The sequence below is a fragment of the Mesorhizobium sp. LNHC252B00 genome, assembly GCF_000502955.1.
Lineage (GTDB): Bacteria > Pseudomonadota > Alphaproteobacteria > Rhizobiales > Rhizobiaceae > Mesorhizobium.
In genome coordinates this window covers 1-57027 of the sequence record NZ_AYWO01000025.1, presented here as the reverse complement: position 1 = coordinate 57027, position 57027 = coordinate 1, and the positions used below count along the sequence as shown (strand labels likewise).

The following is a 57027-nucleotide window of genomic DNA, read 5'->3' as shown; positions in this document are numbered from 1 at the left end:
GCCCGATATCGACTGGATGGTGCGGGCGATCTCGCCTTCCAGCGCACGCGCGCGGGTGATCTGCTGCATGAAGGAGGTGAGGCCGAGCGAGCCGACATTGTCGAACAGTTCGTAGCCGGCATTGGCGCTTGTCGGCAGCCCCTTTTCGGCCAGCAGCATGCGCGCCTGCGCGGTGGTGCCGGCCGGCACCAGCACCGAGGTTCCGTCGGCACCGACGTCGAAGCCGATGCCGGCTTCGCCCAGCACCAGGCCGATCTGGTTCACGTCGGCGCGGTCGAGGCCGACATAGAGCGTGTCGTAGGCGGGGCGGTTGAGATAGACCGAGGCGATGCCGATGACACCCATCACCAGAACCGCGATGCCCGCCAGCATGGCGAGGCGCTTCACGCCAAACCCGCGGAGATTCGAGATGATGCTCTGGATCTGTTCCGGCACGGTTCAACGACTCCCAGCATGATTGTCCGCCGGAACAGTAGTCTTCGAAGCTTGTGCGAAAATGAAATCGGGCCGCGCTTGCGACGCGGCCCGTCAATCGGGATGAGTGGGGATCGCGCTGGTGGCGCCTGTGATCAGTTCTTGAACAGCGACAGGATCGACTGCGAGGCGCTGTTGGCGATCGACAGCGCCTGGATGCCGAGCTGCTGCTGCACCTGCAATGCCTGCAAGCGGGTCGATTCCTTGTTCATGTCGGCATCGACGAGCTGGCCGACGCCGCGGTCGATGGAGTCCATCAAGCTCTGGGTGAAGGTCTTCTGTAGGTCGATGCTGCTCTTGGCGGCGCCGAGGATGGTGGCGGAGTCGGTCAGCTGAGCCATGACCTTGTCGATCCTATTCACCATCTGCGTGATGATATCGTCGGTCACCCCGGCCGCCGTGATATCGAGGTTGTAGGCCGAGATGTTGTCAATCTTGGCGGGGGTGCCGGTAACAGCGGCCTGGCCCGCGGTGTTCGCGGCGATATCAGTCCCTCCGCCGGCGATCGCGGCAGCATAGGCTGTGTCATACTCCGTCTGGGCGGCTCCTGTGGAATAGATGGAAGTCTGGCGATCGAGGGTGCCATAGTTCTTCACGTCGCTGGCAAGGCCGTAGTCAAAGAGCTTAGTGCTCTCGACATCGATGTCGATCGTTCCGATCGAGATGGCGCCGGATGAGGAGCGATTGAATGAAGAAACAATCTGGGAGTCGGGCTGGACGCCGTCATTGGCGGCCGCGACCTGCTTGGAGGTCACCGCAAGGAAATTAGATCCCGAGAAGGTGGCTGCATCTGCAAAGGACTTCATCTGCGCCTGAAGGGCCTTGATCTCGGTCTGGGTCTTCGCCTTGGCGGCATCCGTCTGGCCGACGGTCGAGAGCACCTTTGTCTTGATCTGACCGATCGTCGTCAGCACATTGTTCAAGCCGGTGTAGGCGGTATCGACTTTCGAGGCGCCGAGGCCGAGTGCGTCCTGGACCGTCGACAGGGCCTGATTGTCCGAACGCATCGTGGTGGCGATCGACCAATAGGCGGCGTTGTCGGAGGCCTGCGAGACCCGATAGCCCGTCGATATACGAGCCTGCGTCTGTTCGAGCGACTTGCTTGTGGCGCTGAGGCTTTGGAGTGCGGTTAACGCCGAAGCGTTTGTCATGATGCTCGCCAAGAAAGTCGCTCCTTCTCAAAAGCCGACATGCTCAGACACGCCGGATAGGACTGTTCAACGCTGCTATCGTGCCGGTAGGGCCGATTCGCCAACTGTTGTAAGCTATTGGTTAACCATAATTAGCGCGACATGGTTAACAGCCTGTTAAACGCTGGCTTCCAGAGTTAAGGAGCGACGGTTGCGCGGGGCTGGAGAAAAACGCAAATCGGGCCGCGCTTTTGGCGCGGCCCGATTTCTTGGTGCGAAATGTGGTGGAGCGGAGGCGATTAGCCGCGGAAGAGCGACAGGATCGACTGCGAGGAACCGTTGGCGATCGACAGCGCCTGGATGCCAAGCTGCTGCTGGACCTGCAGGGCCTGCAGACGGGTCGATTCCTTGTTCATGTCGGCGTCAACGAGCTGGCCAATACCGCGATCGATGGAGTCCATCAGGTTCGAGGTGAAGGTCTTCTGCAGGTCGATAGAGCTCTTGGCGGCGCCGAGCTTGGTGGCGGCGTTGGTCATGTCCTTGAGCGCCGCGTCGACGACGGTCATCTGCTGCGCGATCTGACTATCGCTGGCAGCAACGCCACCCGAGAAGATGGTCAGCGAGGCGACCGAATAGGTATCGGTGACCAGTGCAGCCGCGCCCAGGGCTGACTGCGAGCCCGAGGCTGCGGCCGCAGCGCCGGTGGTGCCGAGGCGGGCCGTGTCGAGGATGCCCTTGGCGGTCGGCGCGGCGCCGGCGTCATAGAGCTTGATGCTTTCCACTTTGACGTCGATGGTCGAGATCGAAACCGCACCGGTGGAGCTGCGATTGAAGGCCGAAACGATCTTGACGTCTGCCGCCGTGCCCGAAGCCGTGGACACCGACAGCATGTTGGTGCCGGAGAAGGTGGCGCCGTCAGCGTAGGCTTTCAACTGGTTCTGAAGAGCGGCGATTTCGACCTGGGTTTTTTCCTTGGCCGCATCAGTCTGACCGTAGGATGCGGTCAGCTTCTGCTGGATCTGGTTGATCGTGCTGATCGCGCTGTTCATGCCGGTGTAAGCGGTGTCGACCTTCGAAGCGCCGAGGCCGAGCGAGTCCGAAACGGTGGACATTGCCTGGTTGTCGGAACGCATCGTGGTGGCGATCGACCAGTAAGCGGCGTTGTCGGAGGCCTGCGAGACCTTGTAGCCGGTCGAGATGCGGGACTGGGTGGCTTCGAGGTTCTTGTTGGTGGAGTTCAGGCTCTGCAGTGCCGTCAACGCGGCAGTGTTCGTCATGATGCTGGACATGGCTACTCGTACCCTGATTTTACACGTGTTTTTTTGACATACCGGCTCTACCGGTATGACGGTGCGGCATCATGCCAATGATCTCTGGAAATCGATCACCCGCCATCTGCGAGCGAATATGCGGGCAAGTCCCTACCAAAGGGCTAAACCGGACGGTTAATCGAAAATATATTGCGTGAATTCTGCGCCGGAGTAGCGCGCCAGAGCGGCGCTGGAGGATTCAGTCGCCCGGGATCAGTTGAAGGAGCGCACCAGACTGCCGACGAGCAGATTCCAGCCGTCGATCAGGACGAAGAACAAGATCTTGAACGGCAGCGACACCACTGTCGGCGGCAGCATCATCATACCCATCGCCATGGTGATCGTCGCGACGATCATGTCGATGACCAGGAATGGCAGCACGATCAGGAAGCCGATCTCGAAGCCGCGCCGGATCTCCGAGATCATGAAGGCGGGCACGAGAATGCGGAGGTCGACGGTGTCGCGCGAAACTGTCTGGCCGCGCTCGCGGGCGAGATCGGCGAACAGGTCGAAGTCCTTGTCGCGCACGTTGTGCAGCATGAAGGTGCGGAACGGATCCGAAATCCTCTCGAACGCCTCGGTCTGGGTGATCTGGTTGTCCATCAGCGGCTTGACGCCGGTGTTCCAGGCCTGATCGAAGGTCGGCGCCATGACATAGAAGGTCATGAACAGCGACAGCGAGATGAGAATGAGGTTTGCCGGCGTCGACTGCAGGCCGATGCCGGCGCGCAGAATCGAGAAGGCGATTACGAAGCGGGTGAAGCTGGTCACCATGATCATCAGGCCCGGCGCCACCGACAGCACGGTCAGCAGGCCGAACATCTGGATGATGTAGCCGACGGTGGTGCCATCGGCCTTACCGATGCCGCCGAGATCCAGCTGCTGGGCCGCCGCGACGGACGTGGCGGCGGCGATCAACGCCATGGCGAGAAGGAACTTTCTCATTCGAGCAGCAATGTCCTGATGAGAACCTGTTTGGCGTGACCCTGGCTGCGGATCGAGGCGCGTTCCTCGAGATCGGCCTTCAGGTGCTGGTAGCCGCTGGCGCCCTCGATCTGATGCATCTTCAAGGTGCGCACCAAGGCCAGAAGATCCTGGTGGATGTCGTCCGACATTGCCTGTGGCTGCGGCCCATCATAGACGACGGAGACCTCCATCCTGATCCAGGTATCGGCAGGCGAAGCGATGTTGGTGGTGATCGGCGCCAGCACGACGAGCGTTGGCCCCACGCCTGGCTGCTCGGCCGCAGCCTGCTGCTCGGTCTTGCCTTGGTTCTCAGGCGCCGCCGGTACCGTCGGAGGTGCGCCGACGCCCTTCAGGTAGCCGCCGGACATCCAGCCCATGCCGATGGCGGCCGCCGTCACAACCAGCAGCATGCCGCCCTGGACGGCGAGCGAAGGACCCTTGCGGGGCTGAACCTGTTCGATATTTGCCACGGCTCGGTGTTCCCCAATCCTAGAACGGAAGAACCTGGTCGAGCACCTGCTGGCCGTAGGCAGGTTGCTGGATCTCGGTGATGCGGCCGCGTCCGCCATAGGAGATGCGCGCTTCGGCGATGCGTTCGTAGGGGATGGTGTTTTCGGCGCCGATATCGGCCGGCCGCACGATGCCGGCGATGGTGAGCACCCTGAGTTCGGCGTTGACGCGCACTTCCTGCGATCCCTTGATCATCAAATTGCCGTTCGGCAGGACATTGATGACGATGGCAGCGACATTGAGATCCAGGGTTTCCGATCGCTTGATCTCGCCATCAGCCGTCGTGTCCGTGGTGGAGTTCAGAGCGCCAGCACCCTTGCCGGCGGTGCTGCCGATCTTGTCCCATTGCGCGCTGATATCGAAACCGAGCTTGCGGTTGGCAGTGCGGCTCCTGTCGTTCTGGTTCTTGAAGTTGGCGCGGTCATTGATCCTGATCTTGACGGTCAGGATGTCGCCCTGGGACAGCGCCCGCGGATCGGTGAACAACCGGCTCTGGCGGTCATCCCACAGCGAGAATTTCCTGGGCGGCGCAGGCGGCGTTTCCGGATAGCGATAGAGGGAGGAGTCGGTGCTGCCACCGTCGATGCCGGAGCCGACTGGTGACAGAGCCGGTTCCCTGCCGACCTCCTTCAGGTTGGTTCCACAACCGGACAACATGACGACCGCGCATAGGACGAGCATTTTGCGGATCATGACGGGTCTGCCCTTCGGGCTGCGCTGGCCATGATGCCGGTGAGCGTCGCCGCCGCCTTCTGGTCCATTTCGTTGAGGATGACGCTCGCTTTGCGGGAATCGAGCTTCATCAATATGGCCGCCGCCAGATCGGCGTTGACGATGGCCAGCCGCTCGGCGGCGGCGTCAGGTTTCATGCCGGCATAGATCTGGACCACGCCATCCTCGGCCCGGGCCAGGAAAACCTCGCGTCGCTTGAGCCAGGTCTCGTATTCGGCCTTTTTTTCCTCCAGCGCCTTCATGCGCTGGTCGATGCCGGCCTGGAGCTGTTTCAGTTCCTCCGCCTGCAAGACATAGCGGCGGTCGCGGGCGGCGTCTGCGATGTTGGAGCAAAAACGCTCGATCTCGCTTTGGTCGGGTGCCTTCTCTCGCGCCAATTGCTGCGGCGGCGCTGCGACCGGTGCTCCCGGCAGGACCTGGCGGACCGCCTCCTCACCGCGTGCGGTATCGCCGGCAAAGGGCAGAGCCGCGAGAACGGCGGTCACGAGCAGGATTGCGACGGGGCGATATCTTTCAAGGCGTGAGAAGGAGCGTGTCATCGGCATAGCCTATTGCAGAACCAGGTCGGCCTGCAGGGCGCCGGCCGATTTAATGCCCTGCAGAATGGCAATGATGCCGTCCGGCTTTACGCCGAGCCGGTTGAGACCGGAAACGAGGGTTTGAAGATCGGGACCGTCGAGCACGGCAACGCGGGCGTCGGGCCGGCTGGCTTCGATGGCGGTGAACGGTTCGACGGCGGTCTCGCCCTTGGAGAAGGGCTCGGGCTGCACGATGCGCGGTGCTTCGGTGATGCGCACGGTGAGCGTGCCATGGCTGATGGCGACCCGCGAGATCTTGACGTCGTTGCCGATGACGATGGTGCCGGTGCGCTCGTCGATGACGACGCGGGCCGGCGTGTCCGATTCCACAACCAGGTTCTCGATCTCGGCATAGAAGCGAGCCGCCGAAACACCCTTTGGCCTTCTGATCTGCACGGTGCGCGAATCGCGCTCGGCCGCTACGCGCGCACCGAAACGCTGGCTGGTGTAGTCGTTGATGGCATCGGCGATACGGATGGCGGTCGAGAAGTCGGGATTGCGCAGTTGCAGCGTCAGTGTTGACTGATCGTCGAACTCGGCCTGGACGGCACGCTCGACGATGGCACCGTTGGGCACGCGGCCGGACGTCGGCACGCCTTGCGTCAGCTGCTCGGCCTGTCCCTTGGCGGTAAAGCCGGAAACGATCACCGAGCCCTGGCCGACGGCATAGATCTCGCCGTCCGCCGCCTTAAGCGGCGTCATGATCAGCGTTCCGCCGGCGAGCGAAGTCGCGTCGCCCATCGAGGAGACGTCGATGTCGATGCGAGCGCCCGACTGCACGTAGGGGGGCATGTTAGCGGTGACGATGACGGCGGCGACGTTCTTGGCGCGCGCGCTGCCGCCTTCGGTGGCGATGCCGAGATTTTCGAGCATGGCGCGGATCGACTGTTCGGTGAACGGCGAGTTGCGCAAGCTGTCGCCCGATCCGGCAAGGCCGATGACCAGACCGTAGCCGACCAGCTGGTTGTCGCGCGAGCTCTGCAGTTGGGCGATGTCCTTGATGCGCGAGGCGACCTGGCCCGGCGGCAGCGAACTCGGCCCGGACGAGACCCGAAACATGCGGCTGGTGGTGGCCGGATCATATTCGGGATCGTTATAGACGCCGCCATTCTTGGCGGCGAGATCGCGTTTGGCCTTCGGTGTCAGGCCGTCGGCCAGAGCCGGTTGCAGGCCAAGTACGGCTGCCAATATCAGGGTAAGTCCGCGCATCATGAAGCGCTGACCTGGATGGTTCCATCCGTCATCACCGTGCCGGACAGGATCTTGCCGCTGTCGACGTTGCGGACCTTGACGAGGTCGCCCGCGGCACCTGGCTGCAGTGTCACCGCGGTTGCCGAGATCGTCAGTCCGCCGGCGATGAAGAAGACCTGCACGGACGCACCCTGTTCGACCAGCCAGGCTTCGCGGATGGCGGTAGAAGGGATGTAGCGGCCGGGCAGCAGCGTGCGCTTGGCGACCTTGCCGTCGAGTTCCTCGGCCCTTGTGACGACTCCGTCCGGCTTGTGCTTGCCGGCGATGAGGGTCACCCGTTTCAAGGCCGTAAGTTCGATGGTCTGGCCGGGATAGATGACCCGGTTGGGTATCAGCACGACGTCGCCGACAGGTTGATTGCTGGCGATCTGGGTGGCTGACTGGTCGGCCGACTGGTTTGTCGATTCCTGGGCAAAAGCCGGCATGCCTCCCGCTACCAGCGCAAGGACGAGCGCGGTGCGGCGGAATGCGGACAGGAGGCCGGGCGTCGACATCATGCGTTACCGGATGTTCTTGGAGACGACGGAGGCCATGTCGTCGGCGGCCTGGATAACCTTGGAGTTCATCTCATAGGCGCGCTGTGCCGAGATCAGCTCGGTGATTTCCTTGACCGGATCGACGTTCGAGGCTTCGAGATAGCCCTGCTGGATGGTGGCAAACCCTGGATCGCCCGGGACACCGACATTCGCCGGACCGGAGGCCGTGGTTTCCTGGAACAAATTGTCGCCGAGCGGCGCCAGGCCCGCCTCGTTGGCGAAGTTGGCGATCTGAAGCTGGCCGAGATTCTGGAGGTCGGTCTGGCCGTCGATGCGAGCGAAGACCTGTCCCGTCTTGTTGACGATAACCTCGACGGCATCGACGGGGACGTTGATGGCCGGAATGACGGCAGCGCCGTCGACTGTCACCAATTGGCCTGTCGCGTTGGTGTTGAGGGCGCCGGCGCGGCTGTAGAGCGTGCCGCCGTCGGCGCCTTCGATCTGGAACCAGCCCCTGCCGGTCAGCGCCAGGTCGAAACTGTTGCCGGTGCTGGTCAGTTCGCCCTGGGTGTGAACGTTGCGCACGGCCGTCGTCTTGACGCCGAGGCCGATCGAGACGCCCTCCGGCACCAGCGAGGCATTGGAGCGGTTGGGCACACCCTGCGTGCGATCGACCTGGTAGAGGAGGTCGGAGAATTCGGCACGGGCGCGCTTGTAGCCGGTGGTGTTGATGTTGGCGATGTTGTTGGCGATGACTTCCAGATTTGTCTGCTGGGCATTCATGCCGGTGGCGGCGATGGCGAGTGCTTTCATGGCGGAATTCCTCAGATGCCCATTCGACTGACTTCGAGATAGGCGGAAACCACCTTGTCGCGGATGGCGACGGCGGTCTGCAGCGCCTGCTGCGCGCTCATCACGGCGTCGACCACCTGCCGGGTGTCGGCGTCGCCCTTGAGCGCCTGTATCGACACCTGTTCGGCGTTCTGCATCGTGTTGACCGTCTTGGAGGCGGCCTGGCTCAACGCTTCGGCGAAGGAGGTGCCGACATTGCCACCGGCCGAAGACGTCGCACTGCCCTGGAGCAGGCTTGTCACCGCATCGTCGCCGCCGATCGGCGACTTGAACTGAAGGGCTGCGAGGCCGCTGATCATTACTGGTTCCTCATCAGGTCGATGGTCATCGAAATAAGGTCGCGGGCCTGCTTGACGACCTGAAGATTGGCTTCATAAGAGCGGTTGGCCTCGGTCATGTCAGCCATCTCGATCAGCACGTTGACGTTGGGCATCTTGACGTAGCCCTTCTCATTGGCGGCCTCGTTGCCGGGCTGGAACTCGACCGGAAAGTCACTGGGATCACGATCGATCGAGTTCACTGCAACCGTCGAGCTGCCGGAGGTCCGGTCGAGCTCGGAGACGAAGCTGATGGTCTTGCGGCGATACGGATCGGAGCCGGGAGCAGTTCCCGTCGACTGGGCGTTGGCTAGGTTTTCGGAAACGACGCGCAGCCGCTCCGATTGGGCGCCGAGGCCGGATGCTGCGACTTTGAGGGCTGCGGTCAGCGCGTCCATGGTCAGCTCTTCACCGCCATCATCATCATGGAATGGAACGCCTTGACGATCGCCGTGTTGAGCTCGAAGGAGCGGCGCACCTCGCCGGCCTTCATCAACTGGTCTTCCAACACGACCGAGTTCTTGGACGGCATGATGACGCCGTCATCTTCCTGCGGCTTGATGGTGAAGCCGGCATTGGTCGCTGCGTTACCGAGATGACCGGCCTGTGTGGCCTGAAGCGACACGGCTGTGCGGTCGAGCACCTTTTCGAACGGTTCGACATCGTTTGCCGTGTAGCCCGGCGTGTTGGCGTTGGCGATGTTGCCGGCGACGGCCGACTGGCGCACGGCCAGCCACTGGGCTTGCTTGGCGGCGAGGTCGAAAAGGGAAACGGGCTCCATGGGAATCTCCGGGCGGGTTCCCGAAGACTAGGCCGCCAGTCTTGCGCGGACCTTGCGGATAGCAGCAGGCTTCAGACGGGGCGCCTATCGGGAGAGTTGGATCACCTGGTTGGTGCTGGTGACCATCACCCATTTGCCGTTGCGCTGCTCGATGGATGACACCTGGCTGGTATCCGGCAGTATCGAGCCAGGCTGGACGATCCAGAGGCCGGCGTCGTCCTCAATCATGGCGCGGCCATTGGCGACATGGACCATGCGGAATTTCGCCGCGTCGGCCGGAAAGGGCTGATCGTCGGGTGCCGGTGAGGGATTGGCGTCATCCTGCACGGTTCCCGTGGCGAGCAGATCGAGATTGGTGGCCGGAACGTCTTTGGCCGTCAGCGGCGCGCTGCGTTGGGCGACCACGCCGCCGCCCGCCCGTCCCGAATTGGTGCCGGTGCCGCCGAACTTGATCGCCTGTACGCCGAATTGGTCCTGATTGAAGAATATGTACCACGGAAACAGGGCGCAAATCAGCCCGAGCGTGATGCCGAGCGCGGCAATGACGAAGTCGCTGCGCCGGTCCGATTTCTTTTTCAGCCTGGGAAACTGCGCCTTTGGCGGCTGCGGCCATTCGGTGCGCGGGAACAGCCCGTCGATCAGCGATTCGCGGCTGGCTTGAGTCATCTCGGCGGCCCCGGCCCGGGGAACCCTGGGCAGGGCGGGCTCGGCGACCTTGGTCAGAACGGAATCGGCTTTGGCAACCCGTGGCAGGGCTGGCTTTACGGCTCTGGCCAGAACGGCCTCGGCTTTGGCAGCGATCGCACGGGCAACCTTTGCCTTGGCTGTTCTGGCTTCGTCAGCTCGGGCTTTCTCCGCCGCGTTGGCCTCGGCGATCATGTCGCGCAGGATGCGCTCGGTATATTCGCGTTCAGTCTCCGGCATCGGCATTCAGCTTGCTCTTGAGGTGGCGGGCGAGATCGGAGAACGGATCGGTTGACGGGCGGTCCTTCGGCGCTTGCGTCAGCGCTTCGTAGATCAGCGGCACCTGGCGCACGGCAATATCGAGCTCGGCATCGACGCCGCCCTGGTAGGCACCCAGCAGGCGGATGTCGCGCGTATCCTCGAACCGCGAGATCATCGACTTCAGTCTTGTCACCAGCGCGCGCTGTTCGGCGCTCCAGGCCTTGTCGGCCAGCCGCGATATGGACGACAGCGGATTGACCGGCGGGTAGCGGCCCTGTTCGGCGATCGTGCGGTCGAGCACGACGTGACCGTCGAGGATGCCGCGCACGGAATCAGCGACCGGATCGTTGTGGTCGTCGCCGTCGACCAGCACGGAGATGATGGCGGTGATCGATCCTTTGCCTTCCGTGCCTGGCCCGGCACGTTCGAGCAGCTTGGGCAGTTCGGTGAACACCGAAGCCGGGTAGCCGCGCGCGACCGGTGGCTCGCCGGTTCCCGTCGCCACCTCGCGCAGCGCGTGGGCGAAGCGGGTGATCGAGTCCAGCACCAGGAGCACGCGGTGGCCCTGATCGCGAAAATGTTCGGCAATGCGCATGGCAGTGTCCGGCGCGCGACGGCGCATCATGGCGCTCTCATCGCTGGTGGCGACGACGGCGACGGTCTTGGCCATGCTGTCGCCGATCGTGTCCTCGAGGAATTCGCGGACTTCGCGGCCGCGTTCGCCGATGAGCGCCACGACGACGGTGTCGAACGCGTCGGCGCCGGCAAGCATGGCGAGCAGCGTCGACTTGCCGACGCCGGAGCCGGCGAAGATGCCGAGGCGCTGGCCGAAGCAGAGCGGCGTGAAGATGTCGATGACCTTGACCCCGGTCATGAAGGCGGTGCCGACACGCTGCCGCGTCATTGCGCCGGGCGTCGTCTGGGCGCCGCTCGACGCGTCGTCACCCCTGACGAGCGGCGCGCCGCCATCGATTGCCCTGGTGAGCGCGTCGATGGTACGGCCGCGCCACGAGGCATGCGGCGCCACCGCGAGCGGACCGCGGCGGAACACGGCATCGCCGATGCCGGCATCTGCACTGCGTTCGAAGGGCGCCACGACGACTTCGTCGCGGCTGATCTTGACGATCTCGCCATGGCGCGTGCCGCCATGGCCGCGCTGCTCGACGATGTCACCGAGCCTGGCGAAATCGGATAGGCCGTGCACCTTGTAATGCGTGGGCGTGACTTCGGTGACGCGGCCTCCGCGCTTGAGTAGCGTCTCGGCGTCGGCGAAACGCTGCCATACCCGTTCCAGCGCGGCAAGCCGGTCTTTCGGGGCTGGCTGGAGCTGCCTTTCGGATGCGCGCAGGGATGGCTGGTCAAGTGACATGGACTATTTCGAGCCGAGCGTCTTGATCGCCTCGTCAGTGGAGGAGTCGGTCTGCCGCATAAGGGCAGCGGTGTTCTCGAAGGCGCGCTGGACCATGATCAGCCGGGTGATCTCCAGCACCGGATTGACGTTGGATTCTTCGAGAAACCCCTGGGCGATGCCTATATCGGAGCGATCGCCAACAGGCTCAGGCGTGCGTGCCGGAACGATGCCGGAATTGCCGTAGCGGACAAAATTCTCGCCCGGATCGAAATTGTAGAGACCGATCGAGCCGACAAGCTGACCGTTCTGGCGCAGCGAACCGTCGGCCCCGGCCTTGGGCGGACCGTTGCGCGGATCGAGCTGGATCGGCGAGCCGCCGGCATCGAGCACAGCGTGGCCTTCCATCGACATGAGTTCGCCGTTCTCGTTCATCGAAAAGCGCCCGTCGCGGGTCATGACAGTTCCGACAGGTGTATCGATGGCGAACCAGGCATCGCCCTGGACGGCGAAATCGAAGGGATTTCCGGTCTCGCTCAAGGCACCGTGAGCGCCGGAAAGATAGGTCTTGCCAGAGGATGCGAAGGACACCGATTTCGACCCGGTGCCGGAGACGACGTCCTCGAACTTCACGCCGGTGGCGCGAAAACCGATCGTCGAGGCGTTGGCGACATTGTCGGCGATCGTATCGAGGCGGCGCTCGAGCGCGATCTGCGAGGAAAGGGCGACGTACAGACTGTCCCGCATGATGCTCTCAGAACCTCAGCTTCTGCATGGCCATCATCAGGTCGGTGGAGATGCCGACCGTGATCGGCTGCGCAAAGAGCACGCCGACCGAGGTGACCGCCGATGACGTCGGGTTGTTGATCTCGTACATGCTGGTGAAGCGTGTCAGAAACTTACCGAGCTTCTCGGGGTCGGAGAAATCCGAGATGTCGAGTTTCTGCTCGAACAGCTGCGCCTGCTTGTCGACATCGGCGGTGGCGAAGGAGTCGGGCAGCCCGAGCACGGTGCGCACGACGCTGGCAAGCGCGGTGTCGGCCAGCACGTCGAACCAGCTGGTGATATCAGGCGCCTTGCGGTCGAAATAAAGCGCCAGCCGCACGCCCTGGTTGGTGTTGCCGGCATCCTCTTCGAGGCTCTGGCGCATGTATTTGTCGACGGTGGGCTGCTGTGCCGGATTGATGGTGGTGGTGTTCGCACCATAGGCTTCGAAGTTGAAGGCGGAGGCAAGTGCGGCGTAGGTCTTGTCCGTCATCTTGTTGGCGACGCTGTCAGGATCGCGGACGCCACCTTGCAGAACCCGCTTGATGAGGTCCTTGTCCTCCGTCGCCGAATCGAGACCGAAAGAAGCCAGGGCATATGTGTAGAGCCGGTCGTTCGACATCAGATCGTCGATCGACTTCACCTTGGTGATGTTGGCGAGATAGTATGTGGTCTCGCCCTTCACATAGGCCGAAGCCGGATCGAGGCCGGCGATTGCCGCCTGCGTGGCGTAGTTCTTGGTCACCATCTGCTGCGTCTTGTTGTAGATGGTCGCATTGGCGCCGTTGGCGGCGAAATTGAAGGCGCTGACGAATTCGGCATAGCGCTTATCGGTCAGCTTGTTGGCGAAACTGTCGGGATTGGAGACGCCTTCCTTCAGGGCCTTGACCATGAAGGCCTTGGCGTAGTCCATGTCCTCGAGCCCGTAGGCCTTCATGGCGTATTTGAACAGACGGTCATTTTTGACGAAATCGTCGATCGATTTCACCTTGGTGATGTTGGCGAGATAATATTTTGTGTCGCGATCAACCACCGGCTGCTGCTCGATCCTGTCGATCGACTTCGAGATGTCCTTGGTGATGAGCTGGTAGCTGGTAAAGGTATTCAGCAAAAACGTGCCTCCGGCCGAAGCTATGTCAGGACAATATCCCTACTTCCTTGCGCGAAACTGAATCGGATCCGGCGGCTTCGATTCAAGCCTCACACAAGGCACGAGGGCTATTCCTTGCTCCTGATGTGAAATGCGGAAGGACCTTTCGTGGGCATTCTGATTGGACTTGTGGTGACGCTCGGCTGCGTCCTTGGCGGCTTCATGGCCATGGGCGGCCATCTTCATGTGCTGGTACAGCCGTGGGAAGCCGTGGTCATCTGCGGTGCGGCGCTCGGCACCTTCCTCGTTGCCAACCCGATGAAGACGGTCAAGGACACCGGCAAGGCCATCCTCGAAGCGTTCAAGCAGGCTGTGCCGAAGGAGCGGGACTATCTCGAAACGCTGGGCGTGCTGCACTCACTGATGCGCGAGCTGCGCTCGAAGTCGCGCAGTGAGGTCGAAGCCCATATCGACAATGCCGAGGAGTCGGCGATCTTCCAGGCATTCCCGACCGTGCTCAAGAACCATGATCTGACGCATTTCATCTGCGACTACTGCCGCATCATCATAATCGGCAATGCTCGCTCGCATGAGATCGAGGCGCTGATGGACGAGGAAATCCAGACCATCAAATCCGACAAGATGAAGGCCTATCACGCGCTGATCGCGGTTGGCGATGGCTTGCCGGCGCTCGGCATCGTCGCTGCAGTTCTTGGCGTGGTCAAGGCGATGGGCGCGCTCGACCAGTCGCCGGAAATCCTAGGCGGACTGATCGGCGCGGCCCTGGTCGGCACTTTCCTCGGCATCTTCCTGTCCTACGCGGTGGTCGGGCCTGTCGCCACCAAGATCAAGACGGTGCGTGAGAAGAAGAATCGCCTCTATATCATCGTCAAGCAGACGCTTCTGGCCTACATGAACGGCGCGCTGCCGCAGGTGGCGATCGAGTTCGGCCGCAAGACCATCTCATCCTACGAACGACCGACGATCGACGCCGTCGAGCAGAGCACCATGAACACCGGCGCCGTCGAAAAGAAGGCCGCCTGAGCGATGCGCGACAGATCGGTCCCTGCACCGTCATGACCAGTCCAGGCAGCCCATCGGAAGCGCGTTCGCTGATCATCGAGCGCCTCGTCGGCGACAGCGGCGAGGCAGCCCAGGTCATCGACGCCGGCCGGGCGATGGCTGAACGCGCTGTGCCGCTGCTGCAGAAAAGCCTGACCGGCGAACTTGGCGTTCCGGTCATTGTCGATCTCAAAGCGGTCGAGATCAGCCGCGTTCCCGAGGCGCGTTCCAGCGCCGGTGAGAATTTCGCGATGACCGTCGTTGCCTCGCCAGCGTCTTCCGATGCAGTGACCCTCGTCATCGATGGCGCCGCGATCGCCATCATGGTCTCGACGCTGTTTGGGGGTGACCCGGACATGCCGGTGTCGCCGATCGAGCGTGACCTGTCGCCGATCGAGACCGACGTTTCGACGATGGTGTTTCAACAGGTCGCGCAGGCGCTGAACGGATCCGGTCGGCGCTCGCTTGAGCTCCGGCTTCCGGCGCCGCGGGCGATGTCTGGCATAGAGGCCAAGCGACACGTGCTGCGCGACGGCGCCGCACTGCGCATCGTCCTCGGCGTCTCGACGCCGGCCGACAGCGGCAGCATCACCGTGACGATGCCGCAGCGTATCGTGCTGGCCGGTCGGGACGGCGTTGCCGCGGTCAGCGAGAAGGATCAAAACGCCAGCTGGCGCGCGCGCTTCTCGGAAGAGGTGATGCGCTCAACGGTAGCGCTCGAAGCCACCATGCCACTGGCCCGGCTGACGCTCGGCGACCTCGCCAACTTCGACATCGGCCAGGTCATCGAATTCGAGGAAACGGCGCAATCCCAGGCGCGTCTCAGTGCCCGCGGCCAGACGCTGTTCGTCTGCGAATTCGGCAAACTGGGACAGAATTATACCGTCCGAATCAAGCATCCCTACGATGCCGGGCAGGATTTTATCGACGGGCTGATGCCGGCTGCCGCCGGACGCGCCTGAGCACTGGAGACAATCATGGCCAAGACCAAGGTGGAAGCCGACCTCGACCAGCCGGACGAGCAACTCGACCGTGCCATTGAAGAATTGCGCGGGGTCCTGCACGAAGAGGAACAACGGCCGGATGCGGCGTTCAGGGCGGCCTCCGGCGCCAATTCAAGCGTCATCATGAACATCCCCGTCGATGTTCAGATCATCCTCGGCAGCACCGAGATGCCGGTCTCCGACCTGATGGCGCTCCAGAAGGGCTCGACGGTGGCGCTCAATCGTCGTATCGGCGAACCTGTCGACGTTGTGGTCAACGGCCGCAAGATCGCGCGCGGCGAGATCACCGTGCTGGAAAGCGATCCGTCGCGCTTCGGCATCAGGCTGACCGAAATCATCGCTGGCACGAAGGGCGCCTAGACATGGGTTGCGGAGCTTGCCGGTGGCAGCGAAGGCGAGTGGCATGACGACGCCGGCTACCTTGACCCGCGCGCAGAAAGCAGCCGCCATACTGGTGGCGATGGGCAAGCCGTCGGCCAGCCGCCTGTTGAAATTCTTCAAGCAGGAAGAACTGAAGGCGCTGATCGAGGGCGCCCGACTGCTGCGGACGATTCCGCAAAGCGATCTCGAGCGCATCGTCGCCGAGTTCGAGGCCGAGTTCACCGAAGGGGCGGGATTGCTCGATTCCGCCGACAGGATGGACACCATCCTCAACGAGTCGCTGTCGCCCGAAGAGATGAGCGCGATCATGGGCGACAAGAGATTCGAAGTCGCCCCGGAAGGCCCGCCGCCCATCTGGCCCGAGCTCGAAAAGCTCGAGCCGGCGCGGCTTGGCGCCTTCCTGGCGGGCGAGCACCCGCAGACTGCGGCCATGGTGCTGTCGAAGCTGGCGCCGCAGGTTGCGGCGAGCGTGCTGCTGACGTTGACCAAGCCGATGCGTGGCGAAATCATCAAGCGCATGGTGACGATGGCCAATGTTCCGGACGCCGCCAGCAAGATCGTCGAAAACCGGCTGCGCACCAGCGTGTTGGCGGAAACCTCGACCAAAGACACTTCTGCCGGGCAGGCGCGTGTCGCCAGCGTTCTCAACGAACTGGACAAGCCGCTGCTCGAGGAGGTCATGCAGGATCTGGAGGCCGCCGGCACGCCCGACCTTGATGGTGTCCGGGCCCGCCTGTTCGCCTTCGATGACCTGCCGCTGCTCACCCAGAAAGCGCGGGTGCTGCTGTTCGACGGGCTATCGACCGAACTGGTCACACTGGCCTTGCGCGGCGCGCAGGCGGGACTTGCCGAATCCGTGCTGTCGGCGATCGGCGCGCGGTCGCGGCGCATGATCGAAGCCGAACTCGGACAAGGTTCGGAAGGAGTTCCTCTTGCCGATATCACAGCAGCACGCAAGACGATCGTGACGACGACGATCCGGCTGTCGCGCGAAGGCGCCTTCGAACTTCCGTCGACCCAAGACGCCGCCTAAGATCGCGCCATGGCTGACGCGGTCGACAAGGACTCGAAAACCGAAGAGGCGACGGAAAAGAAGATCCGCGACACTGTCGAACAGGGCAAACTGCCCCATTCGCGGGAAACGGCGCTCCTTGCATCGTTCGTTGCCATACTGGTGTTCACCGTCTTCTACGCCAAGGACGCGGTCATCGATCTCGGCATGTTCCTGTCGATGTTCCTGGAGAAGCCGGAAGCGTGGCCGATGGACACCGAGACGGACGTCATCGCGCTCTACAGGACTGTCATTTTCGAGGTGGGCCGGGCCGTCATCAGCCTGTTCGTGCTGCTGACTGTCGCCGGTGTCGGCGCCTCGGTGTTCCAGAACATGCCGCAGTTCGTCGGCGAGCGGGTGCGGCCGCAATTCTCGCGCATCTCGATCCCCAAGGGGTGGAACAGGCTGTTCGGCATTCAGGGTTGGGTCGAGTTCCTGAAGTCACTCGGCAAGGTCGGCTTTGCCATCGTCGTGCTGAGCTTCACTCTGTCGGAAGACCACCGCAAGCTGCTCGCCGGCATGATCACCAATCCGGTCGCTTTCGGACTCGTCATCCGCGGCATTGCCGTCGACATCCTGGTGGCGATCGTCTTCGTCATGGGGTTGATCGCGGCAGTCGACATCGTCTGGTCGCGCTTCCACTGGAAGCAGGATCTGCGCATGAGCAAGCAGGAGGTCAAGGACGAGTTCAAGCAGTCCGAGGGCGATCCGATCGTCAAGTCGCGACTGCGCTCGCTGGCGCGCGACCGGGCGCGCAAGCGGATGATGACGGCGGTGCCGCGCGCGACGCTGATCATCGCCAACCCGACGCACTTTTCGATCGCGCTAAGATACGTGCGCGACGAGGACTCGGCACCAATGGTGTTGGCCAAGGGGCAGGATCTGGTGGCGCTGAAAATCCGCGAGATCGCACGCGAAAACAACATCCCGATCTTCGAGGACGTGGCGCTCGCCCGCTCCATGTACAAGCAAGTTTCGGTCGATAGTGTGATCCCATCGCAATTCTACCAGGCCGTCGCCGAACTGGTGCGGATCGTCTACTCGAAAAAGGCTGAGCGCAGACAGATTTCATGAACCGTCAACCGCATGCAAAATCCCGCGAGATCATCGTCGCCAGTGCCATCGAGCAGGTGGTGGGTGAACTGAGGCTGATCGATGTCGCCGACTATATAGCGTTCATCCGGCTGGAACATTTCGCATGCCTGTCGGATCTCGTCGATTCAGCGGTGGAGCTGTTCTTCATGCCTGGCACACTGCGGCTCGGCCATGGCGGCGAGGCGCATGTCGACTGGACCGGCAGCCCGCGCATCGTGCTTGATCTGGAGTTGAGGCCGCCTGGGGTCACCGTCTATTTCCAGCTGACGCTGAGCGAGAACGGCGCGTCGGTGGTGGTCAACTACGTGTCGTTCGAGAAGCCGGGCGAAGACCCGGAGCACAACACGGCCCTGCTCGAGGTGGTCATCGAACAGGCGCGTATCCGCAAGGTCGAGCCGCGGGCCTTTCGCGGAACATCGATCGCTTCCGACGGCCGCCGGCCAATCCTCTAATTGCTTTATTCGATAAGCCCCAGCCGCAGCGCCTTGGCCACGGCCTGGTTGCGGTTGACCGCGTTGAGCTTTTGGGTCGACTGGGTCAGATACTGGTTGGCAGTGTGCACCGACAGTTTCAGGAGCCGGGCGATCTCCTCGCTGGTGTTGCCATTGGCGGTCAGTTTCAGGCATTCGAGTTCGCGCTTGGAGATCGCGCGCGTCCTGCCGGCATCGCCAGGGCGGATGCGGGCGACGGCGGCGAACAGCGAGAAGCAGCGTGCGTGGATCTCGTAGAGCGCGTCCTGCGGCAAGGTGATCTCCGATCCGAGGAACACGACAAGGCCGCACTGCCCACGGTCGGCGTGGACGGGAAACGCGATGCCGCTGGTGCCGGGCGCCAGCGGCGCCATCTGCTCGGTCCAGGCGAGATTGCCGAACATCTCCGCCATGCCGGCGAGGCCATCGTCTGTCCACCAGCGCGGTTCGGTCGAGATGCGGGTGTGGCGCACGACCTCCTCGCCATTGGCGCCTGAAATGAATTTCGTCGCCACCGCAATGCCGGGGTAGTCGGAATCAAGGCAAGGGACGAGCCGTGCGCGTTCGGGCGAGGGGCTGACGAAGAACAGGCCAAAAGCGGAAGCGTTGATGTCGACGGCGATCCAGCGGCAGCGCCGTACGGCATCGGGAATGGTGACGGCGTGATGGGTTTCGGAGCCGAGCGAAAAGGCGCCGAACGGATTGCGCTGCTCGTTGAAAAGGGCTTCGGCAGCCTCCTTGATGTCGGCGTGTTTCAAATGATGCCGCTCCTGATCGCCGTGGCGATGGCCATCGCGCGGTTGCTGGCCGCGAATTTCTGGATGGCGTGGGTGATGTAGCTGTTGACCGTGTTGGACGAGACGCCAAGGATCACCGCCACCTCGTCGGTGGTCTTGCCTTCCGAGACCCAGAACAGGCATTCGCGCTCGCGATCCGACAGCGGATCCTGCATGGCGGCGGCGGCAATCAATTGCGGGATATGCGAAAGCGCGTAGCAGCATTTCAGCTGCGCCCTCATTAGTGCCGGCTGGTCGATGCTTCCTGCGGTCGCCGCGGAGAACAGGGCGAACAGGCGCTGGCGGCCGACATTGAGGCGCAGCGAATAGATCTCGGCATGGCCAAGCACGTCGAGAAGGCGCGCTTCCTCACCGGTGATCAATCCGTCGGTCTCGGGCGCCTGGGATGCCACCAGAGCGATCGGACGGATGCCGGGGGCGACGGTGAGCGCGCCTTGCGCAAGCCCGGCGATCAGCCGCTTGCCGATCAACTCGATGGCGTCGAAAATCCAGTTGGACGAGACGATGCGCGCATCGTTGCGGTCCTGGTCGTGGACGATGGCGACCAGCATATAGCTGTCGGCGCCGATCTCGGCGGTCAGTTGCATGAAAAAGCTGGTGAGATCGCCGCGCGACGTCAGGCGCGAGCCCAATGTGTCGGATTGAAGTAGCGCGGCGGGACTGCTCATTCTTGTTGCTTTTGGCCGGAATCGTTTCTGCTGTCCGGATGCTGGAGCCAGCCGCCGAACCCGAATACGCATTACTTTGACGAAGACACACGCGTGGCGCAGGGCTGCGCCAACCAGATTCGAATCCATTCAGGGAACGCGAAGCCTCCGCGTCTGGTGCCGGAAAAGCTCCGGAACAAGAGACTTTGGGTGGTCGCCGCGCCCCCCGAGGACCGGCTGATTCGGGTCTAATCTACCCGCAGTTGAATCCGACATCAAACGCGATTTGACAAAATCGAATCCGGTGGACTCACGTACGACTCAGAGGCGGACTCCAAGCCGTTTTGCCGCCCTGACGCACCTGAAACGTCGGCACAAAAAAGCCGGCCTTGTTGCAAAGCTGCCGTATCGAAGACTGATCGATTCCGATAGGTTTTCGCTGATCGACAGGGATGGGCGTCCCTTCGATCCGACCGGGCGAGATGGGTAGCCCTTGTTGGCGGCCATCGGCATGGGGCGGTACGCAGATCCACGCTGATTGACAGGTTCAATGCGCGGCCGCCGGCCACGCTCAAATTTTAGCACCAGTGGTTTCGGGGGAAACAATGAGCGATTCATTTCGGGAAGTAACATCCGTCTCGTGGTTCGGGCGGATCAAGCGCACGGTCGGCGGGGTCATCTTCGGCCTGCTTCTGGTCGTGCTGATGGTGATCGGGCTGTTCTGGAACGAGGGCCGCGCGGTGCAGACGGCACGCTCGCTGGCCGAAGGGGCCGACGCCGTGGTTTCGGCCAGCGCCGACAGCGTCGATGCCGCCAATAACGGTAAATTGGTGCATGTCAGCGGCCTGGTGACGGCGGACAGTGGTCTCGCGGATCCGGATTTCGGCATTGCGGCGCAAGGGCTGCGGTTGTTGCGCGGCGTCGAGATGTACCAGTGGAAAGAAGAGTCCAAATCCGAGACCACGAAGAAGCTTGGCGGCGGCGAGGAGACGGTGACCACCTACAGCTATTCGGAGGTGTGGGACGACAGCCAGATCGACTCATCGGATTTCAAGAAGCCGGACGGCCACCAGAATCCGCCGATGGCGATCCACAGCCGGACCTTCCAGATTCCGGAGGGCAAGCTTGGCGCTTTCACGCTCGATCAGCCGGTGCTTGATCGCATCGAGGGCGACAAGGACTATTCGCTGTCGGCCGACCAGTCAGCCGCGATCAAGGCCGCCTATACAGGCGCCAGGCCGCTCAGCGTCGTTGACGGCAAGATCTATCTCGGCGCCGACACGACAACGCCGACGCTGGGCGACTACCGCATCGGCTATGAGCTGGCGCCGCTCGGCCTGATTAGCATCGTCGCGCGCCAGGCCGGCAGCCGGTTCGAGCCCTACCAGACAGAGGCGGGCGATGCGTTGCTGATGGTCGACGCCGGCACTGTCCCGGCCGACAAGATGTTCGCCGAGGCGATCAGCGCAAACACGCTGATCACCTGGCTGCTGCGCGCCGCCGGCCTTTTGTTGCTGACGATCGGCTTTGCCCTGTTCCTCAGCCCGATCGGCGTAATCCTCGACGTCATCCCGTTCCTCGGCAGCATGGCGCGGATGGGAACCGGCATCATCGCCTTCTTCCTAGCGATCCTGGTCGGCACGACGACGATCGCCATTGCCTGGTTCTGGTATCGGCCGGTTCTGGCGGCAGGCATCCTTGCGGCCGGCGTTATCGCGGCGACGGCGGTCTACTACCTCGGCCGCTCGCGCAGGGCAGTCGCGCCGATTGCAGTGCCAAGTGCTGCCACCACGAGCTGATCGCGAGCCGGGCGGCGTCGCTGTCGCCCGGTTCCTCGTTTTTCTTCGCGGATGGCTTGGGAAAGCGACAGCGTCATATTGATATGCCTTCCGCTCTCAGGAACTCGTTAAACGACAGGTGGTTTACGCCTTCGATCTTACACACATCAGGAATGCGCATTTTCTTGACACTGGGCTGATAGGTGTTCGGCTTCTCCATGCTGATGATGGGAAGCTTCAAAGTCATCGCCAGCGCAATGATCGAGATGTCATTCAAGCCGACCGTGCCTTTGCGGTTTCCGTTGTACTCGGAAATCACGGGCTCGTATTTAGCCTATAGCTTCTCGACGCAATCAAGGTACTCCGACCACGGCCATTTGTCGTCGCCGATCTCATAACACATTGATTCAGCGCATGATTTTAGGCACTCGCCGAGCTTCCCCTCAATCGAGCCAAGTTCGGTCAGGATCTCGGTGTTGCAGCAAAGCTTGCCCGCCTCGACCACCTTCATAACTTGCGCCCACAAGGACGCGAAAATGTCCTCCGGAAGGTTTTCCAGAGGGTTGCTGAAGCCAGACGTATCGAGGCAATAAGCCGCCACTCTAGTCCCCGAAATGGTTCCTTATGTCGTATAGGTGCGACAGGCTCTTGATCCCCATAAACTCTGCCGCATTGTGATTTGTAATTCGTCCGCTATTCCAAGCCTCGATAACTAGCCCAGTATAGAAGTCGCCACGACTGGAGCGATAGCGCTGGCCGTAATACTTGGATCGCCCCCCGCCAGTGTATTCTTCTTCCTCTTTGATGAACTCTGGGCGTTTGACGAACCAATAAAAAGCTGGCTTCACGAACCCTAGCGCTACCAGCCGGATCAGCATTGCGTGCCGACTTACGGCATAGCGATTTGCCAGCGACCGAAGTTCTCTTTCTCCAATCTCATCCCTGGGCGCTTTCTCGCCGCCCATATCTCTCACGATGGCCTTCTTCGGCATAAGGAAGGCCGCCGCAAATCGATTGCACCATGCCTCGATTTGCTTGAGGCCCTTTGCCTTCCCAAACCTGGGTGGGCCACTAATCGCGCTTTGCCTGAGTAGGATGTGGCCGAGTTCGTGCGAAAGCGTAAACGCTTGCGCACTTGGTGCCTCGCCTCCGTACACAATAATTGGAAGTGGTTCCGCGAACAGACAAATTCCCCTTGTCCGCAGCTTTGTCAGTCCATTTTGACGGAGAACGAGAACGCCCATTTCCTCAAATTTGTGCCTGAGAAAATTTGGAAATTGGTCGCGCTTGTCTGATCGGATGGCAAGTTGCTTTTCGATGCTGAATTGAATGGCATCGCGAACCTTATCGGCGACCGGTTCGACGTCATTGTCTACGGACGAAAACAGATGCGCCGGAAACTTTGGCGGATCATCGCCAATGATTTCTAGTAGGTCTAGGGCGTTTAGCCGTTGCTCCTCCGCCCAGCGCTGAACCTCCTCTAGAGCGGCCAGTTCTTGCCCCGGTGTGCCTCCGCGATGGAAGCGGAAATCAGGTACAAGCTCCGTCGCTGGTACGTGAGGGATTTCCTTGGAAAGGAACTCCAGAAACGGCCGATCATAGATATCGGCAAGCCGTCTTGCCTGTTTAACCGTGGGCGACCTATCGCCCGCTTCCCATTCCGCGAGCCTATCTGGGCTTACGTTGATCCGCCGCGCGATGTCCTCGATATCGCCATGGACACGGTGGCGCGCCCAGCGAAAAACTTCGCTGTTAAACGGAATCCTTTCCTGCGCTCCCCCGGCCATACGTTGCATCCTTACCCAACCAATAGGACAAATCCACGGCCCAATCGACAGTTGCGCAGATTTTTGTTAAGGCGCGCTTACACTTGTCTGAAGGGAATATACACCTCTATCTGCCTTCGAAGCCGGTCAGCACGCCGACGGCGTTGACGCCGATCTCCTCGACGGCATAGCCGCCTTCCATGACGAACAGCGTCGGCAGGCCGAGCTTGGCGATGCGGCGGCCTATCTTGGGGTAGTCGGATGCTTTCAGCTTGAACTGGCTGATCGGGTCTTTCTCGAAGGTATCAACGCCGAGCGAGAGGATGACGACATCCGGCGCGTAAGCGGTGAGCCTCACGCAGGCATCCTCCAGCGAGGCGTTCCAGGCGTTCCAGTCGGTGCCGAAGGGCATCGGGTAATTGATGTTGAAGCCTTCGCCTTCGCCGGCGCCAATTTCGTCGGCATGGCCGAGGAAGAACGGGTACTCGACCATCGGATCGCCGTGCAGGTTGAGGACCTGCACGTCGGCGCGGTCGTAGAAGATCTCCTGCGTGCCGTTGCCGTGGTGGTAGTCGACGTCGAGGATGGAGACACGGGCAGCGCCCTGGTCGCGGAACCATTGAGCGGCGACAGCGGCGTTGTTGATGTAGCAATAGCCGCCCATGAAGCCTGCACCGGCATGGTGGCCGGGCGGACGGCAGAGCGCGAAGGCGGAAGCGTCGCCATCCTTGACCAGGCCGGCAGCGGTCAGCGCCACGTCATAGGACGACTTGATCGCAGCCCATGTGCCTTCGACGAAGGTGGCGCCGGCATCGAAGGAATAGTAGCCAAGCAGGGCGTCGATGCGCTTCGGCGGCACGTCGCCGCGCAACCCGCGCGTCGGCCAGGTGAAAGGCATCGCCGTGCCCTTCAGGCCGGCTTCCACCCATTGAGGCCAGACCGTCGGCAGGAAATCGACATAGTCTGATTTGTGGATGCGCTTGGCGGCGGCAAGATCATGCTCGAGCGGCAGGACGATCGGTCCCAGTCTCTCGCTTTCGACCCGCGCCCTGATGAATTCGGCCCGCGAGGGCTTCTCGAAACCCGGCACGATCGCACTCGTAACCAGTTCCATCTGGCCGGCATGGCCAGCGTGTAGCGGCGAATAGACAGTCTTCATCAAATTCCTCTCGAAATGCGAAATCATTCAAGGTTGAGATAGGGGGTCACCAGAGCGAGCCACATGGTTTCAACATCGTCCTCGATGAGGTCGTATGTCCTGCGGTCCTTTTTCAGCCCTACAAGCCGGCAGGCATGGCCGACCTCCATCATCAGCACGCCAAGCCGGCTGGCAACCTTGTCTTCAAGAGCCGGGTTCACATGCTGCAGCCATGCGGCATAGAGCGCGATGATCTGGTCGTCATATTCGTTTTGGATCGGCCGGAGATCGGCATTGCCTGAAATAGCCTCGATCACCGGCATCAAGGTGGCATTATCGAGATAGAGCCTGGACGTGTCTTTGAAGAGCTTGCGCACTTCACGCCGGAACTCTTCGCGGTTGGTGGGTGGGGCGACCTTGATGCGCCTCGCGATCACCTCGGGAAAGGATGACAGCCAGCGCCGGGCGAGGTCCAGAAGAATGGCTTCCTTGTTGGGAAAGTACTGGTAGACCGAACCGACCGACAGGCCCGCGCGCTGAGCAATGGCGAGCGTCGTCGGCGTCCTGGTTCCTTGCTCCCGCGTCAAGACCAGCGCCGCGTCGAGGATCCTGTCGACCACCTTGCTCGACCGTTGTTGGCGCGGCTGCTTGCGCGGCTCGAGCGCTATCCTGGTTTTGCGGTCGAGACTGCGCTTCATGGCCTGCTGTCCTCGTTCCCCGCCGGGTCTCAACACAGGCGGAGCGTGCTGTCCACAATACATTCGATATTCCGCATGTTGACAAACGCGAATGATCAGTCGCATTCTTTATCCACGCTGTCTCTTGGCATAACAAGGGAAATTTCGAAGACGGCGAGTTGACATCACTTCTGTCCGATAGCGCCGCTCCAGTGGAGTGGCAGGTTGTGGACACCGGGGCTGTCGGTCTCAGTCGGTCGTCAAAAACGCGGAGTCGCGATGTCAGTCACGGGTGCGGGTCAAAACGCGGATCTGATCGTCATCAACGGTCGCGTGCTGACCATGGACGACGACAATCCCGCCGCCGAGGCCGTTGCCGTCAAGGACGGCGCCATCGTCGCCATCGGCAGCCGCACCTCCATCGAACAGCTCAAGGGACCGGCCACCAAGGTCATCGACGCCAAGGGCGGTTCGGTGATCCCGGGTTTCATCGAAGCCCACATGCATCTGTTCGGCGGCGCTGCCGAACTCGATAATCTGCATCTGGCTGGCGTGCACGGCTTCGACGCCTTGCGCGATGCGATCCAGACCTTTGCGGCGGCACGGCCCAACGCCAGGCTTCTGATCGGCGCCGGCGTCGACTATGCGATCCTTTCCGAGCCGGTTACGCGGCATCATCTCGACCGCATCATCCCCGACCGCCCCTTTGCCATGTCGGCTTCCGACCACCATACGATGTGGGCGAACACCATGGCGTTGGAGCAGGCAGGGCTTCTGCACGGCCGCCAATTGGGACCGGGTAACGAAATCGTCATGGGCGCCGACGGGCTCGCCGCAGGCGAATTGCGCGAAGGCGAGGCATTCGGCCCGATCCTGGAATTCTTCGGCCAGAACCGCACGCGGCTTGGCCTGACCGGCGGCGAGCCAGAGCCTTACCCCTCAGCCGAGGAACTGGCTGCCGACCGCGATCTGATGCATCGCGGCCTCGAATGGTGCGCCAGGCACGGCATCACGTCGATCCAGAACATGGACGGCAACCTCTACCAGCTTGAGCTGCTTGCCGGCTTGGAAAAGGAAGGGCGATTGCTATGCCGCACGAAAATTCCTTTCCACTTCAAGAACTTCATGGACCTAGACATGCTTGAAAAGGCATCGACGATGGCCTCGACCTACCAGTCGGAATGGCTGTCGTCGGGCATGGTCAAGGTTTTTTACGACGGCGTCCTCGATTCATGGACGGCGGTGATGGTCGAGCCATATGCGGATCGTCCGGACTGGGTCGGCGAGCCGCTGTTTACGCCAGAACATTTCGCGCAAGTCGCGGTGGAGGCCGATCGGCGCGGCCTGCAGATCGCGGTGCATTCCATCGGCGACGGAGCGGTACGCGCGGTTCTCGACGGCTACGAGGCGGCGCAAAAGGCCAATGGCAAGCGCGACAGCCGGCATCGGGTCGAGCACATTGAGGTCATTACCGAAGCCGACGTGCCGCGCTTCGCCGAATTGGGCGTCATTGCATCCATGCAGCCGCCACATCCGCCCGGCGCGCTGAACTTCCCGCTGGAACCGACACTCTCGCGCATCGGCCGCGAGAGGTGGCCGCTGAGCTATGCCTGGCGCACGCTCAAGGATGCTGGCGCTCGCGTTGTGTTCGCTTCCGACTGGCCGGTGTCGCCGATCGATCCGATCCTGGGCATACAAGCGGCGGTGATGCGCAAACCTTGGGCAGAAGGCCTGCCGGACCAGAGTTTCTCGCTGCGTGAAGCGGTTGCCGGCTATACGGTCGAGGGCGCCTATGCCGAATTCGCCGAGCACCGCAAAGGCACGCTGAAACCCGGTTACATGGCCGATTTGGTGGTTTTGTCGGCGGATATCGAGAAGACGGCTCCGGCCGATCTGGACAAGGTGCGACCGGTGACGACGATCTGCGGCGGAAAGGTAACCTATCAGGCCTGACAATGGCATGAGGCTTGCTGGTGCATGGCTTGCTAGCCGAGATAATGAACTGAACTGTGATTCAATGCCGGACTTGCCAACCTACCGGCCATGTGGTCACATCGAACAGGGGAAGAGCTCCGCCAGCAAGAGCGGGGTCAACAGTGAGGCGTAATCGTGCCGGACAAACCGGGTCGGAATGCGATTGAAGTAGTAGACGTCAGCAAAATTTTCGGATCAGGTGAGGGGCAGGTCGCTGCCCTCGACACGGTCTCGGTATCGATCCGCGAGAACGAGTTCTTCACGCTGCTTGGCCCATCCGGCTGCGGCAAGACGACGTTGCTCAGGCTGATCGCCGGCTTCGACTTTCCAACGGCCGGTGAAATCCTGCTCTATGGCCAGGACATCGCGCCGTTGCCGCCCTTCAAGCGGCCGGTCAACACCGTTTTCCAGTCCTATGCGCTGTTCCCGCACATGACGGTCGCCGACAATATCGGCTTTGGCCTCGAGATGCTGGGCAAGCCGAAGGCCCAGATCAAGGTGCGCGTGGCCGAGATGCTGAAGCTGGTCAAGATGGAGGCACTCGCCGGTCGTCGCACCAGCCAGATCTCCGGCGGCCAACAGCAGCGCGTGGCGCTGGCCCGGGCGCTCGCGCCCCAACCCAAGGTGCTGTTGCTCGACGAGCCGCTCTCGGCACTCGACTACAAGCTGCGCAAGGAGATGCAGATCGAATTGAAGCGGCTGCAGCACGAGACCGGCATCACCTTCATCTTCGTCACCCACGACCAGGAGGAAGCACTGACCATGTCGGATCGCATCGCGGTGATGTCATCGGGCAAGATCCTGCAGGTCGGTTCGCCCTGGGATATTTACGACAAGCCGGCGGAACGCTTCGTGGCCGACTTTATCGGCGAAACCAACTTCCTGACTGCCGCAATTGCTGGCGTCAGCGATGGAAAGGCTCAAGCGACGCTCAAATCCGGCGCGACGATCAATGCCACGGTCGCGGAAGGCTTCCAGCCGAAAGACAAAGCCACCATAGTGGTGCGGCCTGAGCACGCCAAGCTGACCGCCGCCAAGGGTGACCTTTCTGGGACGGTGGAAAACATCGTCTATTTCGGCACTGATACACACATTCAGGTCCGTCTCGATAGTGGTGAGGCCTTCACCGTTCGCCAGCAGAACACCCGCAGTGCAGGCTGCGGTTTCGAGCAGGGTGAAAAGGTCGGCATTGCCATCGGCAACGACGCCGCACAGGTGTTGAGGGACTGATGGTAGCCACCACACTCTCAAAAGCTGCTTTGTTCGAGACAGGGGCTGCCAAAGCCACCGCGCGGCGCAACCGACTGCTCTCCGTTCCGGCGCTGGTCATCATCGGCATTTTCGGAGTGCTGCCGCTAATCATCATATGCGTCTATTCGTTCCTCGTCGCGGCACCCTATGGCGGCGTACAATGGCAATTCTCGACCGACGCCTATCTGAACTTCTTGTTCCAGCGCGATATTTTCGACGACACGCTGCAGTTCACGCCGGACTTCCTGATCATCTATTTGCGCTCGTTTCTGTTTGCGGTGGTGACGACGGTCATCTGCCTGCTGCTCGGCTTTCCCACCGCTTACTTCATGGCGACGCGGGCGCCAGCGCAGCGCAATTGGTGGGTGCTTTTGATCACCATCCCGTTCTGGTCGAACCTTTTGGTCCGCACGTTGGCGATCATGTTCATCATCCGCGACGAAGGCCTGATCAACAATGCGCTGATGGCATTGGGTGTGATCGATAAACCGATCACGATGCTTTACACCAATTTCGCCATCCAACTCGGACTGCTCTACGCCTTCCTGCCGTTCATGGTGCTGCCGCTCTATTCGAGCCTGGAGAAGCTGGACTTCCGGCTGATAGAGGCCGCGTACGATCTCTACGCGACACGCCGGCAAGTCTTATGGCGTGTGATCATCCCGCTGTCGCGGCCTGGCATCATTGCCGGTTGCCTGCTGGTCTTCATTCCCGCACTTGGCGCCTATGTGACCCCACTTATCCTCGGCGGTGGCATACATCTGATGATCGGCGATCTCATTGCCCAGCAATTCGGATCCGGGCGCAACTGGCCGTTGGGCTGTGCCCAGGCGTTGATCCTGATGGCTGCGGTGCTGGTGGCCCTCTTCTTCTACGTCCGCAACACGTCGGGGAGGATACAACATGGCTGATCCCCGCAATATCGACATCAAGGACCAGCCGGGCTTCCGCTCTATCGCCATCATCTGCCTATGCGTGCTCTACGTGCCTGTCCTGATCCTGATGATCTTCTCGCTGAATAGTGGTTCGCTGGTCACGCAGTGGGAAGGTCTTACGCTCGGCTGGTACGGCAGTGCGCTGCTCAACGAGGAATTCCACAGCGCTGCCAAGAACACGATGATCATTTCGGTGACCGCAACGATCATCTCGACGACCACAGCCACTCTGGCTGCGATCGGCATGACCCGGGTCAAGCCATGGCGGGGCTTGTCTACAGCCTTTATGATCATCAACCTGCCGCTGATGGTCCCGGAAATCATCACAGCGGTGGCGACGCTGTCTTTCTTTGCCCTGATTGCCGGAATGTTCGGGCTGAACTTCGGCATCGGCAATCTTATCCTTGCCCACACTGTTTTCTGCATTCCTTTTGCCTACATGCCGATTCGGGCGCGGTTGGAGGATATGGACCTGACGCTCGAATACGCGGCCGCGGATCTCTATGCGACGCCTTGGAATGCATTCAAGCGTGTGACGCTGCCCTTACTTGTTCCCGGCATAATGTCGGGTGCCGCACTCGCCTTCATCGTGTCCTTCGACGATTTCACCATCACACAACTCGTCGCGGGGCCAGGGCAGACGACACTGCCGCTCTATATCTGGAACCAGATCAGGCGGCCGATGACGCCGGAGATCAACGCCATCTCCACCATTCTGCTGCTGGTCTCGATCCTCTTCGTCTCGGTATCGTTCCTGATCGCGCGCCGACGCGCCAATTGAATTAATGGGAAGGCAAAGGAGAACAAAAATGTCTAGGAAGATGATGGCTGCCGTTTCGACGGCAGCGCTTTTGTGGGCACTGCCTGCGCTCGCCGATGGCGAATTGCATATCTACAATTGGGGTGACTACACCAATCCCAAGCTGATCGAAAAGTTCGAGAAACAGTACAATGTGAAGGTTACGCTGGATGACTACGATTCCAACGAAACCATGTTGTCGAAGGTGCGCGCCGGCAATTCCGGTTACGACATCGTGGTGCCCTCCGACTACACCGTGAAGATCATGGTGGACGAGGGCCTGCTCGAAAAGACCGAGCCCAACGCGATGCCGAACGGCAAGAATATCGATCCGCGTTTTGTCGACATCTATTGGGACAAGGGCCGCCACTACACCGCGCCGTGGCAGTTCGGCACCACGACTTTCGCGGTCAACATGGACAAGTTCAAGGGCGACATCGACACGCTCAGCATCCTCTTCGACCCGCCGGCAGAGCTCAAGGGCCAGATCAACGTGCTCGACGACGTCAACACCGTCATGCATGCGGCCGAGCGTTATGCCGGCGTGCCGCGCTGCGGTGCCGACAAGGCCAATCTGAAAAAGGTCAACGACATCCTGATGGCCGCCAAGCCGTCGTGGAAGACCTTCAGCTACGACACCATCACCAAGATCACCTCCGGCGACGTAATCGTGACGGAACAGTGGAACGGCGCGACCTACCGCTCGCGGCAGAAAATCCCCGCCATCAAGTATGCCTATCCGAAGGAAGGCATCGAAGGCTGGATGGACAATGTGGCGGTGCTTAAAGGCGCCAAGAACCTCGATAATGCCAAGCTGTTCCAGGATTTCGTCATGGCACCGGAAAACGCGGCGCTGATCTCGGAATTCGCTGGCTATGACAACGGCATTGCCGGCAGCCACAAGTTCCTGCAAGCGGATTTCGCCAATTCGCCGGAACTCAACCCCCCGGCAGGTGCGCCGGCAGCGGAATTCGTTCCGCCGTGCCCGCCCGAGGTGGTCGAGATCTACAACAAGATCTGGACCAACCTGCGCAAATAAGGCTCGGTTCAAAATCCTACGGAAGGGGGGCATCGGCCTCCCTTCTTCGCGCTTACGAGAGGCTCAATGTTATCCTACCGCAACAGCGACCCGCGGCCGCCGATCATGCAGGGCTCGCCACCCGCCATCGTGGTTCCCAAGCTTGACTGGGACCGGCCGCCGTGGAACCGCTGGGCGTTCCAGCACATCCGTGAATTCCTGCCGACCGCCGAAGTCTGGCGCGGCAATGGCCATCGCCACCGTTTCGAGCGCGCCGAGGTCGATCTCGACGGGTTGGCGGTTGAGGACAGCACAGGCGCGCCGACGACACTCGCCGGGCTGCTCGACGAGACCTATACGGACGGCTTCCTGGTGCTCAAGGACGGCAAGGTTGCCTATGAGCGCTATTTCAACGGCATGGGCGAACGCACGCTGCACCTGTCGCAGTCGATGGCGAAGTCCGTCACCGGTTCGGTGTTTGGCATACTGGTCGGGCGCGGCCTGATCGATCCGGCCAAGCCGGTGACCGACTACCTGCGGGAGCTCAGCGCGACAGGCTGGGCCGGCGCCAGCGTCCAGCATGTGCTGGACATGACCAGCGGCGTCCGCTTCTCCGAGGAATATACCGACCGCTATTCCGACATTGGCCAGGTCGATGTCGCCACCGGCTGGAAGCCCGTGCCGCCTGACAGCGACCCGGATTTCCGCTGGCCCTCGCACATGTTCGAACTCATCCTGGGCTTGAAGGAAACTCTCCGCCCGCACGGGGCTGCCTTCGAATACCGCTCGATTGAGACCGACGTGCTTGCCTTCATCATGGAGCGCGTGACGGGCAAGCGGCTGCCGCAGCTGGTTTCGGAAGAACTCTGGCAAAAGCTCGGCGCCGATGAAAGTGCCTGCTTCACGGTCGACGGCGCCGGCTATGCGCTGGCCAATGGCGGCTTCAACGCGACGCTGCGCGACTACGGTCGCTTCGGCCAGTTGATCCTCGACAATGGCGGCGGCATCGTGCCGGCCGATTGGATCGAGGCAACGCGCAACGGCAGACACGGGCCGGACTTCAATGCCAGCCTGTCGGAGGGCAGCTATCGCAACCAATTCTGGATCGAGGACCCGCGCTCGCGCGCGCTGATGTGCCGGGGCGTGTTCGGGCAGATGATCCATATCGACTGGAACACAGGAATGGTCGTGGTGAAGCTTTCGACCTATCCGGATTTCAGCAATGTCGCCTATTCCATAGCGACGCTGAAGGCGGTGCACGCCATCGCTGCTGCACTGAGCTGAGAGCCTGTTTGGAAACTCGCTCCAGCGGCCATCTGACGGCGTTTTCTGCGCTTCCGGTGCTCTCGGGCCTGAATGTCCGCTCCGCTCCGGTTCTCGAAACCACCACCATATGACTCGCCGGACCGACTTTCGAAACAGCCTCCAAAAACACATGGGAAGAAACGCCATGACCGGCAAGACCGCGTTCGAGACCCGGTACGGCTTCCGCCGCAACGAGGTGCTGCTCGCCAACTGGCGCGAGAACCCGTTCAACCGATGGTCGTTCCAGAATCTTGGCGAACTGGTGCCTACCGCCCGCGTGGCGGCAGCGCCGACTGGTGTCGAGATGCCCGTCCGGGACATGAGCGGCCTGCTCGACGAGAAGGTCACGGTCGCCAGCACACCGGAGACGGTGGCTGAATTTCTCGTACGTTCGAGCACCGACGCACTGACGGTGATGAAGGGCGGCAAGATCGTCGGCGACTGGTTCGCACCGCATATGGATTTCGGCGCCCATCATATCATCTTTTCGATCAGCAAGTCGCTGACGGCCATCATTGCCGGCATACTGGAAGGCGAGGGGGTGTTCGACCCGGATGCGCCGGTGACGGCCTACATCCCTGAAGCCGCCGGCTCTGCCTATGGCGATGCGAGCGTGCGGCATGTGCTCGACATGAGCGTCAGCCTCGATTTCGAGGAAGCCTATCTCGATCCGGAGAGCGCTTTCGCCCGCTATCGCCGCGCCACGCTGTGGAATCCTGGCGGCGGCACGGAGAGCCTGCGGGAATTCATCCTGACCTTGCAGCATCTTGCCGAGCCGCATGGCCAGACCTTCCGCTACCGCTCGCCCAATTCCGACCTGCTCGGCCTGCTGCTCGAACGCGCATCCGGCCAGCGCTTCGCCGACCTGATGCGCGAGAAATTGTGGCTGCCGCTTGGCGCCGTCAGCGACGCCTCGATCAGCGTCGACATGGAAGGCACGGCCCGCACCGCCGGCGGCATTTCGGTGACGCCGCGCGACCTGGCGCGCGTTGGCGAGATGATGCGGCAAGGCGGGGTGGCCAATGGCCGCCGCATCATGCCGGAAGCCTGGGTGCGAGACACGGTTGCTACCGGCGGCAGTGCCGCCGCCTGGCAGCGTGGCGCGATGCTGCCGCTGTTCCCGAACGGCCGTTACCGCAACAAATGGTACCAGACTGGACACGAAAACGGCGCCTATTGCGGCATCGGCATCCACGGCCAATGGCTCTATGTCGACCCCAAGGCCGAAGTGGTGATCGCCAAGATGTCGTCGCAGCCGGAGCCGGTCGACGACCGGCTCGATATCGAGATCGTCGCCTTTTTTGGGGCGCTGAGCCGCCTCGTCTAGACCGGCTCTAGTCGCCACGTTAGCACACCCTTTCCTGTGGACCCGCCGGGCTGATCGAAGCGCGGCGGTTGGCGGACCGGACGTCTGCGCTTATGGTCGCCGCTCTTTCGACGAGAGCAGGAACGACATGGCATCCGACATCAAGCGCATCGCAGCCATCATCGCGGCCGAGATCAGTGCCCGGCCCGAGCAGGCGGTCGCGGCGATCGAATTGCTCGACGAGGGCGCGACGGTGCCGTTCGTGGCGCGCTACCGCAAGGAGGTCACCGGCGGGCTGGACGACACGCAATTGCGCGACCTTGCCGAACGGCTTGCCTATCTGCGCGAGCTCGATGCCCGCCGCGACACCATCCTTGGCTCCATCCGCGAGCAGGGCAAGCTGACGCAGGAGCTCGAGGGCAAGATCGTCGCCGCCACCACCAAGGCGGAACTGGAAGATATCTACCTGCCGTACAAGCCCAAGCGACGGACGAAGGCCGAAATCGCAAGAGAGCGCGGGCTGGGGCCGCTGGCCGAAGCCATTCTTGCCGACCGTTCGCTCGTCCCGGCCGAACTGGCGCTGGCCTATGTCAGCGAAGAGGTGGTCGACGCCAAAGCCGCCCTCGATGGCGCGCGCGACATCCTGTCGGAACAGTTCGCCGAGAATGCCGACCTGATCGGCAAGTTGCGCACCCACATGAAGGAACGTGCTTTCATGCGGGCCAGGGTGGTCGACGGCAAACAAGAGGCCGGCGCGAAATTCTCCGATTATTTCGACCATGTCGAGCGCTGGGCGAATGTGCCGAGCCATCGCGCGCTGGCGATGCTGCGCGGCCGCAACGAGGAAGTGCTGTCGCTCGACATCGAGGTCGATGCCGACGACACGTCGCCGGTGAAGCCGGTCGAGCGGATGATCGCCAATGCCTATGCCATCGGCGGCAGCCTGCCGGGCGACCGCTGGCTGATGGAGGTGGCGGGCTGGACCTGGCGCATAAAACTGTCGCTGCACCTGACGCTCGATTTGATGCGCGATCTGCGCGAACGAGCGGAAGAGGAAGCGATCCACGTCTTTGCCCGCAATCTGAAGGATTTGCTGCTCGCGGCCCCCGCCGGTTCTCGTGCCACGATGGGGCTCGACCCCGGCATCCGCACCGGCGTCAAGGTGGCGGTGGTCGACGGAACCGGCAAGGTGCTCACCACGACGACGGTCTATCCGTTTCCGCCGAGGAACGATGTGCGAGGCACGCAGGCGGAACTCGCCAAGCTCATCCGCCTGCACAAGGTCGAGCTGATCTCGATCGGCAACGGCACCGGCAGCCGCGAGACGGAGAAGCTGGTGGCGGACATGCTGTCCGACATGCCGGCGGACGGTGGCCCGAAGCCGCTGAAGGTGATCGTCAGCGAGGCGGGCGCCTCGGTCTATTCGGCGTCGGCGACGGCGGCGGCGGAATTTCCCGGCCTCGACGTGTCGTTGCGCGGCGCGGTGTCCATCGCGCGGCGGCTGCAGGATCCACTGGCCGAACTGGTCAAGATCGAACCAAAATCGATCGGTGTCGGTCAGTATCAGCATGACGTCGACCAGTACCGGCTGGGACGCTCGCTGGAGGCCGTGGTGGAAGACGCGGTCAACGCCGTCGGCGTCGATCTCAACACCGCTTCGGCCCCGCTGCTGGCCCGAGTTTCGGGGCTCGGCGCGTCACTGGCCGACGCCATCGTCGCGCATCGCGATGCGAGCGGCCCCTTCGCCAGCCGGAAGGACCTGCTCAAGGTGCCGCGGCTCGGACCGCGCGCCTTCGAACAGTCCGCCGGCTTCCTGCGCATCGCCAACGGCAGCGAGCCGCTCGATGCCTCGTCGGTGCATCCGGAAGCCTATGGCGTGGCGAAGAAGATCGTCGCCGCCTGTGGGCGCGATGTCCGTTCGCTGATGGGGGACAGTGCCGCACTCAAGGCGCTCGACCCGCGCGTCTTCGTCGATGAGCGTTTCGGCTTGCCAACGGTGCGCGATATCCTGGCGGAGCTGGAAAAGCCCGGCCGCGATCCGCGTCCCGGTTTCAAGACCGCGACCTTCGCCGACGGCATCGACGACATCAAGGATCTGAAACCCGGCATGCTGCTGGAAGGCACCGTCACCAATGTCGCCGCCTTCGGCGCCTTTGTCGATATCGGCGTCCATCAGGACGGTCTGGTGCACGTCTCGCAACTGGCCGACCGGTTCATCAAGGACGCGCATGAGGTGGTCAAGGCTGGCGATGTGGTTAAGGTGCGCGTCGTCGACGTCGACATCAAGCGTAAGCGTATCGCGCTTTCGATGCGCAAGGACGGGGGCGAAGGCGGTGCACCGCGCGGTGGGCCGCGCGACAATGGCGGCGGCAGGCCAGCGCCGCGTTCGCCGGCGCCACAGCGCCAGCCGGAAAGGCCGGCGCAGCAAGGCGCGTTCGGCGCAGCGCTGGCCGATGCGCTGAAGCGGAAATGACTATTCTGCGACCGGCCCCTTGGCACGTCCGCGTTTGATGAGATTCATGCGACGCGGGGTTCAAGAATCATTGCGTCCCTCAAGAATGGTCGGGATGTCGCGGGCACCATGCAAAATGCGCTCGATACGCACGTCATCGCCATCGGCGGTGTAGAGGATCACATAGCGCTGAAATGCGATGGAGCGCAGGCCGGGCCATAGACTCAACTGGGGAACGCCACCGCGTGGTGCGTCTGCAATGCGGCCACAGCTTCCCTGAGCGCAGCTATGAAGCGTCGAGCCGCGGCGGGATTTTCAGCGAGGATGTAATCGCCGATCTCTTCGACGTCATGCGCGGCGGCTGGCGCAAATATGACCGCCATTGTTCACGGCTTTCCGCCGCTGTATTTTGCTTCCAGTCGCTTAAACACCTGTTCGGCCGGGATGCCCGGCCCACTCTCCACGCCCTTTCGAATGTCTTCTCGTAGCGCCGCAAGCTTTGCCTCGCGCTGTTCTTCGCGCTCTTCCAGTAGGCGCAGGCCATCGCGCACAACTTCGCTGGCGCTGGCATAGCGGCCGCTCTCTACCAACTCGCGCACCAATGTCTCGTAGCGGGGGCCGATGCTGTAACTTGCAGGCATGAGTCATCCTTCCTATTATCCAATATTATCAATTTTTGATAAATCTGCCAAATCAAAACTGATGACCTACATGCTTAAGAAGCCAGTCGCGAAAGCTGGCGACGGGGGGATGGCCGCGCTTGTCATGCGGGACGACGAGATAGTAGGCGCTGCGGCTTTGCATGGGCTGACCGGGCGCCAGCACGAGTTGGCCGCGATGCAATTCGCCTGCGATGAGGATCAGCGGCAACAGCGCCACGCCGAGGCCAGCCATGCAGGCCTGGGCAGCGGTGCCGAACTGTTCGAACTGCATGCCGGGTCCGCTCGGCGCGCTCAGCCCCTGATGCTCGAACCATTCGGTCCAGGCGCCGGGCCGCGTCGCCATATGCAGCAGCGGCAGGCGGCCGATATCGGCCGGTGAGGCGATAGCGCGGCCGGCGAGGAATTCTGGCGAGACGACCGGCGCCACAGTTTCGCGAACCAAAAGTGTCGAGTCGGCCTCCGGCCAGTCCGGCAGGCCGTAGTGGATTGCCGCATCCAGCCTCTCCCTAGCGAAGTCGAAGCGGCCGATGCGGGTGACGAAGTTGATGGTGATGTCCGGGTTGTTTTCGACGAAATCGGGGATCATCGGCATCAGCCAGCGCGTACCGAAGGTCGGCAATATGGCAAGGTTCAGGATGCCGATATGCCGATTGCTCATCAATCCAAGGGCCGCGTCACGTAACTGGCCAAGCGCTGAACGCACAGCGTCGGCGTAGATCTCGCCTGATGTCGACAGCCTGACATTGCGGCTGTCGCGTTCGAACAGTCGGCGGCCGAATTGATCTTCCAGCAACCTGATCTGCCGGCTGACCGCGCCCTGGGTCAGATCGAGCTCCTGGGCAGCAGCGGTGAAGCTGCCGAGCCGAGCCACAGCCTCGAAGGCGGCAAGGGCGCTGATGTTGGGCAAAAGACGGCGCTGGACACTCATGATCCATTACTAATGCTCATTGATCGATTAGGCAATTTCGTTTGATTTTTCCGGGGCGCGGGCCGATAAGCCGGGCCAAGATTTTGCTTCATGCATGTCGTCATCCCAAAACCGCTGAATACTTTTGGGCGACATGCGTTGGTTTGGGAGAACGCTATGGCTGCCGACAAGAATGCATTCGTCTGGGAAGATCCGTTCTTGATCGAGGACCAGCTTTCGGAAGACGAGCGCATGGTGCGCGATGGTGCGGCAGCCTTTGCCGCCGACAGACTGGCGCCTCGGATCGAGGACGCCTATCTCAACGAGACCTTCGACACCGCGATCTTCCGCGAAATGGGCGAGGCCGGCCTGCTCGGCATCAATATCCCCGAGGAATTCGGCGGGCTCGGCGCCAACTATGTGACCTACGGGCTGGTCGCGCGGGAAGTCGAACGTGTCGACTCCGGCTATCGCTCGATGATGTCAGTGCAGTCGTCGCTGGTGATGTATCCGATCTATGCCTACGGCTCAGACGAGCAGCGCAAGAAATATCTGCCCAAGCTCGCCAGCGGCGAGTGGATCGGCTGTTTCGGCCTGACCGAGCCGGATGCCGGCTCCGACCCCGGCGGCATGAAGACGCGCGCCGAGAAGACCGCCAATGGCTACAGGCTGTCCGGCTCGAAGATGTGGATTTCCAACGCGCCGGTCGCCGATGTGTTCGTCGTCTGGGCGAAGTTGAAGGGCGAGAACTGCAAGGATGAGATCCGCGGCTTTGTGCTGGAAAAGGGCATGAAGGGGCTTTCGGCTCCGACGATCGGCGGCAAGCTGTCGCTGCGGGCATCGATCACCGGCGAAGTGGTGATGGAAGGCGTCGAAGTCGGCGAAGACGCGCTGTTGCCCAACGCCAAGGGGCTTGGCGGTCCATTCGGCTGCCTCAACCGGGCCCGCTACGGCATTTCCTGGGGCTCGATGGGGGCTGCGGAAGATTGCTGGCACCGCGCCCGCCAATACGGTCTTGATCGCAAGCAGTTCGGCAAGCCGTTGGCCGGCACGCAGCTTTACCAGAAGAAGCTCGCCGACATGCAGACCGAGATAGCGCTTGGGCTGCAGGCATCGTTGCGCGTCGGACGGTTGCTCGATGAAGGCAAGATGGCGCCGGAAATGATCTCGATCGTCAAGCGCAACAATTGCGGCAAGGCGCTCGACATCGCCCGCCAGGCCCGCGACATGCATGGCGGCAACGGCATCCAGATCGGCTACCACGTCATGCGCCATGCGCAGAACCTGGAGACGGTCAACACCTATGAGGGCACGCATGACGTGCACGCGCTGATCCTGGGACGGGCGCAGACGGGGATACAGGCGTTCTTCTGAGCGTTCGGTAGCTGCTTAAATTAGGTGCACCGCAACATCTCTGCTTGGAGAATGGCCGCCTGATGTGTCAGGGTTCAGCGAAATCGTTTGAAACGCTGAATTCCGGGGCTTCATGGCAATTCTGGCAGCTGTCTATCACCTGACCCATTACAAATACGACCGGCCGGTGGTTCTCGGTCCCCAGATCATCAGACTGCAGCCGGCGCCGCATTCCCGCACCAAGGTGCTCAGCCATTCGCTCAAAGTCGAGCCGGCGAACCACTTCGTCAATCTGCAGCAGGATCCCTACGGCAACTTCCTTGCCCGCTTCGTCTTCCCGGAGCCGGTCACCGAACTGAAGATCGAGGTCGACCTCCTCGCCGACATGACGGTCTACAATCCGTTCGACTTCTTCGTCGAACCATCGGCCGAGACCTTCCCGTTCGAGTACCCGGAAGAGATACGCGACGATCTCGCCATCTACCGGACGCCGGAGCCGGCCGGCCCGTTGCTTTCGGCCTTGCTCGGGACAATCGACCGCAGCGCGCCGAATACTGTCAATTTCCTCGTCGATCTCAATGCGCGGCTGCAGCGCGAAATTGCCTATATCGTTCGCATGGAGACCGGTGTGTTCTCGCCGGAGGAGACGCTTGCGGCGAAAAAGGGTTCGTGCCGGGATTCGAGCTGGCTGCTGGTGCAGATCCTGCGCAATCTCGGCATCGCCGCGCGCTTCGTTTCCGGCTACCTGATCCAGTTGAAGCCGGATCTGGTGGCGCTCGACGGGCCAGCCGGAACCGCCGTCGACTTCACCGATCTGCATGCCTGGTGCGAGGTTTATCTTCCCGGCGCCGGCTGGATCGGCTTCGATCCGACCTCCGGCCTGCTCACCGGCGAGAGCCATGTGCCGCTGGCGGCGACGCCGCATTTCCACAACGCTGCCCCGATTTCCGGCATGGCGAGCTTCGCCAATGTCGAATTCGGCTTCGACATGCGGGTAGACCGCATCGCCGAGCATCCGCGCATCACCAAACCGTTCTCGGATGAAAGCTGGCAGGCGCTCGATGCGCTCGGCAACAAGGTCGATGCTGCACTGTCGGCCGGGGACGTGCGGCTGACGATGGGCGGCGAGCCGACCTTCGTGTCGATCGACGATTTCGAGTCGGCCGAGTGGAACACCGCGGCCGTCGGCCCGACCAAGCGTGAAAGGGCCGATGAACTGATCCGAAAACTGCGTGAGCGTTTCGCGCCGGGTGGTTTCCTCCATTATGGCCAGGGCAAATGGTATCCGGGCGAAAGCCTGCCGCGCTGGACCTTTTCGCTCTACTGGCGGGCCGATGGCGAGCCGGTGTGGAGCGACCCGTCGCTGATCGCGCGCGAAAAGAGCGAGGCCGATGTCGGCCCGAAACAGGCCGAAAGCCTACTGACCGCGATTGCCGGCGAACTCGGCATCGACAAAAGCATGGTCAGCGAAGCCTATGAGGATCCGGCCGAGTGGCTGCTCAAGGAGGGCAAGCTGCCGGACAATGTCGATCCGTCCAACTCCAAGCTTGAGGACCCGGAAGAGCGCAGCCGCATGGCGAAAGTGTTCGAACGCGGGCTGACCAAGCCGTCGGGTTACGTGTTGCCCGTGCAGCGCTGGAACGGCCAGGCGTCAGGGCCGCGCTGGCGCTCGGAAAGATGGCATACGCGGCGCGGCCGGCTGTTCCTGGTGCCGGGCGATTCACCCGTCGGCTACCGCTTGCCGCTCGGCACGTTGCCCTATGTGCCGCCGGCGCAGTTCCCTTACATCGTGCCGGTCGATCCGTCGCTGCCGCGCGGACCGCTGCCCGCGCGCGAAGCCATATTGCCCGGTACGGCTCCGGCCGAACAGGAAGGCGCCGACGAGATGGCGCGCCGCCAGCAGGCGGCGTCCTTCACGGCGGCGACCGGCCAGCAGGATCGGGTCGAACAGGAGATCACCGAGATCGGCGGCGCGGTGCGTACCGCACTTTCGGTCGAACCGCGCGACGGACGGCTTTGCGTGTTCATGCCGCCGGTCGAGGCGCTGGAAGATTATCTGGAGCTGGTCGCAGCGGCCGAGAACGCGGCAAAGGCGATCGGCCTTCCCGTGCATATCGAGGGCTATGGCCCGCCGCATGATCCGCGCCTCAACGTCATCCGCGTGGCGCCCGATCCCGGCGTCATCGAGGTCAACATCCATCCGGCTTCGAACTGGCAGGATTGCGTGGCGACGACGACGGCGATCTACGAGGAAGCGCGGCAGACACGGCTTGGCGCCGATAAATTCATGATCGACGGCCGTCATACCGGCACCGGCGGCGGCAACCATGTCGTCGTCGGCGGCGCGACGCCCAACGACAGCCCATTCCTGCGCCGGCCAGACCTGTTGAAGAGCCTGGTGCTGCAATGGCAGCGGCGTCCGTCGCTGTCCTATCTTTTCTCGGGCCTGTTCATCGGCCCGACCAGCCAGGCGCCGCGCTTCGACGAGGCGCGTCACGACTCGCTCTACGAACTCGAAATCGCGATGGCGCAGGTGCCGCATCCAGATCAGGGCGCGGCACCCTTGCCGTGGCTGGTCGACCGGCTGTTCCGCAATTTGTTGACCGACGTCACCGGGAATACGCATCGCTCGGAAATTTGCATCGACAAGCTGTTCTCGCCGGACGGTCCAACCGGCCGGCTGGGTCTTGTCGAGTTCCGCGGTTTCGAGATGCCGCCCAATGCGCGCATGAGCCTGGCGCAGCAACTGCTTGTCAGGGCGATTATTGCCCGCGCTTGGAAGAGCCCGCTCGACGGCCGCTTCGTGCGCTGGGGTACCTCGCTGCATGACCGCTTCATGCTGCCGCACTATGTCTGGGCCGATTTTCTCGACGTGCTTGACGACCTCAAGCTCAACGGTTTCGAGTTCAGGCCCGAATGGTTCGACGCCCAGCTCGAGTTCCGCTTCCCGTTCTGCGGCGAGGTTCAGCACGCGGGCGTCAAGCTGGAACTGCGCCAGGCGCTGGAGCCGTGGCATGTCATGGGCGAGCAAGGAGCGATCGGTGGTACCGTGCGCTTCGTCGATTCCTCGGTCGAGCGGCTGCAGGTCAAGACCGAAGGTCTCAATCCGGAGCGGCACGCGATCGTTTGCAACGGCCGCATCGTGCCCATGAAGGTCACGGACAATCGCGAAGTCGCCGTGGCGGGCGTCCGTTTCAAGGCCTGGCAACCGGCCTCCGGTCTGCATCCGGCACTGCCGGTCAACACGCCGCTGGTGTTCGATATCTATGACCGCTGGTCGGGCCGGGCGGTCGGCGGCTGCGTCTACCATGTCGCGCATCCGGGCGGGCGCAACTACGATACATTCCCGGTCAACGGCAATGAGGCGGAGGCACGGCGCCTCGCCCGCTTCGAACCGCGCGGGCATACGCCGTCCGCCTATGTGCTGCGTGAAGAACAACCGGCGGAAGATTTCCCGATGACCCTTGACCTTCGGCGGCCGGCAAGACTCTGATCAGCGATGGCGAAGGGGAATCACAGACGAGTACGCGGCAAGCCGCAGATCCACAGCCTGCTGGAGCACTACCAGCCGATCGACGGCGTCGTCGACGAGATGGTCGATGCGTCAGGAAACCCCCGTCCGACCTGGAAACACTTCATCGAGGCGCTCGACGAGCTGGGGCCTGAAAAGCTTGGCCAGCGCTTTGCCCGCGCCGACCAGTATCTGCGCGATGCCGGTGTTTATTACCGCGTCTACGACAAGGCTGGCGCCAATGAGCGCGAATGGCCGCTGGCGCACGTCCCGGTTCTTATCGAAGAGAGCGAGTGGGCGGCGATCAGCGCCGGCCTCGTGCAGCGCGCCGAACTGTTCGAGGAAACAATCGCCGATATTTACGGGCCGAACCGGCTGGTCGAGAAAGGCATCCTGCCGGCGGGATTGATCGCCGCCAGCCCCGAATATTTGCGGCCTGTCGTCGGCACCAAGCCAGCCGGCGGTCATTTCCTGCATTTCTGTGCCTTCGAACTGGGCCGTGGGCCTGACGGCCAGTGGTGGGTGCTCGGCGACCGCACCCAGGCGCCGTCCGGCGCCGGCTTTGCGCTGGAGAACCGTGTCGCCACCACGCGCGCGCTGTCCGACATCTATGGCGAGATGCATGTGCACCGCCTTGCCGGCTTCTTTCGCCGCTTTCGCGATGCACTGATCGGCATGGCCAAGGAGACCGACGGCCGCGTCGCCATCCTGACGCCTGGGCCGCTCAACGAAACCTACTACGAACACGCCTATATCGCCCGCTATCTCGGCATCATGCTGCTCGAAGGCGAGGACTTGACCGTTTCCGGCGGCAGGCTGATGGTGCGCACGGTTTCCGGGCTGATGCCGATCAGCGTGTTGTGGCGGCGGCTCGATGCGGCTTTCGCCGATCCGCTCGAACTGCGCGCGGACTCGCAGATCGGCACGCCGGGCCTGGTCGAGGCGATCCGCCAGGGTGCGGTTGCGACGGTCAATGCGCTGGGCTCCGGCCTGATGGAGACACGGGCGCTGCTTGCCTTCCTGCCCGAGATTTCACGCGCGTTGCGGGGCGAGGAATTGCTGCTGCCGAGTGTCGCGACATGGTGGTGCGGGCAAGCAACCGAACGCGCGCATGTGCTGGCCAATATCGATCGCCTGGTCATTGGCCCGGCGCTGTCGACGAGACTTGCCTTCGAGGATGACGATCAGACGAAGCTCGGCTCGGCGCTGTCGGCCGGGGAGCGGGCGGAGCTGGTGTCGCGCATCGAGCGCGATGGCGGCAACTTCGTCGGCCAGGAAGCGGTGACGCTTTCGACGACGCCCGTCTATGTCGGGGGCTGGCTGGAGCCCCGGCCGGCGAGCCTGCGGGTCTATCTGGCGCGAACGCCCGCAGGCTGGACGGTGATGCCGGGTGGCTTTGCCCGCGTCGGCCTGTCGCTCGACCCGACGGCGATCGCGATGCAGCGCGGAGGCCAGGCGGCGGACGTCTGGGTGGTCAGCGAGCGACCGGTGGAGCGCGAGACGCTGCTGCCGCAAGAGGGCGACAGTTTCACGCGCACCAAGCCCGGTAGCCTGCCCAGCCGCGCGGCGGAGAACCTGACCTGGCTCGGACGTTACATCGAACGCTCGGAAGACACGGTGCGCATCCTGCGCGCCTATCATGTGCGGCTGGCCGAAACCTCCGACCCGGATATGCCGCTGCTCGCCGACATCAGGGAGTATCTCCAACCTTTCGGCATCGACATCGAGACGGCGATCCCGTCAGGGCTGATCGGTACGCTGGATAGCGCGGTCTACAGCGCCGGTCAGATTCGCGACCGCTTCTCGCCCGATGGCTGGCTGGCGCTGAAGGACCTGTCGAAGACCATCCATCAGTTCGCAACGACGGTGGCGCCAGGCGACGACGCGACCCGGGCGATGACGGTCATCCTGCGCAAGCTCGCCGGCTTTTCCGGCCTGCTGCACGAGAACATGTACCGCTTCGCCGGCTGGCGCTTCCTCGAGATCGGCCGGAGGCTGGAGCGCGGCATCCAGATCGCCCGTACGCTATCCCGGCTGACCAGCGCCAAGGCGCCGGACGGCGCGCTCGACATGATGCTGGAGATCGGCGACAGCGTGATGACCCACCGTCGGCAATATCCGGTGCAGGCCGGCCGGCGCACGGTGATCGATCTCTTGGCGCTCGACCCGCTCAATCCTCGCTCCATCCTGTTCCAGCTCGAAAGGCTGAAGGCCGAGATCGGCCTGTTGCCATCGCTCGGCGGGCAAGGGCACATGTCGCCGGCGGCGAAGGAAATCCTGCAGCTCAACACTGCCATCGCCATCAAGGAGCCTTCGGACATGACAGCGAAGGCGCTGGATGATCTCGCCCACGAAATCGGCGGCCTCTACAACAGCCTCGCCAAAGCCTATTTCGGCTAAGCCGGTTCCGAAACGAGAAAAGTAGAGCATGCTTTACGACATCAGGCTTCATCTCCATTACGACTATGCCGCGGCGGCCGGTGGCGGCCGCCATCAGATCCGCGTGCTGCCGTCGACGATATCGGACGTTCAGCGCGTCATCGCGGCATCCTTGTCCTTTGCGCCGGCGCCCAATGAGCGTTCGGATTTTCCCGATTTCTTCGGCAACAACGTCACGTCGATCGCCTTTCGCGACGCGCATGACACACTCGACATAAGGATGAGCGCACGCGTATCGGTGTCGCGGCCCGAGCCCGGCCTCGACGTGTCGCCCGATATCGGCAGGCTCAGGCAGGAGCTTGCCGCCGTGCGGTCGCTGGCGCCTGATACACCCCACCATTTCCTGGCGGCCAGCATTCATGCCGGCATCGATGGTGCGATCACCGGCTACGCTCGGGATAGTGTCGCCGGCTCTGCCGCCGGCACGGCGATGAACCTGTGCAATCGCATCCATCGCGATTTCACCTATGACGGCGAGGCGACCACGGTGCGAACCAGGGCCAGCGACGCCTTCAAGTTGAAGCGCGGTGTATGCCAGGATTTTTCGCATATCATGATCGCCGGCCTGCGCGGGCTCGGTATTCCGGCCGGCTACGTCAGCGGCTTCCTGCGCACCATCCCGCCGAAGGGCAAACCCCGGCTTGAAGGCGCCGATGCCATGCATGCCTGGGTCAAGGTCTGGTGCGGGCGCGACGCCGGCTGGCAGGAATTCGATCCGACCAACGGCATGCGGGCCAGCAACGACCACATCACCGTCGGTTACGGCCGCGACTACTCGGACGTGGCACCGATCGTGGGCGTTCTCAAGACCACGGGGGGACAGGTCGGCGAGCAAGCTGTCGACGTCATTCCGGTCGTGCTCGAAAAGGCCTGAGCTTCGGGCCGGCGCTCTCGCCCGCCCCCGGCTTTTCCGACCATACGTGGAACCAGCAATCGGCCAGTGGCTTATCTACGGATATTTGCGCGGAGCTGACATGCTGCAGAAATCCGGATTGTCGCACAGCCGATCGGCTGAAGGAGATGCTGTGCCGAAAAATGGCACGCCGAAGAACGGGTCGCAAAGCTCGGCCGATCATGCGTCGCTTACCTATGTCAGTGATGCCGAGCCGGGTATCCGGCGGCTGAAGACAGGCAAGGGATTTACCTACAAGGGGCCGGATGGGCGGCCCGTTGCCGATGCTACCAGGGCGCGTATCGAGGCAATTGTCATTCCGCCGGCCTGGACGGATGTGTGGATTTCGCCCGACGCCGAGGGCCATATCCAGGCAACGGGCAGGGACCTGCGCGGACGCAAGCAATACCGCTACCATCCGCAATGGGCCGAAGAACGCGACGGCGCCAAATATTCAAGCCTTGTCGCCTTTGCCGAAAGCCTGCCGACTCTGCGGCGCAGGATCGACAGCGATCTGCGCCGTCCCGGCTTGCCGTTCGAGCGTGTCGTCGCCGCGGTCGTCTGGCTGCTCGACAACACGATGATCCGGGTCGGCAATGCCGCCTATGCCCGCGACAACAAGAGCTTCGGGCTGACCACTTTGCGTGACCGCCATGTCGATATCGTCGGTTCAAGCCTGCGCTTTGCCTTCATGGGCAAGTCAGGCAAGGAGTGGAAGCTGAAGCTGGTCGACCGCCGTATCGCCAGGATTGTTCGCGGCGCGCAGGATCTGCCGGGCCAGAAGCTGTTTCAGTACCTCGATGACGACGGCAACAGGCGGCCGGTCCATTCAGAGGACGTCAACCGCTATATCCGTGAGGCGGCTGGCGATGCCTTCAGCTCGAAGCATTTCCGCACCTGGGGCGGCACCATCCACGCCGCGTCGCTGTTTGCACAGACGGAAATGCCGGAAAGCCAGGCACAGCAAAAGCGGGTGATGAACAGCGTCGTCGACAAGGTCGCCGAGCGGCTGGGCAACACACGCGCGGTCTGCCGCAAATGCTACATCCATCCGCAGCTCTTCGAGGCGTGGTCAAAGGGGCGATTGCTGGACGAAATGGCACAGGCCAACAAGCATAAGCGCTCGATCGATGGTCTGGACGATGAGGAAGCGCTCGTGCTGCGATGGCTGAAGCTGCACGAAAGCTGACCGGCAGCGACGGAGCGTCGCCAAATCCGCCGCCTCGGGATTTTTTTATCGACGCCATGTCGGGATCGGACTTACTGTTTCGTCCTTTGACAGAGAAAAAGGACCAACCATGCTCTACGCAATCCTCTGCTATGCTTCCGAAGATGTCGTCTGCTCCTGGAGCAAGGCACAGGACGACGAGGTCATGGCCAATCTCCGCGACGTCCAGGACAAATATGTCAAGGCTGGCAGGCTTGGGCCGGTCGCAAGGCTCTTGCCGACCACGGCCGCGACTACGCTGAGGAGGGTCAAGGGCGAAGTGGTCGTCATCGACGGTCCGTTTGCCGAGACCAAGGAACAATTCCTCGGCTTCTACACGCTCGAATGCGCCGATCTCGACGAGGCCGTGGAATTCGCCCGCGAACTTTCCGAGGTCAATCCGAGTGGCGGCTCTTACGAGATCCGGCCGGTCTCGGTCTTCAACCGCAACAAGGTCCCGGCATGACCGAACTTGCCTGGATCAGCTCCGCGATCAGCGCCGCCCGTCCGCAGGCGATGGGTGCGCTGCTGCGTTATTTCCGCGACCTCGATACGGCGGAAGAAGCTTTCCAGGACGCGTGTCTCAGGGCCATCAAGAACTGGCCGCAGAACGGCCCGCCGCGTGATCCGGCGGCCTGGCTGATCTTTGTCGGCCGCAACAGCGGCATCGACGCGGTGCGCAAGCGGGCCAAGCAGGCGCCGATGCCGGAGGAAGACCAGATCTCGGACCTGGAAGACGCCGAAAGCGATATCGCCGAGCGGCTGGACGGGGCGCATTACCGCGACGACATATTGCGGCTGCTGTTCATCTGCTGCCATCCCGACCTGCCGGCAACGCAGCAGATCGCGGTGGCGCTGCGGATTGTCTCGGGCCTCACCGTCAAGCAGATCGCGCGGGCCTTCCTGGTTGGCGAAAGCGCCATGGAGCAGCGCATCACCCGCGCCAAGGCGCGTATTGCGGACGCCGGCGTGCCGTTCGAGACGCCAGGCGCAGTCGAGCGGTCCGAACGGCTCGCCGCTGTCGCCGCGATGGTCTACCTGATCTTCAACGAAGGCTATTCGACCAACAGCGGCGAGGCGCCGGCCCGTGCGCCGCTGTGCGAAGAAGCGATCCGGCTGGCCCGGCTGTTGCTGCGGCTGTTCCAGACCGAGCCGGAGATCATGGGGCTGACGGCGCTGCTGCTTCTGCAGCATGCGCGCGCACCGGCCCGTTTCGACGAAGACGGCGAGATCGTGCTGCTCGAGGATCAGGATCGCAGCCTGTGGAGCCGCAAGATGATCGATGAGGGGCTGGCACTGGTCGACAAGGCGCTGCGCCATCGCAAGCCCGGCCCCTATCAGGTGCAGGCGGCCATTGCCGCCCTGCATGCTCGGGCCGAAAAGGCCGAGGACACCGACTGGAACGAGATCGATCTGCTCTACCGTTTGCTCGAGCAGATGCAGCCGTCGCCGGTGATCACGCTCAACCGGGCCGTCGCGGTCTCGAAGGTGCGTGGTCCGGCAGAGGCGCTCGCCATGATCGAGCCGCTGGAAGAACGGCTGTCCGGCTATTTCCACTTCTTCGGGCTCAAGGGTGGGCTTCTGATGCAGCTTGACCGGGGCGAGGAGGCGCGTGTCGCCTTCGACCGCGCGATTGCGCTGGCGAACACGGCGGCGGAAGCGGCTCATATCCGCATGCATATCGACCGGCTGATGAAGGACGGGGCCACCCGCGCGCCGACGCAAAAGGCAAACTGAGCGCCGTCCGCATGTCTGGCTCAATCGTGTCGCCTGGGCTTGGACCATGCCGGGGTGGCGATTCTTCCCCGAAACGAGTAATGCCACGCCATGACTGTGCCCGAAGTGCTGACCGGCACGCGGGCGACATTGCGCGAGCATTGGTTCAACGCCATCTGATGGCGATGGATCCGAAAGGGACAAAATGACGATAGCGAAGGAAACGACCGAGATTCTGGCGAAACTGGGTGTGGCCAAGGATGCGCTTGTCGGCGGTGACCTGATGGTACGCAGCCCGGTGACGGGCGAGCAGATCGCGGCGCTTAAGACGATCTCGCCCGCCGATGCGGCCAAGACCATCGATGCCGCGCACAAGGCCTTCCAGGCGTGGCGGCTGGTGCCCGGCCCGAGGCGTGGCGAACTGGTGCGGCTGCTCGGCGAGGAGTTGCGCGCGCACAAGGCCGAGCTTGGCCGGCTGGTCTCGATCGAGGTCGGCAAGATCCCGTCCGAGGGCCTCGGCGAAGTGCAGGAGATGATCGACATCTGCGATTTCGCCGTCGGTCTCTCCCGGCAATTGTACGGCCTGACCATCGCTACCGAGCGTCCGGGACATCGCATGATGGAAACCTGGCATCCGCTTGGCGTCGTCGGTGTCATCTCCGCCTTCAATTTCCCGGTTGCGGTGTGGTCGTGGAACGCGGCACTGGCGCTGGTCTGCGGCGATGCGGTGGTGTGGAAGCCGTCGGAGAAGACGCCGCTGACGGCGCTTGCCTGCGAAGCTATCTTCAAACGTGCGGTCAAGCGCTTCGGCGCGGATGCACCTGAGGGCCTGGCGCCGGTGCTGATCGGCGATCGTGCCGTCGGTGAGATCCTGGTCGATCATCCCAAGGTGCCGCTGGTGTCGGCCACCGGCTCGACCCGCATGGGCCGCGACGTCGGCCCGCGGCTGGCCAGGCGCTTTGCGCGCGCGGTGCTGGAGCTTGGCGGCAACAATGCCGGCATCGTCTGCCCGACAGCCGATCTCGACATGGCGTTGCGCGCGATTGCCTTTGGAGCGATGGGCACGGCAGGCCAGCGCTGCACCACGCTGCGGCGCCTGTTCGTGCATGACAGCGTCTACGATGCCCTGGTTCCACGTCTCAAGAAGGCCTACGAGAGCGTCTCGGTCGGCAATCCGCTGGAGACCTCCTCGCTGGTCGGGCCGCTGATCGACAAGGCAGCTTACGAGAACATGCAGAAGGCGCTGAAGGAAGCCGCCGCCCAGGGTGGCAAGGTGACCGGTGGCGCACGGGTCGAGAACGGTTACCCGGATGCCTATTACGTGCATCCGGCGCTCGTCGAAATGCCCAGGCAGGTCGCCCCGGTCACGGAAGAGACCTTCGCGCCGATCCTCTATGTGATGAAATATTCAGATTTCGACGCCGTGCTCGACGAGCACAATGCGGTGGGCGCCGGCCTGTCGTCGTCGATCTTCACCCGCGACCTGCAGGAGTCCGAGCGCTTCCTCGGTGTCGATGGGTCTGACTGCGGCATCGCCAATGTCAACATCGGCACCTCGGGCGCCGAGATCGGTGGCGCCTTCGGCGGCGAAAAGGAAACAGGCGGCGGCCGCGAGAGCGGCTCCGATGCGTGGAAGGCCTATATGCGGCGCGCCACCAACACGGTGAACTACTCAAAGGCACTGCCGCTCGCCCAGGGCGTCTCGTTCGATATCGACTGACGAGGGCCGGGTTGGGCATTGGCAGCTTTTGTGCCGGTAGCTTTTAACGATAGGAATTTTTTCTTGACCTCGTGCCCTCAGCTATGGTACATATTCGTCCATGGTGCTGATTTGCGCCAGTGACCCGCCGTGCAGGCGGGTTTTTCGTTTGATGCTTCGTCAGCCAACGCCGGCGAAGGCTGCGAAGGATAACCCGAGTTCGTTGCCATGGGCGTCTCCCGCAGGGTTGCCCAACCGATCAGCTGCCTGCCGGCTGGCCAAAAGTCGCGTCGAAAGCGGCATCGACTATGGCCAGCTTGGCGGCCTGGACGGTCATGTATTCCTGGTAGAAGGTGTTCGACACCCACATCACCGAATGGCCGCGCTGGCCGAGCCAGCCGATGCTGCCGAGGTTCTCGGCGGCGCGCAGTTTGCGGGCAAGGTGGGTACGCGACAGCTTGAGCCATTTGGCGAAATCGCCGATCGAAACCACGCTGGTCGCAATCCGCTCCAGGCCGGCATGATCGGGGTCGATGCCCGACATCAGCCAGTCCATGACGATGCCGCCATTGTTGAGCCAGATGAACAGGGAAAAGGTCTGGTTGGGTTCGCGCACCGGCGCGGAGGCTAGCAGGCCGTCCGCCACCAGAGGCTGGAGCCTGGCAACCATTTCGGGATGCTCCAGGAATCTGGCCAAGCGGTCAGCGCCGTCGAGGCGATCCAGCGTCCGTAAATGGGCAAGGACCCAGCCGGAAAAGGTCTGCACGGTTGCCGCCGTCGGCTGCAAGGGATGGGTACGGCCGTCGCCACCCGACACGTATTCGGCAATGTGGTAGTGCAGCATCTCCTTGATGAAAGCGTCTGCTGTGTTGCGGCTGGCCACCGCGTGCTGGTGCACGAACTCGATGAAACGCGATACCGTCAGTTCCTTGCGACGGTCGTGCGGGTCGCGCCTGAAATGCATGGCAAGGCCGACATGGCCCATCAGCCAACGCTGCTGCGTGGCGAAAATCGAAGCCAGCCGCGGACTGTCCTGATAAATCTGGATCAGCGCCAGCGACTGCTCCTGAACGCAACGATGCAACGCCGGATGGCCGGCAATGTCTTCCAATCTCAGCGCCATCTCCTGGTGTTCCGGCTCGACTCCAAAGCGGGTTGCGCTCCAAATTTTTCAGCCTTCGGCAGCTGTGTCCAGAGGGTATCAAATAGCGAGGTCAGGCTCTGTCCGGGTAGGGTCGCCAAGCTGGCCTGCTTTGTCGCCAGCCGGTTGGCACGGCCAAAGATCAGCTGCAGACGCGGACCTCCTCGATCACCCTGTGGTGGTGGCGCCAGTGCTTGATCAGTTCGATGTGGCAGCGGTGATGCCGGTAGTGGCGGCGATATTCGCCGTCGCTGTAGTCGCCATATTGCGCGTTCTGGTCGTCATCATACTGGTTGTCGTAAATACGCCGGTCGTGATGGCGGCGAACGATGATTTCGCCATTGTCGAACTGATCATCCGGTGAATATTGGTCGTCCGGTGAATATTGGTCGTCGTCGGACTGGATAATCACGCTTGCGGCTTGCGTCGGTGCCACCACCGCGGCCGTTGCGGCGAATGCCAATACGGAAGCTAAAATCAATTTCTTCATTCGGTCCTCCTGCGAACTCAAGACCTATCAACTCGTGGACGAACCGGGCGTTCCACAGGACATCTACACGCTTTGCGACGCCTGGGACATCAAACCGTTATCGGCATCAGCCATGCGCTCCAGTTGGACAAAGGCCGTCAACGGCAGATGGTCCGATGCAACCCGAGAAAGCGGCGTGTCATGCGCGTCGACGGCGGCAATCATGCCATGCCTGTTGGCCATGATGCGGTCGAGCGCCAGCAGCGGCAGGTTCGAGGGGAAGGTGGGGACCGCCGGCGGCTGCGGGCCGAACGACGCATGCAGCGTATTGAGCGCGGAGCGGTTGCCGAGGCGCCATTCGTTGAGGTCGCCGAGCAGCAAGGTCGGCTTTTCGTCCGGGCTGTTCATCAGGTCGAGTACGACACGTGCCTGCTGGGAGCGCGAGCGGCGCAGCAGGCCGAGATGGGCGGCGATGATGCGCAGCGTCTGGCTTCCATCGAGGTCGATCTCCGCCACCAACGCGCCGCGCGGCTCCAGTCCCGGAAGTCTGATCTGGTGCACGTCACGAACGACGCCCTTCTTGAACAGCAAGACATTGCCATGCCAGCCATGGCCCTTGCCGGTCGCGGAAATCGGCACCGGAACAAGGCCGGTTTCGCGCTCGAGCCGGGCCAGGTCGAGAAGCCCGATACGGTCGCCGAAGCGGTTGTCGACTTCCTGCAACGCAATGACATCCGGATCGATCTCGCGGATGACGCGGACGGTCCGCTCCGGGTCGAACTTCCTGTCGACGCCGATGCATTTGTGGACATTGTAGGAGGCAACCAGCGTGCCGGTGATGGCCGTGGTCTTGAGTGCGGCAACGTTTGCCTTCCGCATCCGGCGGTCACGAATGGATAACAGCATACTTGCCGGGAGGCTGCGTCCGGTCACGCGCATCGTGTGCCTACCATGGCCGCTGCTTTCACCATGCACTTCAGATAGAGTCTTTCAGTCCATATTCCATGATCGGCATCAAACTATCCGCCTAACACGTCGTTTTGGTAAAGATGGGTTCACTCTCATCCAGAGACTGGGTGAACCCATCTAGAGATAGGGATAAACCCATCTAGAGATAGGGCGAGCCGAGCCAGAGGGCCCGGTCGAACAGTCTGATGAGGAACGGCCTGGCCTTCAACGCTTCCAGCGTGACCGGTACGGCCGTCTCAAGCGCCGACCGGATGCGCGCTTCGATCTCGTTGGCAAAGCCGGCGTCGAGGATTTCGAGGTCGATCTCGAAATTCAGCCGCAGCGACCGGGCGTCAAGATTGGAAGAGCCGACATAAGCCCACACGCCGTCGATCGAAACCAGTTTCGAATGGTCGAAAGGTCCTTCCGTGCGCCACACGCGGCAATAATGTTTCAGCACCTGGTCGAATTGCGCCGTCATCGCACGGTCGACCAGGAAAAGGTTGTTCACCGCCGGTACGACGATGTCGATTTCGACACCTCGCCTGCCCGCCGTTATCAGCGCACTGATTAGTTCGCGATCCGGCAGAAAATAGGGCGACATCAGGCGGATCGATTTGCGGGCGACGGAGAATGCGCCGATCAGCAGCTTGTGGTTGGTTTCGTTGCTGGCGTCCGGGCCGGAAGCGACGGCCCGGACCAGCATTGGCACGCCGGGTGCCGGCGACAGCGGGGCAATTCGCCACGCATCACTCTTCAGCGCTTCGTTGGTGGCGAAGCGCCAGTCCTCGGCTGCGACCGAAAAGAGGTCGGCGACGACTGGACCGGTCACCCGGAAATGTGTGTCCCTGGCGCTGTTGGAGCCGGCGAATTCGGCTGAGAAGCCCTTGCGGATGTTCATGCCGCCGGTGAAGGCGACCATGCCGTCGACCACGAGGATCTTCCGGTGGGTCCTGAGATTGGCATAGGGCAGGCGCAGACCCATGACGATGTTGCCGTTGAAGAGATCGGTGGTGATGTTGGCCTCGCGCAAATGACCAAGGATGCTCGGCACGGAGTAGCGGGCGCCGACGGCATCGATCAGCACGCGCACGGCGACGCCGCGCCGGACGGCGCCGGCCAGCGCTTCGACGAAGAGTCGGCCGACGGCGTCATTGTCGAAAATGTAGGTTTCGAGCAGGATGCTGCGTTCGGCGCCGTCGATCGCCGCACACATGGCCGCATAGGCCTGGTCGCCGGTCTCGAGCAGCTCTATTGCATTTCCAGGCGTCAGTGCGCGCCGCGCCACCCTGTCGCCCAGTGTTCTCAAGCCGGTGAACCGCTGCCCGTATCGCTCGACGACAAGGGCCTCTTCGGCGGCGACGTCGCGCTCGAGCTTGGCGGACACCGCGTTGCCGGCAAGCGGACGCTGTGCGGTGATCGTGGCACGACGGATGCGGTTGATGCCGGCGACGGCATAGATCAGCACGCCGAGGATCGGCGACAGCACCATCACGCCGACCCAGCCGGTGGCGGCGCGGACATCCTCCTTGGTCATGACGGCGTGAACGATGCCGACGGTCGCCATCACCACGGAGATGACCGCGAGAATTTGGGGCCAATGAGTCGCCAGGGTCTCCAACATGGCCGAGACTATCCAGCGCGCGATTGCAGAAGGCAATGCGGCCGATCATGTGCTGGAACTGATCTTGCCAGGCATCGTGCGATGGCAAGCGTTCGATGTTGCGAAGAGATACTCAGTGCCGGCGACAGGCGGCCTGGCCGAAGAATTGTAACCTTGGGCAGAGCGGCGAAGCATAGAGACGAGCTGACGCAACGTCATTCTCTGCAGCCACCGGTTGTCGAAGGCTTCCTATGCTTGGCGGCGGACTTGTTGTATGCAAGCGGGAATAAAAAACAATGATGTAACGTTTCGGTCGAGGGCGAGGGGGGCCGCGAATGGTGGAGTTCAACTTCGGCGGACCGCCTATGGGTGACGACGACGTCGAATTATCGGCCGAATGCCGGCGCCAGTTGTTGCCGCTCGTGCGCGAAATCGTTCAGGCGGCGGTCGCGGTCGGTTGGAACGAGGAGGATGTTCTTCTCGGCCTTGTCGAACTTGCATGGAATCTATACGAGGAGCGTCGCGAGGATACGCAATAGCTGGCGATATTCAGCCGGCCCGCAAGATCTTCGACTGCCCAGTCCATCGGCGCCAGTCCTTTCGTTTTTCCCGGACAAAACGCTTTCTTTGCGCATGGAAGTTCTTCCATAGCCTTAGCATGTGCGTTAGTTTGATTCCCGGGTTGGTGGGCTAAAGGGGATTTCGAACGGCGAGGCGGCTGAGGCGAGGCCCATGAAACATGCGGAGACCTGGGAAGGCGGCGCTTTCCGGGGCGGCGGTCGGGGACGAGTATCCCGACCTGTGTTCGGCGTTATTGCGGAAAGTGCAAGCCCGAGAAGGGCAGCCCAGCGCGGGAGCGCGATGTCTCCGCGCGACTGGATCGCGGAAGCTTCTGGCGACCAGCATTCCTCAGGGATTTTGCCGGCTCGCATAACTGTCCGTGTTCGGCAAGGCCGGCCCGTGGGCTCTCGATACCGTCCGCCGCTGCCGAGCCGACCGGGATTGCCGGCGCCGGGACCGATTGACCGTTCAACGCTTGTCCCTCCGGCATATGATGCGTGAGAGCCGGCACAGGTCCAGTTCGATCAATCACGAATTGTTTTCGAGGGAACGACGTATGCCGCATCAGGTTGAGTTCCATTCGGGAAAGATCAGGAGGCCGAGCCATGCGGCGCCATGATGATCCCCGGGAACCGACTTCCGGGACCGATGCGACGCGACAGCCGACGCTGAACGTGAAAGGCGGGCTTTCGGTGCGCGGTGCGCGCCGCGTGCAGGAATTCCTGAACGAGAACTTTTCGCGCAAGCTGGCACTTTCCGAAATGGCCGCGGTTTGCGGGCTTTCGCCCTATCACTTCATGCGGGCTTTCTCGAAGACGTTCGGGGCGCCGCCGCACCAGTATGTTCTCGATCTGCGGCTGGACTTCGCGGAAAGACTGCTTCTCGACAGGCGCATGACCATCGCGGAGATCGCTCATCTCTGCGGATTTTCAAGCCAGAGCCATTTTACCACGATGATGAAGAAGTATCGCGGTGTCACGCCATTGCAAGCGCGGTCCGGAAAGCTTAGGCGGGAAGCTTAGGCGGACCGGTAGATTGCGCAAGTACTTTGACGCTGGCGGATGATCTCTTATTAAAGCGATTACTAAAGTAACGAGCCGTTAACCTCTACGGTCCTGCGCCGATGTTTTGTCACGAGACAGCAATTTCGTGAAATACCGCAAGCCAGAATCATGGCTTCTTAGCATCAGTTCGTATTGTCAGACATTTTCACGCCGACAGGCGGGCGGAGAGGGACCATGACCGACAATCACATTTCCAATGGCTCGTTTGCGCGGGCGGTGAATTTCGCCGGGCACTGGATCGCGGGCGCCGGTCATGGCTCTCGCTCGACGCGCCGCCGCCTGATGGCGGTGCTGCGCATGGCGCACCGCGTGCTCGGCCTCGGCCGCAAGAATATGGGTCTGGGAACGCTGGGCGTCGGCGGCAGTGTGCGTTCGGCCGGCGCGATCGGCGGCGTTGGCCGACGCCAGTTCATGGCCCGAAAGC

The 57027-nt window shown here is 62.4% G+C and carries 55 protein-coding genes and 2 pseudogenes (1 of these 57 only partly in view); 27 read left to right on the top strand and 30 right to left on the bottom strand.

All coding sequences use genetic code 11. The annotated features are described in order from the left end of the window. The 17 genes from fliF to X744_RS145840 form a co-directional block, all read right to left on the bottom strand. On the bottom strand, positions 1 to 435 hold the beginning of the coding sequence (gene fliF, locus X744_RS145760) for a flagellar basal-body MS-ring/collar protein FliF (RefSeq protein ID WP_023761693.1). 1212 nt of this gene lie to the left of the window's left edge; 435 of the gene's 1647 nt are visible here — the first part of the coding sequence; the start codon lies at positions 433 to 435; the stop codon falls past the left edge of the window. Between the two features lie 134 nt (positions 436 to 569). Further along, positions 570 to 1637, bottom strand: coding sequence for a flagellin (locus tag X744_RS145765; protein ID WP_031260865.1), 1068 nt, complete (start codon positions 1635 to 1637; stop codon positions 570 to 572). Positions 1638 to 1903: 266 nt separating this feature from the next. After that, entirely contained in the window at positions 1904 to 2893 is a 990-nt protein-coding gene (locus X744_RS145770; protein WP_023761691.1) for a flagellin, read from the bottom strand. 234 nt (positions 2894 to 3127) lie between these two features. Beyond that, positions 3128 to 3859, bottom strand: coding sequence for a flagellar type III secretion system pore protein FliP (fliP, locus tag X744_RS145775; protein ID WP_023761690.1), 732 nt, complete (start codon positions 3857 to 3859; stop codon positions 3128 to 3130). Further along, positions 3856 to 4350, bottom strand: a complete 495-nt coding sequence (locus X744_RS145780; protein ID WP_023761689.1) for a flagellar basal body-associated FliL family protein — start codon at positions 4348 to 4350, stop codon at positions 3856 to 3858. The genes fliP and X744_RS145780 overlap by 4 nt, the downstream gene beginning before the upstream one ends. Positions 4351 to 4369: 19 nt before the next feature. After that, positions 4370 to 5083 (bottom strand): flagellar basal body L-ring protein FlgH, encoded by a 714-nt coding sequence (flgH, locus tag X744_RS145785; RefSeq protein ID WP_023761688.1) that lies wholly within the window; start codon positions 5081 to 5083, stop codon positions 4370 to 4372. Continuing rightward, on the bottom strand, positions 5080 to 5661 hold the full coding sequence (locus X744_RS145790) for a MotE family protein (protein ID WP_084025631.1): 582 nt from the start codon (positions 5659 to 5661) through the stop codon (positions 5080 to 5082). Before X744_RS145790 ends, flgH begins: the two co-directional genes overlap by 4 nt. A gap of 9 nt (positions 5662 to 5670) precedes the next feature. Next, on the bottom strand, positions 5671 to 6912 hold the full coding sequence (locus X744_RS145795; RefSeq protein ID WP_023761686.1) for a flagellar basal body P-ring protein FlgI: 1242 nt from the start codon (positions 6910 to 6912) through the stop codon (positions 5671 to 5673). Further along, on the bottom strand, positions 6909 to 7448 hold the full coding sequence (flgA, locus tag X744_RS145800) for a flagellar basal body P-ring formation chaperone FlgA (protein ID WP_023761685.1): 540 nt from the start codon (positions 7446 to 7448) through the stop codon (positions 6909 to 6911). The genes X744_RS145795 and flgA overlap by 4 nt, the downstream gene beginning before the upstream one ends. Before the next feature lie 3 nt (positions 7449 to 7451). Then, on the bottom strand, positions 7452 to 8240 hold the full coding sequence (gene flgG, locus X744_RS145805) for a flagellar basal-body rod protein FlgG (protein ID WP_013529795.1): 789 nt from the start codon (positions 8238 to 8240) through the stop codon (positions 7452 to 7454). A gap of 11 nt (positions 8241 to 8251) precedes the next feature. After that, complete coding sequence (locus X744_RS145810) at positions 8252 to 8578, bottom strand: flagellar hook-basal body complex protein FliE (protein WP_023761684.1); 327 nt, start codon at positions 8576 to 8578, stop codon at positions 8252 to 8254. Next, a complete protein-coding gene (gene flgC, locus X744_RS145815) occupies positions 8578 to 8994 on the bottom strand; it encodes a flagellar basal body rod protein FlgC (RefSeq protein ID WP_023761683.1) in 417 nt (138 codons plus the stop codon). Before flgC ends, X744_RS145810 begins: the two co-directional genes overlap by 1 nt. Before the next feature lie 2 nt (positions 8995 to 8996). After that, entirely contained in the window at positions 8997 to 9377 is a 381-nt protein-coding gene (gene flgB, locus X744_RS145820) for a flagellar basal body rod protein FlgB (RefSeq protein WP_023761682.1), read from the bottom strand. A gap of 84 nt (positions 9378 to 9461) precedes the next feature. Beyond that, positions 9462 to 10307, bottom strand: a complete 846-nt coding sequence (locus X744_RS145825; protein WP_023761681.1) for a hypothetical protein — start codon at positions 10305 to 10307, stop codon at positions 9462 to 9464. Beyond that, positions 10288 to 11691 (bottom strand): flagellar protein export ATPase FliI, encoded by a 1404-nt coding sequence (gene fliI / locus X744_RS145830; RefSeq protein WP_023761680.1) that lies wholly within the window; start codon positions 11689 to 11691, stop codon positions 10288 to 10290. Before fliI ends, X744_RS145825 begins: the two co-directional genes overlap by 20 nt. Positions 11692 to 11694: 3 nt before the next feature. Then, positions 11695 to 12417 (bottom strand): flagellar basal-body rod protein FlgF, encoded by a 723-nt coding sequence (flgF, locus tag X744_RS145835; protein ID WP_023761679.1) that lies wholly within the window; start codon positions 12415 to 12417, stop codon positions 11695 to 11697. Between the two features lie 7 nt (positions 12418 to 12424). Further along, entirely contained in the window at positions 12425 to 13546 is a 1122-nt protein-coding gene (locus tag X744_RS145840; protein WP_023761678.1) for a DUF1217 domain-containing protein, read from the bottom strand. Positions 13547 to 13693: 147 nt separating this feature from the next. On the opposite strand from X744_RS145840, the gene motA reads away from it, so the two are divergent. Genes motA through X744_RS145870 form a run of 6 tightly spaced genes read left to right on the top strand, consistent with a single transcriptional unit; the run spans position 13694 to position 18570 of the window. After that, entirely contained in the window at positions 13694 to 14569 is an 876-nt protein-coding gene (gene motA, locus X744_RS145845; protein ID WP_023761677.1) for a flagellar motor stator protein MotA, read from the top strand. A 32-nt stretch (positions 14570 to 14601) separates the two neighbouring features. Next, entirely contained in the window at positions 14602 to 15549 is a 948-nt protein-coding gene (locus X744_RS145850) for a FliM/FliN family flagellar motor switch protein (protein ID WP_023761676.1), read from the top strand. A 15-nt stretch (positions 15550 to 15564) separates the two neighbouring features. Further along, entirely contained in the window at positions 15565 to 15951 is a 387-nt protein-coding gene (gene fliN / locus X744_RS145855) for a flagellar motor switch protein FliN (protein WP_023761675.1), read from the top strand. A gap of 43 nt (positions 15952 to 15994) precedes the next feature. Then, positions 15995 to 17005 carry a flagellar motor switch protein FliG gene (locus X744_RS145860; RefSeq protein WP_023761674.1) on the top strand — a complete coding sequence of 337 codons (1011 nt, stop codon included), beginning with the start codon at positions 15995 to 15997 and terminating at the stop codon, positions 17003 to 17005. A gap of 9 nt (positions 17006 to 17014) precedes the next feature. Further along, positions 17015 to 18097 carry a flagellar biosynthesis protein FlhB gene (gene flhB / locus X744_RS145865; protein ID WP_023761673.1) on the top strand — a complete coding sequence of 361 codons (1083 nt, stop codon included), beginning with the start codon at positions 17015 to 17017 and terminating at the stop codon, positions 18095 to 18097. Then, positions 18094 to 18570 (top strand): hypothetical protein, encoded by a 477-nt coding sequence (locus tag X744_RS145870; protein ID WP_023761672.1) that lies wholly within the window; start codon positions 18094 to 18096, stop codon positions 18568 to 18570. The genes flhB and X744_RS145870 overlap by 4 nt, the downstream gene beginning before the upstream one ends. A gap of 5 nt (positions 18571 to 18575) precedes the next feature. On the opposite strand, the gene X744_RS145875 is transcribed toward X744_RS145870, so the two are convergent. Continuing rightward, on the bottom strand, positions 18576 to 19346 hold the full coding sequence (locus X744_RS145875) for a helix-turn-helix transcriptional regulator (RefSeq protein ID WP_023761671.1): 771 nt from the start codon (positions 19344 to 19346) through the stop codon (positions 18576 to 18578). Continuing rightward, positions 19343 to 20053 (bottom strand): helix-turn-helix transcriptional regulator, encoded by a 711-nt coding sequence (locus tag X744_RS145880; RefSeq protein WP_023761670.1) that lies wholly within the window; start codon positions 20051 to 20053, stop codon positions 19343 to 19345. The genes X744_RS145875 and X744_RS145880 overlap by 4 nt, the downstream gene beginning before the upstream one ends. A 584-nt stretch (positions 20054 to 20637) precedes the next feature. On the opposite strand from X744_RS145880, the gene X744_RS145885 reads away from it, so the two are divergent. Further along, complete coding sequence (locus X744_RS145885) at positions 20638 to 21831, top strand: TMEM43 family protein (RefSeq protein ID WP_023761669.1); 1194 nt, start codon at positions 20638 to 20640, stop codon at positions 21829 to 21831. A 73-nt stretch (positions 21832 to 21904) separates the two neighbouring features. Here X744_RS145885 and X744_RS1000000175420 read toward each other — a convergent pair. The 4 genes and pseudogenes from X744_RS1000000175420 to X744_RS145910 all read right to left on the bottom strand — a co-directional run bounded on the left by X744_RS1000000175420 (position 21905) and on the right by X744_RS145910 (position 25412). Beyond that, positions 21905 to 22411: pseudogene (locus X744_RS1000000175420) on the bottom strand (DUF4411 family protein). A 1-nt stretch (position 22412) separates the two neighbouring features. Then, complete coding sequence (locus X744_RS145900) at positions 22413 to 23597, bottom strand: XRE family transcriptional regulator (protein ID WP_023761666.1); 1185 nt, start codon at positions 23595 to 23597, stop codon at positions 22413 to 22415. A gap of 106 nt (positions 23598 to 23703) precedes the next feature. Further along, positions 23704 to 24735, bottom strand: coding sequence for a histone deacetylase family protein (locus X744_RS145905; protein ID WP_031260862.1), 1032 nt, complete (start codon positions 24733 to 24735; stop codon positions 23704 to 23706). A gap of 23 nt (positions 24736 to 24758) precedes the next feature. Continuing rightward, on the bottom strand, positions 24759 to 25412 hold the full coding sequence (locus X744_RS145910; RefSeq protein WP_023761664.1) for a TetR/AcrR family transcriptional regulator: 654 nt from the start codon (positions 25410 to 25412) through the stop codon (positions 24759 to 24761). 258 nt (positions 25413 to 25670) lie between these two features. Between X744_RS145910 and X744_RS145915 the strand changes: the two genes are divergently transcribed. From X744_RS145915 to X744_RS145950, 8 genes are all read left to right on the top strand, one after another. Next, positions 25671 to 27344, top strand: a complete 1674-nt coding sequence (locus X744_RS145915) for an amidohydrolase (RefSeq protein ID WP_023761663.1) — start codon at positions 25671 to 25673, stop codon at positions 27342 to 27344. Between the two features lie 156 nt (positions 27345 to 27500). Next, positions 27501 to 28595, top strand: coding sequence for an ABC transporter ATP-binding protein (locus X744_RS145920; protein WP_023761662.1), 1095 nt, complete (start codon positions 27501 to 27503; stop codon positions 28593 to 28595). Next, complete coding sequence (locus X744_RS145925; protein WP_023761661.1) at positions 28595 to 29527, top strand: ABC transporter permease; 933 nt, start codon at positions 28595 to 28597, stop codon at positions 29525 to 29527. The genes X744_RS145920 and X744_RS145925 overlap by 1 nt, the downstream gene beginning before the upstream one ends. Beyond that, a complete protein-coding gene (locus X744_RS145930; protein WP_023761660.1) occupies positions 29520 to 30332 on the top strand; it encodes an ABC transporter permease in 813 nt (270 codons plus the stop codon). The genes X744_RS145925 and X744_RS145930 overlap by 8 nt, the downstream gene beginning before the upstream one ends. 28 nt (positions 30333 to 30360) lie before the next feature. Then, positions 30361 to 31389, top strand: coding sequence for an extracellular solute-binding protein (locus X744_RS145935; RefSeq protein ID WP_031260861.1), 1029 nt, complete (start codon positions 30361 to 30363; stop codon positions 31387 to 31389). Positions 31390 to 31455: 66 nt separating this feature from the next. After that, entirely contained in the window at positions 31456 to 32652 is a 1197-nt protein-coding gene (locus X744_RS145940) for a serine hydrolase (protein ID WP_023761658.1), read from the top strand. A gap of 166 nt (positions 32653 to 32818) precedes the next feature. Beyond that, a complete protein-coding gene (locus X744_RS145945) occupies positions 32819 to 34000 on the top strand; it encodes a serine hydrolase (protein ID WP_023761657.1) in 1182 nt (393 codons plus the stop codon). A 127-nt stretch (positions 34001 to 34127) separates the two neighbouring features. Next, positions 34128 to 36452 (top strand): Tex family protein, encoded by a 2325-nt coding sequence (locus tag X744_RS145950; RefSeq protein WP_023761656.1) that lies wholly within the window; start codon positions 34128 to 34130, stop codon positions 36450 to 36452. 60 nt (positions 36453 to 36512) lie between these two features. Here X744_RS145950 and X744_RS01000000170150 read toward each other — a convergent pair. The 3 genes and pseudogenes from X744_RS01000000170150 to X744_RS145960 form a co-directional block, all read right to left on the bottom strand. Then, positions 36513 to 36814: pseudogene (locus X744_RS01000000170150) on the bottom strand (type II toxin-antitoxin system RelE/ParE family toxin). Positions 36815 to 36817: 3 nt separating this feature from the next. Further along, positions 36818 to 37072 (bottom strand): type II toxin-antitoxin system ParD family antitoxin, encoded by a 255-nt coding sequence (locus tag X744_RS145955; protein WP_023761653.1) that lies wholly within the window; start codon positions 37070 to 37072, stop codon positions 36818 to 36820. Positions 37073 to 37124: 52 nt separating this feature from the next. Continuing rightward, complete coding sequence (locus X744_RS145960; RefSeq protein ID WP_023761652.1) at positions 37125 to 38021, bottom strand: LysR family transcriptional regulator; 897 nt, start codon at positions 38019 to 38021, stop codon at positions 37125 to 37127. Between the two features lie 156 nt (positions 38022 to 38177). On the opposite strand from X744_RS145960, the gene X744_RS145965 reads away from it, so the two are divergent. The 8 genes from X744_RS145965 (at position 38178) to X744_RS146000 (ending at position 50838) form a co-directional block, all read left to right on the top strand. Further along, positions 38178 to 39374, top strand: a complete 1197-nt coding sequence (locus X744_RS145965; RefSeq protein ID WP_023761651.1) for an acyl-CoA dehydrogenase — start codon at positions 38178 to 38180, stop codon at positions 39372 to 39374. 112 nt (positions 39375 to 39486) lie between these two features. Next, positions 39487 to 42846 carry a transglutaminase family protein gene (locus X744_RS145970; RefSeq protein WP_023761650.1) on the top strand — a complete coding sequence of 1120 codons (3360 nt, stop codon included), beginning with the start codon at positions 39487 to 39489 and terminating at the stop codon, positions 42844 to 42846. 6 nt (positions 42847 to 42852) lie between these two features. After that, positions 42853 to 45264 carry a circularly permuted type 2 ATP-grasp protein gene (locus X744_RS145975; RefSeq protein ID WP_023761649.1) on the top strand — a complete coding sequence of 804 codons (2412 nt, stop codon included), beginning with the start codon at positions 42853 to 42855 and terminating at the stop codon, positions 45262 to 45264. A 28-nt stretch (positions 45265 to 45292) separates the two neighbouring features. Continuing rightward, on the top strand, positions 45293 to 46177 hold the full coding sequence (locus tag X744_RS145980; RefSeq protein WP_023761648.1) for a transglutaminase family protein: 885 nt from the start codon (positions 45293 to 45295) through the stop codon (positions 46175 to 46177). 100 nt (positions 46178 to 46277) lie between these two features. Next, positions 46278 to 47384: a DNA topoisomerase IB gene (locus tag X744_RS145985; RefSeq protein ID WP_023761647.1), complete on the top strand. Its 1107-nt coding sequence runs from the start codon at positions 46278 to 46280 to the stop codon at positions 47382 to 47384. A 109-nt stretch (positions 47385 to 47493) separates the two neighbouring features. After that, entirely contained in the window at positions 47494 to 47868 is a 375-nt protein-coding gene (locus X744_RS145990) for a YciI family protein (RefSeq protein ID WP_023761646.1), read from the top strand. Further along, complete coding sequence (locus X744_RS145995) at positions 47865 to 49139, top strand: RNA polymerase sigma factor (RefSeq protein WP_023761645.1); 1275 nt, start codon at positions 47865 to 47867, stop codon at positions 49137 to 49139. Before X744_RS145990 ends, X744_RS145995 begins: the two co-directional genes overlap by 4 nt. 184 nt (positions 49140 to 49323) lie before the next feature. Further along, a complete protein-coding gene (locus X744_RS146000; protein ID WP_023761644.1) occupies positions 49324 to 50838 on the top strand; it encodes an aldehyde dehydrogenase family protein in 1515 nt (504 codons plus the stop codon). Between the two features lie 238 nt (positions 50839 to 51076). On the opposite strand, the gene X744_RS146005 is transcribed toward X744_RS146000, so the two are convergent. From X744_RS146005 to X744_RS146020, 4 genes are all read right to left on the bottom strand, one after another. Next, positions 51077 to 51940: a hypothetical protein gene (locus X744_RS146005; RefSeq protein ID WP_023761643.1), complete on the bottom strand. Its 864-nt coding sequence runs from the start codon at positions 51938 to 51940 to the stop codon at positions 51077 to 51079. A gap of 160 nt (positions 51941 to 52100) precedes the next feature. Continuing rightward, complete coding sequence (locus X744_RS146010) at positions 52101 to 52448, bottom strand: hypothetical protein (protein ID WP_031260858.1); 348 nt, start codon at positions 52446 to 52448, stop codon at positions 52101 to 52103. A 63-nt stretch (positions 52449 to 52511) separates the two neighbouring features. Then, on the bottom strand, positions 52512 to 53366 hold the full coding sequence (locus tag X744_RS146015; RefSeq protein ID WP_031260856.1) for an endonuclease/exonuclease/phosphatase family protein: 855 nt from the start codon (positions 53364 to 53366) through the stop codon (positions 52512 to 52514). Positions 53367 to 53535: 169 nt separating this feature from the next. Then, positions 53536 to 54999: a phosphatidylserine/phosphatidylglycerophosphate/cardiolipin synthase family protein gene (locus tag X744_RS146020; protein WP_023761640.1), complete on the bottom strand. Its 1464-nt coding sequence runs from the start codon at positions 54997 to 54999 to the stop codon at positions 53536 to 53538. On the opposite strand from X744_RS146020, the gene X744_RS1000000173990 reads away from it, so the two are divergent. From X744_RS1000000173990 to X744_RS01000000170145, 4 genes are all read left to right on the top strand, one after another. After that, positions 54998 to 55150, top strand: a complete 153-nt coding sequence (locus tag X744_RS1000000173990) for a hypothetical protein (protein ID WP_023761639.1) — start codon at positions 54998 to 55000, stop codon at positions 55148 to 55150. The genes X744_RS146020 and X744_RS1000000173990 overlap by 2 nt on opposite strands. Before the next feature lie 163 nt (positions 55151 to 55313). After that, entirely contained in the window at positions 55314 to 55517 is a 204-nt protein-coding gene (locus X744_RS146025) for a hypothetical protein (protein ID WP_023761638.1), read from the top strand. A gap of 627 nt (positions 55518 to 56144) precedes the next feature. Beyond that, positions 56145 to 56561: an AraC family transcriptional regulator gene (locus X744_RS146030; protein WP_023761637.1), complete on the top strand. Its 417-nt coding sequence runs from the start codon at positions 56145 to 56147 to the stop codon at positions 56559 to 56561. A 216-nt stretch (positions 56562 to 56777) separates the two neighbouring features. After that, positions 56778 to 57027 (top strand): hypothetical protein (locus X744_RS01000000170145; RefSeq protein WP_032907968.1); only part of this gene is annotated, 250 nt, incomplete at its 3' end.

What these genes read in the sequence shown, in the direction of transcription:
- X744_RS146010 (WP_031260858.1), bottom strand. Translation starts at nt 52,448, where the DNA reads ATGAAGAAATTGATTTTAGCTTCCGTATTGGCATTCGCCGCAACGGCC.
- X744_RS145825 (WP_023761681.1), bottom strand. Translation starts at nt 10,307, where the DNA reads ATGCCGATGCCGGAGACTGAACGCGAATATACCGAGCGCATCCTGCGC.
- X744_RS145870 (WP_023761672.1), top strand. Translation starts at nt 18,094, where the DNA reads ATGAACCGTCAACCGCATGCAAAATCCCGCGAGATCATCGTCGCCAGT.
- X744_RS145770 (WP_023761691.1), bottom strand. Translation starts at nt 2,893, where the DNA reads ATGTCCAGCATCATGACGAACACTGCCGCGTTGACGGCACTGCAGAGC.
- flgG (WP_013529795.1), bottom strand. Translation starts at nt 8,240, where the DNA reads ATGAAAGCACTCGCCATCGCCGCCACCGGCATGAATGCCCAGCAGACA.
- flhB (WP_023761673.1), top strand. Translation starts at nt 17,015, where the DNA reads ATGGCTGACGCGGTCGACAAGGACTCGAAAACCGAAGAGGCGACGGAA.
- X744_RS145905 (WP_031260862.1), bottom strand. Translation starts at nt 24,735, where the DNA reads ATGAAGACTGTCTATTCGCCGCTACACGCTGGCCATGCCGGCCAGATG.
- X744_RS145965 (WP_023761651.1), top strand. Translation starts at nt 38,178, where the DNA reads ATGGCTGCCGACAAGAATGCATTCGTCTGGGAAGATCCGTTCTTGATC.
- flgC (WP_023761683.1), bottom strand. Translation starts at nt 8,994, where the DNA reads ATGGACGCGCTGACCGCAGCCCTCAAAGTCGCAGCATCCGGCCTCGGC.
- flgH (WP_023761688.1), bottom strand. Translation starts at nt 5,083, where the DNA reads ATGATCCGCAAAATGCTCGTCCTATGCGCGGTCGTCATGTTGTCCGGT.
- X744_RS145930 (WP_023761660.1), top strand. Translation starts at nt 29,520, where the DNA reads ATGGCTGATCCCCGCAATATCGACATCAAGGACCAGCCGGGCTTCCGC.
- X744_RS145960 (WP_023761652.1), bottom strand. Translation starts at nt 38,021, where the DNA reads ATGAGTGTCCAGCGCCGTCTTTTGCCCAACATCAGCGCCCTTGCCGCC.
- X744_RS146000 (WP_023761644.1), top strand. Translation starts at nt 49,324, where the DNA reads ATGACGATAGCGAAGGAAACGACCGAGATTCTGGCGAAACTGGGTGTG.
- fliP (WP_023761690.1), bottom strand. Translation starts at nt 3,859, where the DNA reads ATGAGAAAGTTCCTTCTCGCCATGGCGTTGATCGCCGCCGCCACGTCC.
- X744_RS145945 (WP_023761657.1), top strand. Translation starts at nt 32,819, where the DNA reads ATGACCGGCAAGACCGCGTTCGAGACCCGGTACGGCTTCCGCCGCAAC.
- X744_RS145910 (WP_023761664.1), bottom strand. Translation starts at nt 25,412, where the DNA reads ATGAAGCGCAGTCTCGACCGCAAAACCAGGATAGCGCTCGAGCCGCGC.
- X744_RS146015 (WP_031260856.1), bottom strand. Translation starts at nt 53,366, where the DNA reads ATGCGCGTGACCGGACGCAGCCTCCCGGCAAGTATGCTGTTATCCATT.
- X744_RS145980 (WP_023761648.1), top strand. Translation starts at nt 45,293, where the DNA reads ATGCTTTACGACATCAGGCTTCATCTCCATTACGACTATGCCGCGGCG.
- X744_RS145885 (WP_023761669.1), top strand. Translation starts at nt 20,638, where the DNA reads ATGAGCGATTCATTTCGGGAAGTAACATCCGTCTCGTGGTTCGGGCGG.
- flgA (WP_023761685.1), bottom strand. Translation starts at nt 7,448, where the DNA reads ATGATGTCGACGCCCGGCCTCCTGTCCGCATTCCGCCGCACCGCGCTC.
- X744_RS145950 (WP_023761656.1), top strand. Translation starts at nt 34,128, where the DNA reads ATGGCATCCGACATCAAGCGCATCGCAGCCATCATCGCGGCCGAGATC.
- X744_RS146030 (WP_023761637.1), top strand. Translation starts at nt 56,145, where the DNA reads ATGCGGCGCCATGATGATCCCCGGGAACCGACTTCCGGGACCGATGCG.
- X744_RS145860 (WP_023761674.1), top strand. Translation starts at nt 15,995, where the DNA reads ATGACGACGCCGGCTACCTTGACCCGCGCGCAGAAAGCAGCCGCCATA.
- X744_RS145925 (WP_023761661.1), top strand. Translation starts at nt 28,595, where the DNA reads ATGGTAGCCACCACACTCTCAAAAGCTGCTTTGTTCGAGACAGGGGCT.
- X744_RS145810 (WP_023761684.1), bottom strand. Translation starts at nt 8,578, where the DNA reads ATGATCAGCGGCCTCGCAGCCCTTCAGTTCAAGTCGCCGATCGGCGGC.
- X744_RS145955 (WP_023761653.1), bottom strand. Translation starts at nt 37,072, where the DNA reads ATGCCTGCAAGTTACAGCATCGGCCCCCGCTACGAGACATTGGTGCGC.
- X744_RS145795 (WP_023761686.1), bottom strand. Translation starts at nt 6,912, where the DNA reads ATGATGCGCGGACTTACCCTGATATTGGCAGCCGTACTTGGCCTGCAA.
- X744_RS146005 (WP_023761643.1), bottom strand. Translation starts at nt 51,940, where the DNA reads ATGGCGCTGAGATTGGAAGACATTGCCGGCCATCCGGCGTTGCATCGT.
- X744_RS145995 (WP_023761645.1), top strand. Translation starts at nt 47,865, where the DNA reads ATGACCGAACTTGCCTGGATCAGCTCCGCGATCAGCGCCGCCCGTCCG.
- X744_RS145985 (WP_023761647.1), top strand. Translation starts at nt 46,278, where the DNA reads ATGCTGCAGAAATCCGGATTGTCGCACAGCCGATCGGCTGAAGGAGAT.
- X744_RS1000000173990 (WP_023761639.1), top strand. Translation starts at nt 54,998, where the DNA reads ATGGCCGAGACTATCCAGCGCGCGATTGCAGAAGGCAATGCGGCCGAT.
- flgB (WP_023761682.1), bottom strand. Translation starts at nt 9,377, where the DNA reads ATGGAGCCCGTTTCCCTTTTCGACCTCGCCGCCAAGCAAGCCCAGTGG.
- flgF (WP_023761679.1), bottom strand. Translation starts at nt 12,417, where the DNA reads ATGCGGGACAGTCTGTACGTCGCCCTTTCCTCGCAGATCGCGCTCGAG.
- X744_RS145975 (WP_023761649.1), top strand. Translation starts at nt 42,853, where the DNA reads ATGGCGAAGGGGAATCACAGACGAGTACGCGGCAAGCCGCAGATCCAC.
- X744_RS146025 (WP_023761638.1), top strand. Translation starts at nt 55,314, where the DNA reads ATGGTGGAGTTCAACTTCGGCGGACCGCCTATGGGTGACGACGACGTC.
- X744_RS145935 (WP_031260861.1), top strand. Translation starts at nt 30,361, where the DNA reads ATGTCTAGGAAGATGATGGCTGCCGTTTCGACGGCAGCGCTTTTGTGG.
- X744_RS145850 (WP_023761676.1), top strand. Translation starts at nt 14,602, where the DNA reads ATGACCAGTCCAGGCAGCCCATCGGAAGCGCGTTCGCTGATCATCGAG.
- X744_RS145940 (WP_023761658.1), top strand. Translation starts at nt 31,456, where the DNA reads ATGTTATCCTACCGCAACAGCGACCCGCGGCCGCCGATCATGCAGGGC.
- X744_RS145990 (WP_023761646.1), top strand. Translation starts at nt 47,494, where the DNA reads ATGCTCTACGCAATCCTCTGCTATGCTTCCGAAGATGTCGTCTGCTCC.
- X744_RS145970 (WP_023761650.1), top strand. Translation starts at nt 39,487, where the DNA reads ATGGCAATTCTGGCAGCTGTCTATCACCTGACCCATTACAAATACGAC.
- fliI (WP_023761680.1), bottom strand. Translation starts at nt 11,691, where the DNA reads ATGTCACTTGACCAGCCATCCCTGCGCGCATCCGAAAGGCAGCTCCAG.
- X744_RS146020 (WP_023761640.1), bottom strand. Translation starts at nt 54,999, where the DNA reads ATGTTGGAGACCCTGGCGACTCATTGGCCCCAAATTCTCGCGGTCATC.
- X744_RS145915 (WP_023761663.1), top strand. Translation starts at nt 25,671, where the DNA reads ATGTCAGTCACGGGTGCGGGTCAAAACGCGGATCTGATCGTCATCAAC.
- X744_RS145900 (WP_023761666.1), bottom strand. Translation starts at nt 23,597, where the DNA reads ATGGCCGGGGGAGCGCAGGAAAGGATTCCGTTTAACAGCGAAGTTTTT.
- X744_RS145790 (WP_084025631.1), bottom strand. Translation starts at nt 5,661, where the DNA reads ATGACACGCTCCTTCTCACGCCTTGAAAGATATCGCCCCGTCGCAATC.
- fliN (WP_023761675.1), top strand. Translation starts at nt 15,565, where the DNA reads ATGGCCAAGACCAAGGTGGAAGCCGACCTCGACCAGCCGGACGAGCAA.
- X744_RS145880 (WP_023761670.1), bottom strand. Translation starts at nt 20,053, where the DNA reads ATGAGCAGTCCCGCCGCGCTACTTCAATCCGACACATTGGGCTCGCGC.